The sequence below is a fragment of the Aestuariibaculum lutulentum genome, from assembly GCF_032926325.1.
Lineage (GTDB): Bacteria > Bacteroidota > Bacteroidia > Flavobacteriales > Flavobacteriaceae > Aestuariibaculum > Aestuariibaculum lutulentum.
In genome coordinates this window covers 2,375,514-2,433,184 of sequence record NZ_CP136709.1, presented here as the reverse complement: position 1 = coordinate 2,433,184, position 57,671 = coordinate 2,375,514, and the positions used below count along the sequence as shown (strand labels likewise).

Here is a 57,671-nt window from a genome sequence, read left to right as displayed (position 1 = left end):
AAAAACTGAATGGCAATCTGGTAAAACGCCGAAGCCTGACCTAAAATCCCCACAGCTGGCCCTAAACACCATACACCTATTGTTGATATCAGCATAAACAATAAAGAGGCTTTCAACATTAAACCAACAGCTTTAGAGACTATTTTATGATGCTTCCATACCAAATACACAAAATAATATGAACAAAAAATATGCAAGGTTGAAAACGTTATGGAAATAACTGCATATCCTTGGAATGGAAAACTAAGCATCATCCCTATAACTGCAATTTCGGTCACCCAAAATAATTTATTATAAACGGGTTTTTTATCGGGAATAAAATAATGAACAATGAAAGCATACAACATTAAATACACCCAACCTAACATGGCCACATGAGAATGGGCATGTGTTAAGAATCGGTAATTTAATCCGACGGACTCTAAAAAGGAATATCTAAGCACCAACCCCATTAAGGCGGCAATTAGGAAGTTTATCAAGCAAACAATAATCAGTTTTTTGGGCATACAAATTCTTTAACAGTCTTAAAATTAAGAAATCCTATACTGTATCAAGACAAACAACATAGGATTTCTGTGCAACGAATTAATTAAAGATTAATACTAACAAAATCTACTTTCCAGTTTTTCTGCTGCTGGAAATAAAATATTGTTCTCTAAATGAATATGTAAATGCAAGTCTTCTTCAAATTCCTGAAGCATCGCAAATGTTACGCGATAGGTATTACAGGCATCGGCTGGTGGCGTGTAATCATCTGTAATTTCAGCAATTTTTCTAAATCGTACGCCTTCATTGTCGTGTTCTTGCATCATCATAGCAATTGGATTTTTAACGGTTCCAAACCCAGGAGCTTCTACCTCGGTATTCGATAACTCTGCCTTTACTAATTTTTTAACAAAGGGAAACAATACCAACTCTTCCTTTTTCATATGCTGGGCCAACTCTCCTGCCGAAGCTGTAAACAACTCGTTTACTTCAAAAAGTTCAGGATGTCTTTCACCGTGCACTCGACATAGCTTATCTAAAAACTGTTTTAAAATGGGTATTTTTTCTTCTACGTATCGGTGATGTTTTTTTTCAATATAATCTACAAGTAAATCTAAAGGCCATGATTTATAATCGATAGTTTGATTGCCCTGTGTGTTTAAAACCTGCTCCAAACGATCCACCAATTCACTAGTTTCAATTCCATTTTTTTCACATACATCTTCCAGTGTTCTATTTCCTCTACAGCAAAAATCGATGCCGTATTGCGTAAAAACTGCTGCTGTTCTAAAATCTTCTGCAACAAATTCTCCAACTTGTTTTTGTGTTATCGTACTCATAATATCTTCTATTAATTATTCTTTGTTATTTTATTTTTTAAAGTTAAATCGAATACAAACCAACAGGTTGTAACGATACCTACTGCGAAAATGACATCGCCAATGGTTCTTAACCATTTTAATGTAATCATGGTCGGGTCTTGCAATAATTCTGATGAACGCGCATACCACATACCGTGTTCAATACTTTCAACAGCCTGCCAAATACCCATAGGTAGTAAGCTTAATAAAGCCATTCCTAATAGTCCTAAGTTTAATGACCAAAATGTAATTTTTAATAATTTATTATTCCAGTTTACATTCCTGTATAAACTTCGTAATACAAAAAGCATTAAACCAATCCCAAGCATACCGTAAACTCCGAATAAAGCGGTATGTCCATGTAATGGTGTAGTATTTAAACCTTGTACATAGTATAGTGCAATTGGTGGATTGATGATGAACCCAAAGATTCCAGCTCCTAAAAAATTCCAAAAGGCAACGGCAATCATAAAATAAATAGGCCATTTATAATCTTCTAACCATTTTGTAGCTTTTGATAACTTGTAATTGTGATAAGCTTCATAGCCAATTAAGGTTAACGGAACCACTTCTAAAGCACTAAATGTAGCGCCTAAAGCCATGACAGCTTTTGGAGTTCCTGTAAAATACAGATGATGGAATGTTCCTAAAATACCTCCCGACATGAAAATAATGGTTGCCAACAATACATTTAAAGTTGCTGTTTTGGTTTTTAATAATCCTAAACGAACAAATAAAAATGCGATAACAACGGTTGCAAATACTTCAAAGAAGCCTTCCACCCACAGGTGAACAACCCACCATCTCCAGTATTCTGCGATGGCCAAATTGGTGTGTCTTCCCCACATTAACCCCGAAGCATAAAAAAGAGCAATGGCACTACAAGATACCAAGAACATGATAATTAAGTTCTTTTCTTCCGTTTTACGTTTTAGAACTGGGAGTAACGGTCTTACCATTAAAGCCAGCCATAAGAACAAGCCAATTAATAGGAATATTTGCCAAAATCTTCCAAGATCAACATATTCATAACCTTGATGTCCAAACCAGAAATTATTAACGAGATTTAACTTTTGCATCACCCCTAACCATTGTCCGGCCATAGACCCTAAAACAATAATTAAAAGCGCAATAAATAAGAAATTAACTCCAAATTTCTGAAACTTTGGATCTTTTCCTGAAACCGCCGGAGCAATATACAATCCTGTAGCTAACCAAGCGGTTGCAATCCAGAAAATAGCCAGTTGTGTGTGCCAGGTTCGAGTAACGGAATATGGTAATATTTTGTCTAAGGCAAAACCATAAAATCCATCGCCTTCAACACCGTAATGTGCAGTTACAATACCTAAAAGCATTTGCAACACCATTAATAGAGTAACAACCCAGAAATATTTTTTAACCAGATGCATACTTGGGGTCATGCCTTGTTTCAATAATGGATCTTTGGCTGGTGGTGGTAATGTTTCATCTTCACCAGATTTTACATGATAAAACACCAGTATTCCAATACATAATATCAATAAAATAATACTAACACCAGACCAAACCATCAAATCCATGGTAGGTTCATTCCCTACCAAATCATCGGCAGGCCAATTGTGCGTGTAACTAACATTACTGTTTGGACGCTCGGTTACCGTTGCCCATGTTGCCCAAAAGAAAAAGGCATTCATTTTATGCATTTTAGCTTCATCCTTAATGGTGTTTACAGGAATAGCATAATCAGCACGAAGTTTATCGAATTTAGGATCGTTAGTGAATAATCCTTTATAATAATCGCTTAAATAATTTATAGCTTCTACCCTGTTCTCTGAAATGGTAATGGTGTTAGCTGCTTCATTGTAGGTGTTAGTTCTTAAATCGTTTTGTAATCTTACTTTTAAAGCAGCTTGTTCTTCTTTGGTTACATCATCATAATTTGTTCCGAAATTCTCCTTGGCATAAATATTTAAAATATAAGTCGCTTCTCTGTGTAACCAATCTGCTGTCCAATCTGGTGCAACATAAGCACCATGTCCCCAAACAGAACCAACTTCCTGTCCTCCAATACTCTGCCAAATATTCTGACCATCCTTAATTTCAGACTCTGTAAAAATAATGTCACCATTTATAGATATGATGGATTTAGGAATTGGCGGTGATTGTTGGTAAATTTCAAATCCATAATAACCTAATACGCTAAATGAACTGATAATAACTGCAGCAAATAGCAACCATAATTTTCTCTCTTTTTTCATGAATGATTTGTTTGATTAATTTTATTTCGGACAATTTTATCCTATTTTATATTAAAATTTTTTTCATATTTATATTAAACAAAAACTCAGTTTAATTAAGATATTTTTATCCTAATTGAAAACAAATTTTTTAACGTCGTAAAAAGGTATCTCCTTGTTTAATATCTAAAGCCAAATCTTCTAAATTTGTTGATTCTAACATTGTTTTAAGTTCATCTCTAACCACTTTAAATTTATCATGCATTGGACAAGGACGATTTTCGTCACAAGCATGTAAACCTAGTCCACACCCCTTATAGATACTATCTCCGTCAATAGCATCGACAATATCACTTAATTTGATTTCTTTAATTCGACGTTTATCAATTTCAAAACCTCCATAAGCCCCTTTTACAGAATTTACAATATTATTTCTCACCAAAGCCTGTAAAATCTTAGCTGTAAATGCAGCTGGTGAATCAATTTCTACAGCAATTTCCTTAGGAGTCACCCTCCTATCGTCAAAAGAATTAAGTGCTATAAAAATAGATGCCCTAATACCGTATTCGCAAGCTTTTGAAAACATATATTAAATTTATGGTGCAAATATAATTAAGATGTTTTAATTAAGACAAAAATATCTTAATTAATTTTTGTTATTTTTAAAACGAAGTTCACCCAACTCGATTCCAATAGCTGTTTTAGCTAATACCGTGAAGACAAATGCGCCTAATGCCCAAATACCAAGGGTTACACCTATTTCTACACCTGTAGGAGTGTATTCTGCAATCTTACCATAGGGTCCCGGGATAAATCCTGGAACTATTAATCCGAAACCTTTTTCCACCCATATAGCTACAAACAAGATAAAACACGAAAAATATAAGATTTTAGGATTATTACGTAGCTTATGAAACGTTAGCAATACGGTTGCTAATACATTTAATGGTATAGCTGTCCAGATCCATGGCAATAAAGCATCTTTTCCGTGTAATCCAAAAAACAAATAATAAGCACTCTCGCTATGATGCGTTGGCGCATAAAATTCTTTGAACAACTCTGAAATTAGCATAATAAGATTTATCTGAGCAGCCACAGTCACAACCATTGCAATCTTCTTCAACGTTTTATCTTGAATTTTAAACGCTGTAAAATTTCTAATGATGGCTAAAACAAGAATAATTAATGCTGGTCCCGCAGCAAAGGCCGATGCTAAAAACCGAGGTCCTAACAAGGCATTGTTCCAAAAAGGACGCGCTTGTAGTCCTTGATACAAAAAGGCCGTTACCAAATGTATTCCTACAGCCCAAAAAACCGATAAAATAGCCCCTGGAACATACACCTTAGACTTCGCTTCTTTACCCTGATAATGTCTGAATAAAATATAAAAAGGAATAGTGATATTTAAAAATAAATAACCATTTAACACAATAACATCCCATGTAAGCATAGAATTAGGAAAATTAAAAACCCCGAGACCCGGTATCATATGCCAAAGCACCGAAGGTCCTCCCATATCAGCTATTACAAATGCTAAACACATAATTAAGGCGGCCACAGCCAATCCCTCTCCTATAAGAACCGCTTGTTTAAAATCGACATCGTGTAAAACATATGTTGGCATTACCAACATAACAGCCGCTGCTGCCACACCAACCAAAAAAGTGAAATTAGAAATATACAAACCCCAACTTACGCGGTCTGTCATTCCTGTAACACTTAACCCTTCATTAAGTTGTATGGAATAGCAATACATGCCAACAAGCATCATAAACGTTAAGAATCCCATCCAGATATGATACTTAACAGTGCCATGTGTTACAACATCAAAGCTATCTTTTACTAAACTTCTAAAGACCTTTAATTGTTTCATTTTTCAATTATATTTTAGTCATTTGCGGATTTCCTTCATTTTTAATTAATCCATAAAATACCAGAACTTAGGTTCGGTACCCAAATCTTCTTTTAGTCTGAATACTTTTTTATTTTCAAGCACCCATCGAATGGTACTATTAGGATCTAATAAATTCCCAAATATGCGGGCGCCCGTTGGACAGGCCTCTACACAAGCTGGATTTTTTCCTTCTCTTGAGCGCTGCACACAAAAGGTACATTTTTCCATTACCCCTTTTTTACGCATTCTATTTCCTAAATAATGCTGATTATGATTTACCTCTTCTTCTGGCACTTCGGGTTTACTCCAATTAAATCGGCGACCATCATACGGGCAAGCAGCCATACAATAACGACACCCCACACACCAGTCGTAATCGACAACCACTAAACCATCATCTTCTCGCCAGGTGGCTTGTACAGGACATACCTCAACACAAGGCGGATTATCGCAATGAAAACACTGCGTTCCCAAATAAAAATGACCTTCAGCCGGAACTTCATGATAATAGTTATCATCAGCTTCATCAAATTTTAATCCTTCTCCGTCTTTCATTTCATGAATACGGATATATTGCATTTGAGAATTTCTATCTTGATTATTTTCTTTTACACAGGCGCTCACGCAATCCATATACCCCTGACATTTAGAAATATTAAAGGCGTACCCAAACAATACATCTTCTTCAGCATTTTTAGAAGACATACTAATTGTTTTTCCTGTACGCAGTTGATAAGAACGCACCAATCTATCTACAGTATTCTTTTTCTCATCATCGGTCATTAATTTATAATTCCCTTTAAACTGCTCCTCCCAATCAATTTGTGCTTTTTCTTTACTTTCATCGCTACTTAACATACTACAGGAGGTATTAACAGCTCCTGCCCCAATCAATAAACTTGCTGCCAACTTTCTAAAAGCGGTACGGCGATCCATTTTTACATCGAAAACCTGATCAAATCCATCCTTTTCTCTTTCATCTCCAATAGAAGCATTCACGGCAGCATGATAAAATTCTTCTTCAGACATTTCTGCATCATTTGAATGAGAACCACAACCACCCGAGGTTTTACCGCAACCGCAAGTACCCGAATCATCATTTTGTTTTCTGCCCAGATTTAATGAAAACCATTTTTTGTTACTTCTACTCATACCTTAACTATTTTAAACTTCTAATGCAGCTACTCTCTTTCTTTTACTTTTTGTGTATTGAAACGCGCCGGCCATCTACTTTCAAAATGTGGCTGATGCGGATTATGACAATTCACACACGTCATAGATGCTCGTGGTGGTGCCCAGCCTCCAATTCGTTTACCATGCGCTCCGCCTTTCCAATCTTCAAATTGTTTTGAATGGCACTGGCTACATAGATTATAACTATTATCAAAATCGATGCTCATTCCTGTTACACTGCGCAACTCATCCATATTGGACGGATTATGACATGTTACACAATTCATAGCTTTCTCGTTTGCATGTACTATCTTAATATCCCAATGCGCCTTTTTAATATCGCCTTCTTGCATCTCTGCCAATGGTTTTGAATGACATTCGGTACAAGCATATAATTTAATCTGATTTTTTCTTTCTGGTATTAAGAAGGTATGTCCACCTTCTGAAATCCGAATCGTATCTACCCCTTCCAAATAGTTCTCTGATGATAAAGATACTCCATGATAATGCTCTCCTTCAGCCTCAATTTTCTCCATAACACCATGGTATTTATCTTCATGTTTACATGAAAAAAACACCATGCAAAAAACAATAAGACATAAGCTTCTATTTACAAAAAGGCTACTACTCATCATAATTACTTATTCTTTTAAATTCCCCAATATCTCTCGTTTCTTTATTATTAGGCACATGACATTGTCTGCAATTTACACGTTCTGGATGTGTAACACGAATCTCTTTTGGAGCTGCTGGCCCTGCATGACAAGCCAGACAATTTTCATGCATTTGAATTTGATGCGGAATAACTGGAGGACTACCATCTAAAGCATTATTTACACCCACTTCGGGAGCTTTTATTTTATGAAAATTAGTTTCTTCAAACAAAGATTCTGTTACCTGCGCTACATGACATTGACGACAATTCACCATTTCAGGATGTGGCGTTACTGGAGCATAAGCATTAAATTTATCGACAAAACCTCCATTTTGATGGCATTTTAAACAGATATTTTCACCCATACCACGCTCACTGGCCACCGGATGCGGAATACTGGGTGGTGCACCGTGAAATGCTCTGTTGTTATAATATGTTTCTAATGTACGCTGATGATTTTCATCGACTGGCATATTGACGTAATCTAAAGCAAATTTTGAACGCTCAAAAACCCCAATCTCTGAAGGGATTATTGGCATTGGATTTTCATTTTCAATTGGAATGTAAGCTTCCTCCTGCCCTTCACGATAACTAATATTCCAGACCGCAACAAATGCCAGAAATAATATTAGAAACAAAGATATTATACCTATTCGCTTCATACTTTTTCTACTTTAACGGCACATTTTTTATAATCGGGTTGCTTTGAAATCGGACAAAAAGCATCGAGTGTTACATCGTTTATTAACATATTTTCATCAAAGAAAGGCACAAATACCTGATTGCGCTCCGGAACGCCACGCTCATTAACCGATGCTGGTAAAATAATTTCACCGCGTCGCGTCGTTAATTTAATTCGATCACCCGTTTGTATCTGCATTTCTTTGGCTTGCTCCGGATTCAACTCCACATACGCATGTGGCATGGCTTTATGCAACACTGGAATTCTTCTCGTCATAGATCCTGTATGCCAATGCTCTACAACACGTCCGGTGCATAACCAGAACGGGTAATCATCATCAGGAATTTCAGGAGCCGGTTCGTATGGTCGTTGCCATATAATAGCCTTTCCATCCGGGTTTCCATAAAAATGAAATTGCTCACCATTACTACAAGCCGGATCGTAATCGGCATTAAATCGCCATTTTGTAGATTTCCCATTCACATAAGGCCATTGTGCTCCAGGTTCGGCTTTTAAAATTTCTAAAGGCGCCATAGCGTGCTTATTACCTTCATGATGCCTTCTATACTCATTGTAAATTTCTTCTATATGAGTATCTTCATTATAATAGAATTGTTTTTCGTAACCTAAACGTTTAGCCACCTCAACAATTTGCCAGGTATCACTCATAGCTTCACCTGAAGGTTCTATCATTTTTTCAAAATATTGAGTACGACGCTCCGAATTTCCATACATCCCCTCCCGTTCTATCCACATGGCAGAAGGCAAAATTACATCTGCAATATCGGTTGTTGGTGTTGGGTAAATATCTGAAACCACAATAAATCGACCTTCTTTTTCACAAGCATCGCGATAACGCTTCAGTTTTGGCATAGTCACCATAGGATTCGTTACCTGAATCCACATAAACTTAATATCTCCCCTATCTAAAGCACGAAACATCTCTACGGTATGGTAAGATGGTTTTGCTGGAATATTTTCTGCTGGAACATCCCAAATTTTTGCGGCAAACTCTCTATGTTCTTTATTTGTTACAACGCCGTGAGGTAATTTGTGTGTTAGCGTCCCAACTTCTCGAACTGTACCGCAGGCACTGGGTTGTCCTGTTAACGAAAACGGACTATTACCCGGTTCTGAAATTTTCCCTGTAAGTAAATGGATATTATAAACTAAGTTATTAATCCAAGTCCCTCTGGTATGCTGATTCATTCCCATACACCACAGAGACATAACTTTCTTATTAGGATCTCCATAATAAGAAGCCATGTATTTTATATCTTTAGCTGAAACCCCTGAAATTTTTGCTACTTTTTCAGGCGTATAATCTTGTAAAAAAGTTTTAAAGGCTTCAAAAGTGATTCCCTCTGGCTTATCGTCAAAGCTGTAATGATCTTCTAAGCCATAGCCCATATTGGTAAGTCCCTTTTTAAAATTACAATGCTTTTCAACAAAAGACTTATTCACCCAGCCATTATTAATAATTTCATAGCAAATCGCATTAGCCACTGCTAAATCTGTTTGTGGCTGAAAAATAATAGACCTATCTGCCGCCATACTGGTACGCGTTGTACGCGTTGCAAAATCGATAATCTTAACTCCGCGTTTTAATCGCTGATCTAACAACCTAGAGAATAATACCGGATGCATTTCTGCCATATTATTACCCCAAAGCACAAAAACATCAGCATGATCTATATCATCATAGCAGCCCATGGGCTCATCAATACCAAAAGAAGTCATAAACCCGGTAACCGCACTCGCCATACACAAGCGCGCATTAGCTTCTACATTATTTGTACCAATACACCCTTTAAATAGCTTAGAGGCTACATATCCATCAGGAATAGTCCACTGTCCCGAACCGTAAATAGATACTGCATCTTTTCCATGGTTACTTATAGTCTCTTTCATTTTAGAAGCAATTAAATCAAGTGCTTCTTTCATAGAGGTTTCTACATACTTCCCATTTTTCTTAATCAAGGGTTTTGTTAATCGATCTTTACCATAAATAGATATCACAGAATGGTAGCCTTTAACACAACACAAGCCTTTGTTAACAGGAGATTTAGGGTCTCCTTTTACCGCAACTGCTTTGCCGTTATCAATACCAATTAAAACACCACAACCTACACCGCAAAATCTACAGGGTGCCTTTTTCCAATCTAAATTTGCATTTTCAGGAAGATTCCTTTCTTGTTCTTCCGCAAATAAAATCCCTGGAAACATAGTGGCTGCAGCCGTCATAGCCGACATAACGGCCATTTTTTTTATAAATTCACGTCGGTTGGTTAAGGAGGTATACATACTTAATTACTTTTAGGTGTATCGAATCCTGAAACCATTGCTAAAAGCTTTAAGCTTTCAATGGCCTCGATTTTTTCTTTTAATATATCGTCTTCGGTATTGTTATTTGTTTCAGTAACTACGATTACCAAATCATTATTTTCAGCAGGAATGACTTCGCAACTACTAATAGAACTAAGTGCATGAACTAGCTCTTGTTTTTTTCCTTGGTGCGGATGAGCGAGGTAACTTTTAATTGGCATAATGCATCTATTTAAATAGGACATAAAAGTCCTCTAATTTAATCTAAAAAAATTAATTTTCATCATCTATTTTCAATTTACAATCAATATAAATAAATATAAATCAACTCTTTAAATAAAACACATATAAACTTAGACAAAAATATGTGAAGTAATTACTAATCCATTTTAGACAATTTAGTTATAAGGCAACCTTTGATTTACCATAAAACACATTTATTTTCAGTAATTTTAATCGAGAGTTTTAAAACGGGTATTTAGAAAATTAAAAGAATAAACCTCATCATATATTTAATCTAAAAAATTCTCTATATAAGCGTGATTGTAAAACTAAGGGGGTAAAGCAAGAGGGTAACACGCTAAAGCGATGTTACGGTTTTCATTCCTCTCAGAAGCCCTATAAATACTAAGATTTTAAAATTTGCTTTGTTTTATAGTCTCTCATTTTTTCGTAAAAAATGCGCTCAGCCCAGTAAAATCAACGAATTTTTTACTAAAAAATGAGTTTTATGAGCTTATTTATGTATTGATTAATAACTCTTCTTTATTTTCATAAGCATGCTTTTTTTTAATTTATAGAGATGAATTTTATATAAAAAAAATTTCCTTTCAATACACTCCCGTGACCTTTCGAGAAGCGCATTGAAAGGAAATTCATTCTAAGGCTAAAAAAATATTGTTTGAGGCAATTTCTAAATCTCAGCTGTTCGCTTTTCCAGCTTTTGATGTAGACTTCCCATATCTTCACTAATCTTACTCTCCACTACTCTTGCATAAATCTGAGTCGTTGATAATTTTGTGTGACCTAATAATTTTGACACCGTTTCAATCGGCACACCGTTTGAAAGCGTTACCGTTGTGGCAAAGGTATGTCTGGCCACATGAAAGGTTAAATTCTTCTTGATTCGACATACATCGGCAATCTCTTTTAAATAAGAATTCAATTTCTGATTGGATATACCTGGAAAAATTGTTTGGTTTGAGACAGATTCAGGATAAGTTTCATATTTTTCTATAAGTTCTAAAGCCTTTTGTAGTAAAGGTATTTTAATAGGAACATTCGTTTTCTCTCTTTTCGAATGAATCCAAAGCTTGCCATCAATCCCTAAACACAAATCGTTAGGCGTTAATTGCATCACATCTCCATAGGACAAACCTGTATAGCAGGCGAACACAAATAAATCCTTTATCTGCTGAAGTCTGGTTATATCAAAAGACTTATTTTCTATAGCTTCCAATTCTTCGGCTGTTAAAAAGCAACGCTCCTTTTTATCATATTTGGCTTCAAACTTTATAAAAGGATCTTTATCAATCCATTCCATTTTAAAGGCTAAACTTACGAGTTTTCTCAAGCGTTCGATATGTTTCATAACAGTATTGTTGCTCATATTCTCCTGAACCTTTAAAAACCGCTCAAAATCGATTATAAACTGATAATTTAACTCAGATAGATACATATCAGTTGTAGCATACTTCAACTTTAAGAACTTAAAGATGTATTTGTGGGTTGTGAAGTAGTTCTTTTGGGTTCCCCATCTTAAAGTGGACTTCATATGGATCTTATGATAATCAATAATATCCGTTAGTGCCTGACGAGAATCATTTTCCCCCAAGTATTGTGATTTAATGATACTAGAACTAATGAGTTTACCTTCTCTTTTTAAATTTTGATAGATCTCGAAGAGATCGACATTAACTTGCCTTAGAAATTCATTGATTAATTTAGCTTCATCACCTAAGCCTTTTAATCGGCTTTTATTAGAATCCCATTCCGAAATAAGGACTTTTCGTTTTAAGGACAGTTCGGCTCGTTTGCCATTTACGGTAATACGAGCATAAAGGGGTGCTTTTCCGTTTTTGATACTGGATTGTTTCAGCCAAAACAGAACACTGAAAGTTTGTGTTGTTTTCATACACTTTTGTTTTTAAAATTGAACATTAGAAACAAAAGCCAAATCAAATTGCTCGGTTACCTTTTTCGACGTTTTTAAATGTGGTAACCGAATAGGTCACATTTTTATTTAAATGAATTCAAATAATATGAACCCCTAAAAACGTCAAAACCTTGATAATCATAAAATTACCAAGGTTTTATTACTTATTGATCTCTGATCTAGTCGGGGTGGCAGGATTCGAACCTGCGACCTCCTGCTCCCAAAGCAGGCGCGATAACCGGGCTACGCTACACCCCGAGTATAATGGTTATCTCATTACGGGGTGCAAATATACTTCTTTATATTAAATACACAACCCTTTTCATTAAAATATTTAATTATTTCTTAGTTCAATTTTTAACTAATTTAGCTTTAAACCAACTAACATCCTTTAAACTTGAAGTTTACAAAAATCATCTGTCTTTTATTTTTTTTAATATTTTTTAGCTTAACCGTTTTTTCTCAATCAAAAATTAGCGGAAAAGTAATCGATCAAGATACAAACACCCCGCTTTCGCATGTTTCCATTATTCTAAAAAACACTAATGATACCATCTACTCTAACAATCTGGGACATTTTGAAATATACAATTTAGGTACTTATACGTTTCATAAACTGGGATATAAAGATAAAATTGAAAACATTCTGGAAAATCATCCAATAATACAACTTCAAATAAATCCTAATGAATTACATGAAGTGATGATAAGCAGCAATCAAATAGCTAAAACACAAAACACTTCTTATACCTCATCTCAAATTATAACCACACAAAGCATTGAACAAAACAATACAATTGATTTAGCTCCGGTGCTAAATCAGGTCTCTGGAGTGTTTATGCAAAACGGCGCTTTAAATACCAATCGAATTACCATTAGAGGAATTGGTTCCAGAAATTTATACGGCACGAGTAAAATAAGAGCTTATTTTAAAGATATTCCGTTAACTACAGGAAATGGAGAAACAACTATTGAAGATTTTGAACTGAGTTCTCTGGCAAGAATTGAAATTATTAAAGGGTCACGATCCAGTATATATGGCGCAGGATTAGGAGGTTTCATTAAGTTAATTCCTAAAACAGCCGGATTTAATCAAACTAACATTCAAAATACAACTACAATTGGTTCTTTCGGGTTATTTAAAGATGTTATTGAATTAAGTAGTTCTACTAAAAAAACGAACATCAATACAGTTTTTAGTCACACCCGAAACGATGGATATAGAAACAATAGCTCATATAACCGAAAAACCATTACCCTTAACGCCAATCATTATTTTAATGAAAGGGACGAAATTTCATTCTTAGGTAGTTTTGTTGATTTCAAAGGCTACATACCAAGTTCTGTAGATGAACAAACTTATTTAAACACACCTGAGTCGGCTGCTTTTACCTGGGAACAATCTAAAGGATATGAAGATACCAGACGTAGTTTGCTTGGGTTATCCTGGCACCATCAATATAGTAACACCATTTCACAAAAAACCAGTGTGTTTTCTTCATTTAAAAATGCCTACGAACCCAGACCTTTTAATATCCTTTCCGAAAACCTATCTGCCCTTGGCTTTAGAAGCAGAATTTTAAAAGAATCCACTGAATTTAAATGGACGTTTGGCATAGAATTTTTCAATGATTTCTACAATTGGAAAACTTTCGAAAATCTATATCAGGATACTACATCAGGTACAGGAAGTGTTCAAGGCAACTTACTTTCTAATTTTAAAGAAAAACGCTATTATGTCAACGCCTTTTTTGAAACGGATTACAGTATTTCTAATAAAACAGGAGTCTCATTAGGATTAAATTTTAACAAGACCAATTATAAACTCAAGGACTATTATAATAATGATTCAAATCCGGACCAATCGGGTTCATACACCTTTAAAAGTGTCCTTTCTCCTACCTTGGGATTAACGCATAGTATTTCTAAAAACAGCAGCCTGTATTCTAATATCAGCCATGGATTTTCACCTCCAACAACAACCGAGACTTTATTACCAGATGGTTTAATCAATACAAATATAAAACCTGAAACCGGCTGGAATTTTGAAATCGGGTCGCGATCTATTTTTTTTAATAATCGTCTTCAATGTAATTTATCTGTATATAGATTAAATGTTTCAAATTTACTGGTTGCTAAACGCACGGGCAATGACGAATACATAGGCTTAAACGCTGGAAAAACACGACATGATGGTTTTGAATTAGATAGTCGTTTCCAATGGTTTAAGCTCAAAAACTACAAACTAAACACCATTTTTAGCTATACTCTAAACCGCTATAAGTTTAAAGATTTTATAGATGGTGATAATGATTATTCAGGAAATGATTTAACAGGTGTTCCCGGCCATATTTTCAACTTGGGGTTAGACTTCAACACCCCTTTCGGTATTTATGGGAACCTCCATTTCCAAAACGTCGGAAGCATACCTATTACCGATGACAACACCTTGTACACCGATTCTTATAATTTGACAAATTTTAAAATGGGCTGGCTAAAAAACCTTAATAAAACTTTAAATATCAATGTGTTTTTAGGTATAAATAATATATTTGATAAAGCCTATGCCTCTCAAATTCTGATAAATGCGATGGGGTTTAACGGCTCACAACCCAGATATTATTACCCTGGAAACCCTATAAATTACTATACAGGCTTTAATATCACCTGCAACATAAACTAACATACAATGAAACCAATTTACACATTAGTAACCCTTTTTATAGTTTATACTTCCTGCGCCCAGCAGGTAGAATCTGAAATTAAAGCAGAATCACCAGAGCATATTAGCTATACAACCGAACTTGTAGTTCCCGATTTAAATATCGCATGGGGCATGGCATTTCTACCAGATGGAAGCATGCTTATAACCGAAAAGGCCGGTGAGCTAATTCATTTTAAAAATGGCACCAAAACCACTATCGATGGTCTACCTGAAATTTATGTGCGTGGACAGGGTGGATTTATGGATATTAAGTTGCATCCTGATTATATAAATAACGGTTGGATTTACTTTTCGTATGCATCTTCTGAAGGTGAAGGCGAAGGTGGAAACACAGCTATTATGAGAGCTAAAATAAACGAAACCTCGCTTTCAAATCAGCAACAACTTTACAAAGCTGTTCCAAACACTACCAAAGGGCAACATTTTGGTTCACGAATTGAATTTGATAATGAAGGCTATCTTTACTTCTCTGCTGGCGAACGCGGACAACGTGATGTAAATCCACAGGATATCACCAGAGATGGTGGCAAAATTTACAGATTAAATGATGATGGAAGTATTCCTTCGGATAATCCTTTTGTAAATACGCCTGGCGCCAAAACTGCCATTTACAGTTACGGACATAGAAACCCTCAAGGTATGACCAAACATCCAGAAACTGGAGATATCTGGACCCATGAACATGGCCCACAGGGAGGTGATGAAATCAATATTATTGGAAAAGGCAAAAATTATGGATGGCCTGTAATATCTTACGGCATCAATTATAGCGGTACCACATTTACAGACATCACAGAAAAAGAAGGTATGGAACAACCGCTTTTTTACTGGGTTCCTTCAATTGCTCCTAGCGGAATGACGTTTGTAAATTCAGATAAATACCCAAACTGGCAAGGCAACTTACTTGTCGGTTCTTTAAAATTTCAATATTTAGAGCGTTTGATTCTTGAAAACAACAAAGTTATTAAACGTGAAAAATTATTCGAATCTATTGGTCGTGTTAGAGATGTACGTCAAGCCCCTGATGGTTATATCTATCTTAGCGTAGAAGGCAAAGGCATCTATAAAATTATTCCAACAAACTAAAATAATCTTATGAAATTCATCCTACTAAGTCTAGTTATTGCAGCGTCATCTATTACCATAAATTTACAACAAACTACACCCCTAGAAGAAAGCATTAAACGAGGTAGTGAAATCTACGCTGATTTTTGTATGAACTGCCATTTGCCAAATGGTGAAGGTGTAAAAAATGTGTATCCACCTTTAGCAAAATCAGATTTTCTGATTAAAAATCAAGAAGTCAGTATAAGAGCTGTTAAATATGGTACAAACGGAGAATTAAAAGTCAATGGTATCGTCTATAAAAATGTCATGGCACCATTAGGCTTATCGGATTCCGAGGTTGCCGATGTTATGAACTATATAAACAATTCATGGGGTAACAAGAATAAAAAAATGATAACCAAGGAAGTAGTAGAGAAAATCAAAAAATAAGAGCATTCTCGATTAAATGTTTTACATTTATTTAAATTTGTAACAGGCTAATCAAACATAATTACACATGCTTATTATAGGAATTGCAGGTGGTACAGGCTGTGGTAAAACCACGGTAGTAAACCAAATACTTAACGAGCTTCCGGAAGGAGAAATAGGTGTAATTTCTCAGGACTCATATTATCAGGACACGACGCATTTAAGCTATGAAGAGCGTGTTAAAATAAATTTCGATCATCCAAGATCGATAGATTTCGACCTTTTAGAAAGCCACCTTAAGGATCTAAAAGACGATAAACCAATACACCAGCCTGTATATTCTTTTGTTAAACATAACCGCACGGGAGATACTGTTTTAACCCACCCAAGAAAGGTTATGATTGTTGAGGGTATTTTAATATTAACCAGTCCCGAAATTCGAAACATGTGCGATATTAAAATATTTGTTCATGCCGATTCAGACGAACGTTTAATACGTCGTTTAAAACGTGATATTTCAGAAAGAGGCCGTGATTTAGATGAAGTTTTAAGTCGTTACCAAACCACCTTAAAACCTATGCACGATCAGTTTATAGAGCCCATGAAAGAATTTGCAGATATCATCATCCCAAATAACAAATACAATACTGTTGCCGTAGATATTGTGCGCACCATTATTAACAACCGACTTTAAACATGGCCTTTTTTAAGCATAAAATATTTAAACCCTTTAAAAACATATTCGTTCTCATCATCACACTTTTTGTAGTTTGGATGCTGTTTTTCGATGCCAATTCATGGCTTATACACAATGAATTAAATTCAGACATCAATGATTTAGAAGCCGAAAAAGAATACTATTTAAAAGAAATAGAAAAAGATAAAAAAGCACTTAAAAAACTTAGTACCGAAGAAGGTATAGAAAAATTTGCACGCGAAGAATATTACATGAAACGCGACAGCGAAGAAATTTATATTATCGAGTACGAAGACAGCATTAAAACAAAATCTAATGACTAAAGGACTATTTAGCGAATTTGATGACGTTTCTACCAAACAATGGAAACAAAAAATTCAATTCGAGCTAAATGGCGCGGATTATCAAACTCTTGTCTGGCATTCAAACGAAGATATTTCGGTAAAACCATTTTACAATGCCGATGATTTAAAAGATATTTCCCAAACTTCAAACACGCAAGCAACCGCATGGCGCATTTGTGATACAGTCTTTGTTTACGACGCTGAAAAAGCCAACAAAAAAGCCTTAAAATCAATACATCAGGGTGCTGAAAGCATTAAATTTATCATCCCTAATCACGATATTTCCATTGATGCTTTACTAACCGATATAGACTCCGAAAAAGTCCTTTTGCATTTTGAATTGCATTTTTTTAATTCCAATTTTGTAAAACAACTTTTTAATGCCGTTTCAGATAAAAAAAGTTTCATTCATACCGATATTATTGGAAAACTGGCCAAAACAGGCAATTGGTTTAACAATATGAATTCAGATATAGACCAATTTAAGTCTATAGCTAAGCAAACCAATTCCTTTAGCATTAATGCTACACTTTATCAAAATGCTGGAGCCAATATGGTACAGCAATTGGCTTACGCCTTGGCACATGCCAATGAATACTTAAACATACTTGATGAAGAATTAACTTCGGAATCTAAACAACAAACCAAAGTTATCTTTAATATCGCCGTTGGAAGCAATTACTTTTTTGAAATTGCAAAACTCCGCGCTTTACGCTTACTTTGGGAGACATTAGCTTCAGAATACCAGGTAAATTCGGAATGTCATATTTTGGCAACACCCTCTAAACGCAACAAAACCGTTTACGATTATAACACCAACATTATACGTTCTACCACTGAGTGTATGAGTAGCATTCTTGGTGGAGCTAACACCATTTGTAATCTACCTTACGATTCCGTTTTTCATAAATCCAATAGTTTCAGCGAACGCATTGCTAGAAATCAATTGCTCATTTTAAAACACGAAAGTTATTTCGACAAAGTCAACAATCCTGCTGATGGTGCGTATTACATGGAGTCTTTAACCAATCAATTAGCAGAAAAAGCTTTGGCTCTTTTCAAAGACATTGAAGTAAATGGCGGTTTTTTAAAACAGTTGAAAGTTGGAACCATTCAACGAAAAATAAAAGAAAGTGCTCAAAAAGAGCAAGAACAATTTGATAATAACAAAGATATTCTGGTTGGGTCTAATAAATATCCTAACCCGGAAGACAAAATGAAAAAGGAACTGGAATTATATCCGTTTGTTAAAACCCATTACAGGAAAACTTTAATCGAACCCATTATAGAAAAACGATTAGCAGAATCTTTAGAACAAAAACGCTTAAACAATGAAAATTAAAATGAAATCTAATATTTATTTTTTTGCTTTTTTATTAATTATCACACTTTACGGTTGTAAAAAAGGCACAACTTTCACAGACTTTCAATATACAGAAAAGCCTGAAACTATTACTTGCCAAGGTTTAGATTCTAAACTATACAAAGAAGCATTATATGCTTTTGAAGACGATATTGTTGCTTTTTACGGTAAAGACAAACCAAACACTACATTAACACAGGCGTATTATCAGTTTTTAAGAGATGCCAATGCAAAACGCGTTAGCTACTTAGATATCGCTTCAGAACATACTTTGAAAATTTTTGAAGCGTTGAAAAATGAAACCGATTTATGGGATCCCGAAAACCCTAACAGTCATTTAAATTATAATGGTCCTTTAATGCAATGTGTTACGACAAACATTCATGAAGAAAGTTTAAAAACAACGTTAAATGCATTAATCTCGACCAATAGCATGAGTCCTAAATTATATGGAGCACCACTAATGTCTAGTTACCGAAGCATTTTAGGAGATAAATATTTAGCAACTTATGTGGCTTTCGATTTGTTTTACGCCAACCTTTTCAATTTAAACAAGACTCCACAATAATTCATGTCTAGAAAAAATCTTCAACATATCAACATTAAATCAGTAAACCAAAATCCAAAGTCCGAATATCAAATATTTGAGACTGCAGAAGGGATTGCTGTAAATTCAAATTATTCAAAAGATGATATTGAAGATTTAGAACATCTGAATTTTGCTGCTGGCATCACCCCTAACCTACGTGGTCCATATACCACCATGTATGTTAAAAAACCATGGACTATTCGGCAATATGCAGGTTTTTCAACGGCTGAAGACAGCAATGCGTTTTACAAACGTAACTTAGCTGCCGGACAAAAAGGATTATCGGTCGCCTTCGATTTAGCAACCCACCGTGGTTACGATTCCGATCACGATCGTGTGGTTGGCGATATAGGTAAAGCAGGCGTCGCTATAGACACTGTTGAAGACATGAAACGCTTATTCGATGACATTCCACTCGAAAAAATGAGTGTTTCCATGACCATGAACGGTGCTGTATTACCCATTATGGCGTTCTATATTGTGGCCGCCGAAGAACAAGGTGCTAAACAAAATCAGCTATCCGGAACCATTCAAAATGATATTCTAAAAGAGTTTATGGTACGTAACACCTACATTTACCCTCCAGAACCTTCGATGAAAATCATTTCGGATATTTTTGAATACACCAGTAAACATTTACCGAAATTCAATAGTATCAGCATTTCCGGATATCATATTCAGGAAGCTGGAGGAACTGCCGATATTGAACTAGCCTACACGCTTGCCGATGGTTTAGAGTACATCAAAACAGGATTGGCTGCCGGCTTAAATATCGATGATTTTGCACCGCGCCTCTCCTTTTTCTGGGGAATTGGCATGAATCATTTTATGGAAATTGCCAAAATGCGTGCTGCACGTATGCTTTGGGCTAAACTGATAAAACCCTTCAATCCTAAAAATGAAAAGTCTTTAAATTTAAGAACACACTGCCAAACCAGCGGCTGGAGTTTAACCGAACAAGACCCGTTCAACAATATTGCACGAACCACTATTGAAGCTGCTGCAGCGGTTTTTGGTGGCACACAAAGTTTACATACTAATGCTTTGGACGAAGCCATTGCCCTTCCAACCGATTTCTCAGCTCGAATTGCACGAAACACTCAAATATTTCTGCAAGAAGAAACCAAAATCACCAAAACAGTCGATCCATGGGCGGGTAGTTTTTACATTGAAAAACTCACCAACGATATCGCAGAGAAAGCATGGACTTTAATTCAAGAAATTGAAAATTTAGGTGGTATGACCAAAGCTATTGAAGCCGGTATTCCTAAAATACGAATTGAAGAAGCTGCGGCCAGAAAACAAGCGCGAATAGATTCTAACCAGGATATTATTATTGGTGTAAACAAGTACAGATTAAAGCAGGAAGCCCCTATTTCAACACTTGAAGTAGATAATCAAACGGTTAGAAATGCACAGATCGAACGTTTAAACATTATTAAGGCTACAAGGAATTCAGAAAAAGTTAATAAAACACTTTCAAATTTAACCGATTGCGCTCGAACAGGACAAGGAAATTTATTAGCTTTAGCTATTGAAGCCGCCCGTGAGCGTGCTACTTTAGGTGAAATAACGACCGCTTTAGAAACTGTTTTTGGCAGACATAAAGCTCAGATAAAATCTTTTTCAGGGGTGTACAGTAAAGAAATTAAAAACGACGACACATTTAAAACAGCAAAAGAGCTTTCCGATGTTTTTGCAAAACAGGATGGTAGACGCCCTCGAATTATGATTGCAAAAATGGGCCAGGACGGGCATGATCGTGGGGCTAAAGTTGTCGCTACTGCCTATGCCGATTTAGGCTTCGATGTCGATATCGCCCCCCTGTTTCAAACGCCTCAGGAAGTGGCAAAGCAAGCCGTTGAAAATGACGTACATATTCTCGGTGTTTCATCTTTAGCTGCCGGACATAAAACATTAGTCCCACAAGTTATTGAAGAATTGAAAAACTATGGCCGTGAGGATATTATGGTAATTGTTGGCGGTGTCATTCCTAAACAAGACTATCAATTTTTATTCGATTCTGGTGTGGTCGCTGTTTTTGGACCAGGCACAAAAATAAGTGAAGCTGCCATAAAAATTTTAGAAATTTTAATCGACTAACGGTTACTTTTTTTAACAAATTCCTCTTAAAATTTTTATTAAGAATCACTGTTAACAAATTCCGTTTTTATTCCTAAATAATAGTTGTATTTTTACCCCTAATAAAACCAAATCATTTAATGGGTAAAATAATTGCAATTGCTAACCAAAAAGGAGGTGTTGGTAAGACAACAACATCGATCAACTTAGCGGCTTCTCTTGGAGTTTTAGAAAAAAAAGTATTACTTATTGATGCTGATCCTCAAGCAAATGCAACTTCTGGAATTGGAATGGATGTGGAAAGCGTAGAGATTGGAACCTACCAACTTTTAGAGCATTCGCATGCACCTAAGGAAGCTATCATTAAAACCGATACGCCAAATCTTGACATTATTCCTGCACACATCGACCTTGTGGCCATCGAAATTGAGCTTGTTGATAAAGAGCAAAGGGAGTATATGCTTAAAAAAGCCTTGGTTGATATCAAAAATGATTACGATTACATCATTATTGACTGTGCGCCTTCATTAGGTCTGCTTACATTAAACGCACTAACAGCTGCCGATTCTGTAATTATTCCAATTCAGTGTGAGTACTTCGCTTTAGAAGGTTTAGGAAAGCTGTTAAACACAATTAAAAGTGTTCAAAAAATTCACAACAAAGAATTAGACATCGAAGGTTTATTACTTACCATGTACGATTCGCGTTTAAGACTGTCGAATCAGGTTGTTGAAGAAGTTCAGAAGCACTTTAACGATATGGTTTTTCAAACTATTATTCAACGTAATGTACGTTTGAGTGAAGCCCCAAGTTACGGCGAAAGCATAATTAATTACGATGCGGCTAGTAAAGGCGCAACGAATTACTTAAGTTTAGCTAAAGAAATTATTAATAAAAATGCATAACATATGGCTAAGGCAACAAAAAAACAAGCTTTAGGAAGAGGATTATCGGCACTTTTAAAAGATCCAGATAACGATATTCAATCGGTACAGGATAAGGGTGCAGATAAAGTGATTGGAAATATTGTTGAATTAGACATCGATTTTATAGAAGTTAACCCGTTTCAGCCACGTACAAACTTTAGTGAAGAATCGCTACGTGAATTAGCTTCTTCTGTAAAGGAATTAGGTATTATTCAGCCTATCACGGTTAGAAAATTAGGCTTTAACCAATACCAGTTGGTTTCGGGAGAGCGTCGTTACAGAGCCTCTAAACTTATTGGTTTAGAAACCATTCCGGCATATATTAGAATTGCCAACGATCAGGAATCGTTAGAGATGGCGCTTGTTGAAAATATTCAACGTCAGGATTTAGACCCTATCGAAATTGCCTTATCGTACCAACGTTTAATTGACGAAATCAACCTGACACAGGAACAAATGAGTGAGCGCGTTGGTAAAAAACGTTCTACCATTGCTAACTACCTGCGTCTTTTAAAACTGGACCCAATCATTCAAACCGGTATGCGTGACGGATTTATATCTATGGGTCACGGTCGTGCTTTAATTACTATTGAAGACCAAAGTGCCCAGTTAGATATTTACGAAAAAATACTATCCAATCAGCTTTCAGTAAGAAATACTGAAGAACTAGTTAGAAATTACGGAGAAACCAAAGACGTTGAGGCAGCTCCAAAAAAACAAACCGAAACTGTACCTACTTACATAAAAGATGGCATTGGCGCTTTTTCTGAATACTTTGGTCATAAAATTGACGTTAAAGTATCTAAAAACGGTAAAGGTAAAATTACCATTCCGTTTCATTCAGAAGAAGATTTCAATCGTATAACAAAATTAGTTAAGGGTGCCAAATAAACTTTTAATAACAAGCGCAATAGCGCTTTTGTTTAGTTTGTGTGTATCAGCGCAAGAAAAAAACAACAAAAAACCCGAACTTCCCAAAGAAGTCATTGTTGATACTCTTGTGCAATTGCCTCAGGAATTCAATCCCCTATCGCCAGCTAAGGCAGCCTTTTATTCGGCAGTATTGCCTGGTTTAGGTCAGGCCTACAACAAACGCTACTGGAAAATTCCTTTAGTATATGTTGGCTTGGGAACAGGTGTGTATTTTTATATCAACAATAATAAAGAATACAACCGTTATCGAGATGCTTACAAAAGTCGTTTAGCTGGATTTGAAAATGATGAATTTTATTTCGATTCGGAAGGCAACAAACTAGACACACCACGTGTAACCACCGAAGGTTTAGAGCGCGGACAAAAATTCTATAGAAAAAATAAGGAAATTTCACTTTTAGTGACACTGGGCATTTATGCCTTGAATATTATTGATGCTAATGTTGATGCGCATTTAATGCAGTATAACATTGATGAAAATTTATCATTAGCACCACATTACAGATTTAATGAGATTGATGCAACAAGCAATCTCGGCCTAACATTTAATTTTAAATTTTGATTATGAAGATAGCTTTACTTGGTTACGGAAAAATGGGGAAAACCATTGAACAAATTGCTATTAAACGCGGACATGAAATTGTTTTAAAAGTAGACAAGAATGATGATTCTTACGATATTACTCAAGCCGATGTTGCTATAGATTTCAGTATTCCAACGGTAGCTTTTAATAACATTTCCAACTGTTTAAACAACGGTGTTCCGGTTATTTCCGGAACTACTGGATGGTTACAGGATTACGATAAAGCCGTGGCCTTATGTAAAGAAAAAAACGGTGGTTTTATCTATGCATCTAACTTTAGTTTAGGGGTTAACATCTTTTTTGAGCTAAACAAAACATTGGCAAAAATGATGAACAACCTTAAAGAGTATAACGTAACAATGGAAGAAATTCACCATACGCAAAAATTAGATGCACCAAGTGGTACTGCGATTACTCTAGCCGAAGGTATTATTGAAAACCACAGTGGTTATGATAAATGGAAATTAGATGAAGCTGCTGAAAAAAGTCTTCCTATCGTGGCTAAACGTATTGAAGATGTTCCGGGTACACATACTATCAATTATGAAAGTGAAGTAGACACCATCACTATCGAACATACAGCTCACAATCGTCAAGGATTTGCTTTAGGAGCCGTTATTGCTGCCGAGTGGATTATTGGTAAGCAAGGAGTTTTTAACATGAATGATGTGTTAAATATTGGTTAATACCGATTTATAACGTAACAATTGAAGTAAGTTTAAACACTAACGACGTAAACAAAACAACATAGGTATGACATTAATGCAATGGTTTATTTTCATCTTGATTATTCAGGTGATTCACGGATTAGGAACTTGGAAACTTTATATTAAAGCAGGACGACAAGCCTGGGAAGCTTTTATTCCGGTTTATAACGCCGTGACTTTAATGAAAATAATAAACCGCCCTTGGTGGTGGACCATTTTATTGTTTTTACCTATTGTTAATTTAATTATGTTCCCGGTAATCTGGGTAGAGACAGCTAGAAGCTTCGGTAAAAATTCTACAACAGACACGATTTTAGCCGTTGTAACTTTAGGCTTTTATAACTATTACCTAAATTATGCAGCAACTGTTGAGTATATTGAAGATCGTAGTTTAAAACCAACTACGGGTGCAGGCGATTGGATAAGTTCTATTTTATTTGCCATTGTTGCTGCTACTATCGTCCATACGTATTTTATCCAACCGTTTACGATTCCATCGTCGTCGTTAGAAAAATCGTTATTGGTTGGGGACTTCTTGTTTGTTAGTAAGTTTCATTATGGTGCACGTATCCCAATGACAACCGTTGCAGCTCCTATGGTACATGATACCATTCCTGGACTTAAAAAGAAATCATACTTATTTAATGATCATTTTGAAGACAGAAAAACGTCTTGGGAAAATAAATTACAGTTACCATATTTACGCATTCCAGGTTTCGAGGATATTGAAAGAAACGATATTGTCGTATTCAACCAGCCAGCCGATACGCTTTTGGATATGAACAACTTTCACCCGGACAGAAATTATTATAAGCCAATTGACAAGAAAACAAATTTAGTAAAGCGTTGTGTTGGTGTTGCCGGAGATACTTTAGAAATTCGTGATGGTTTTGTGTTTATTAATGGTGTACAAAACCAATTACCAGACCGCGCGCATTTACAGTTTAGCTACTTAGTTCAACCTAAAAGCACACAGTTTAATCCTGCTGTTTTAAAAGAGCGCTACGATATTACTGATGGCTTTGGGATAATAAACAATCAGAATACGTATTACTTCTCGGCGATTTCAGATGAGGCTTTAGCTAAATTTAAAGACAACCCGAATGTTTTAAGTATCACACCAAATAAAAAGCCAAAAGGCGAACGCGATGCTTCTATTTTCCCTCACGATCCGAATTACAACTGGAATGTCGATAATTTTGGTCCGGTAATTATTCCTGAAAAAGGAAAAAGTATTGCTTTAAACATTGAAAATTTACCAATTTATAAACGAGCTATTAGCGAGTACGAAGGAAACGAAGTGACCGTTAAAGGCAACCAGATTTTAATTAATGGTGAAGCTATAACATCTTATACATTTAAACAAAACTATTACTGGATGATGGGTGATAACCGCCATAACTCTATCGATTCACGTTTCTGGGGCTTTGTACCTTTCGATCACGTGGTTGGTAAACCGGTATTTATCTGGATGAGCTGGGATGGAAAATCACCGCGTTGGGATCGTTTCTTTACTACTGTTAGTGGTGAAGGTAAAGCAACGTCGTTCTTAATTCCGTTTTTAATATTGTTAGCTGGTTATTATGCTTTCAGCAAATGGCGAGCACATAAAAAAGCAAATGCTTAATTAGGATTAATATTCAATGAACATTATCATTCACCCTACATATTTTCCAAGTATTGCACACTTTGTTGCCATCGCTCAAGCGGAACAAGTAACTATAGAAGTTGATGATAATTTCTTAAAGCAAACCTACCGAAACCGTGCTTATATTTACGGTGCAAATGGCAAGCAAACCTTGAATATTCCTGTTATTCACACCCAGAAAAACAGACAAAAATATAAAGATGTAAAGATTTTCAATGAAGACAACTGGCAAAGTAATCATTGGAAATCTTTAATATCGGCCTACAGAACCTCTCCTTTTTTCGAGTATTACGAAGACGAGATCAAACCTCTTTTTGAAACTAAAGCTGACTCCATTTTAGATTTTAACCTAAAATGTTTCGAAGTGATTTGTGATTGTTTACAATTGGACATAGAACAGATGAAAACGGAAGTGTTTCAAAAAGAAGTTGATGGTGATACGACTGATTATAGGTATTTAGTTCACGCTAAAAAAGAACAGGAACAGCCTTTTGAACCCTACACTCAGGTATTTGATGATAAACACGGATTTATACCTAATTTGAGTATTCTTGATTTACTTTTTAACGAAGGACCAAATGCTCTAACCTATCTCGAAAATCAAACCTTAGCACCTCTATAATGCTTCAATTCATTGCACATTACGGTTGCCATGTGCTTTTACCTTTTGCAGTTGCTTTAATCTGGTATAAACCACTATGGATAAAAGCTTATCTTATTATGCTTGCCGGATTTTTAATAGATATTGACCACGTATTGGCTACACCTATATTTAGTCCTGGGCGTTGCAGTATCAATTTTCACCCTCTGCACAGTTATTACGCAATTGTATTGTATGTGTTGTTATTATTTCCGAAGAAAACCCGTTTAATTGGCTTAGGATTAGCAATACATATTATTGCCGATCTGGTAGATTGCTCCTTTATGTAATTATTCATTAAGCGCAAGTGTCGCCATAATTGGGTAGTGATCTGAATAATGCTCGTTATACGACCTGAAACCATTTACAGTAAAGGCATCATCCGAAAAGATATAATCGATCCTCACAGGAAAAAACTGAAAATCGTAAGTACGCCCAAAACCATTTCCGGCCTCTTCGAATGTATCGTTTAATTCTCCTTTAATTTTTCGATAAACATAGGAATATGCAGTATTATTAAAATCGCCACAAATAATCATTTTGTAATGACATTGTGCCTTGTGATTTAAAAGCATTTCAGTCTGTGATTGCTGCTTTTTAAACGTCGTACCTATACGATTAATTAAACGCTCGGAATCTTCATTTTTTAAGCTTTCTAATTTCGTTTCAATACGTAAAGATTCCAAATGAACATTATAAATTCTAAGCGTATCTTTTCCCTTTACAACATCGGCAAAAATGGCATTGTTTGATGTATTCGGAAATTCCACTGAACCTGAATTAATAATAGGATATTGCGAAAAAATGGCTTGTCCGTGCTTTATTTTTTTTCCTGAAAGATGTTCGTACCTATACTTAAAAAAAGCCAAATCGTTGTTTTTTCGTGGGTGATAATCCTGAATACACAAGATGGCTGGTGCTTCTTCTTTTACAAAATCAATTAGTTTTGTGTCGACATCTGTTTCGGGAATCCATTCAAATAAATTAAACAACCTCACGTTGTAATTCATAACTTTAAAATTATTTGGGGTTTCAATCTTTTTAGAAGCTGCAAACTTATATAAAGACCCAAAACAGAAATACCCAATGGCTAAAACAAAAAGCGATAAAATAAGTTGCTTTTTCAGTCTTAATACCCAATACAACAAGAATAACACATTACATAATACTAAAAAAGGGACTCCTAAATTAAGAACTGATAATACAGCGAACGTTTTTGGAGGTAAAAAAGGAAGCGCATAAGAAAACAAAAGTACCAACGCCATGATAGCATTAATAAGATAAATAAGCTTATTGATAGCGCTAAGGTTTTTCATTGTTTAATGCAATCGTGTTGGCATGATAATTATTTACCTGCTCTAAATAAAAACTCTTTTTCTTCGGCTGTAAGACTATCGTAACCACTTTTACTTATTTTATCGAGAATAACATCTATTTTCTTCTGTGTATTAAACTCGTTAAAATCGGCTTTAGTATACCCTCCTACTTTACTTTTATTTTTATGAACCGTTTTTAAAGGTCCCTTTTTAGACAGTTTTACATTAGAAAACATACCTATTAAGCTTTCAAATCCACGACCAATATCATTACCTTTAACAAGCTGCTTGGCATAAAAATAACCTAATAAAGCACCTCCTAAATGTGCCAGATTACCACCGGCATTCATTCCGAATAAGCCAAACACATCCAAAATTACAATGGCTACACCAACATACCATAACTTAATATTGAAAGTAAAAAAGCGCATATCCTGATTAGGCATATAAGCACATATAAAAATAAGCAATGCTCTTACAGCTGCAGAAGCTCCAACCAATGTTGAATTTGTTCCGAAGAAACCTGGAAATAAGGAATAACCTAATAGAAACAACATTCCGCCACTCATAGCTCCTAAAAAGTAAATGTTTATCGCCATTTTAGAGCTGAATAGGTTTAAAAACATCTGACCAATAACATAAAGCCAAAGCATATTAAATAAAATATGCAACGGATCGTAATGTAAAAAAGCATACGTAATAATAGACCACGGTCTCACGATAAAGCTTTCAAAATTACTTGGCAGCTCGAACCATACCAAATATTTTCGAAGCAATAAACCGATAACAAAAACAACCACATTTGTGGCTATTATTTTCTCCAGCACATTAAGTCGTGCCAGCTTATATTTTACATCATCCAGAAGACTCATTAATACCAGCGGTTTTGGTTAAACTGATTTTTTTTCCAGTACCACATAATAATAAACCCAATAACAGCGCCTCCTACGTGTGCAAAGTGAGCGACATTACCTTGACCAAATATGGAATTACCTGACAAACCAGATATTAAATCTAAGATAATAATTCCGGGAATAAAATACTTCGCTTTTATAGGAATAGGTAAAAATATCATCATCAGCTCGGCATTTGGATTCATCATACCAAAGGCAGCAAGAATCCCCATAATACATCCTGAAGCCCCAACCATACTGCCATTATAAACAGGAAAAACACTTTGTAAATCGGCTAATTGCTGATTAGTTACACTACTCAACACTTTATTTTCCTGAAGCATATGAATTATTTGATCTGTAGTTAAACCGGAAGCAATTAAATCGTTAAAACTTGGAATAAATTCAACGTAATAAAAGCCTAATTGCAGTAATACAGCCCCAAGTCCCGCTGAAAAATAAATAAACAAAAAACGCTTACTTCCTAAAACTTTCTCTACAGGTGTACCAAACATCCAAAGCGCAAACATATTGAATAAGATGTGCGAAATGCCGCCATGCATAAACATATGCGTTACAATTTGCCAGGGCTTAAACATCTCGTTTTTCGGAAAATATAAAGCAAACCAATCATAAAATACACCATTAGCAATAGTCATGGTTCCTATAAACATAATCACGTTGATTATGATTAAATGTTTTACACTTTCTGAAATTCGCATCATAACTTATATAAATTTTTTGTCTAACTCATCCACAGTCATGGTTATAAATGTGGTACGATTAGCTGGTGATACACTTGGTTCTTTACAGGCAAACAACTGATTCACCAAATGCTCTTGTTCTTCTTTTTCCAAAGCTTGTCCGGTTTTAATGGCTAGACTCTTGGCCATCGATTTTGCCATTAAATCGGTAGCACTAAAACTACTATCGGGCACTTCATTTTCAACATCACTAATAAGCTGCTCTAAAATGATAGATACCTCACTTTCAGGCACACTTACAGGTACACCAGTAATTTCAACCAATCCAGCCTGCATCTTTGCGAAGATGAATCCGGTATGCTCCAAATCACTTTTTAAATCGCGAATAACCTGCATTTCCTGATTTGAAAAATGAAGTTCTAACGGAAATAACAATTGCTGACTAACAACATTCCTTACCGTCATTTGACGTAAAAACTTTTCATACAATATACGTTGATGCGCCTTATTTTGGTCTATAAGAAGCATACCCGATTTTATGGTACTTACAATGTATTTATTGTGAAGCTGATACGTAGTTTGCTTCTGTTCTACCTTATTATCTTCGGTAAAAGCAGAGATTGTTTTTTCTTCGGCTTCAAATTTTACGTGATTAAAATTTTGAGGTTGCGGACTCACATATTCCTGTTGCGGCGCCTCTTCTTCATAAGTTTCTTCATCATCATACTCTTCTTCCTCCTCTTCCTGTTCGTCAACATATACATGTCTTAATTCAGATTCCGGAGATGGAATAAATTCAGAATTCGCCTTTTTATAAATATCACTATCTGAAATACCTACACCCAAATCTCTCGAAAAACTTTCCCAGGTTAAAGCCTGATCACTTTTTTGAGCAATGGCCCTAACAATAGAATTAACCTCTTCTTTAAACGGATTGTAGTCACGGTCGACTTCAATAGTTGGGTTCTTTACCGGTTTTTTTTCTAACTCGTATGGGGTATCTAAACTCGCATCGCGATCGAAATCTAAAATCGGAGCAATATTAAACTGTCCCAAACTATGCTTCACCGCCGAACGTAACAAAGCATACAAGGTATGCTCGTCATCAAACTTAATCTCTGTTTTTGTCGGGTGAATATTAATATCAATAGACTGCGGATCGACTGTTAACTTTAAAAAGTAACTCGGGTTTGTTCCGTTTTTTAGCAAGCCATCGAACGCAGCATTAATCGCATGATTTAAATAAGCACTTTTAATAAAACGATCGTTAACAAAAAAGTACTGTTCGTTACGTGTTTTTTTGGCAAACTTAGGTTTTCCGACAAATCCGGTCACCTGCAATACTTCGGTGTTTTCTGTAACCGGCACTAATTTTTCATTGGTACGGCTACCAAAAATATTAACTATACGTTGCCTATAGTTTCCAATAGGTAAATTAAAAGTTTCACTGCCATTATTATACATGGCAAAACTAATCTCGGGATGCGCCAAAGCCACACGATGAAATTCGTCTAATACATGGCGTAACTCAACATTATTTGATTTTAAAAAATTTCGGCGTGCCGGAATATTGAAAAATAAATTTTTAACTGATATGGAGGTTCCCGGAGGGGTTACTACCACATCCTGAGCAACCACTTTACTTCCTTCAATAAGGATACCTGTACCAACATCGTCGTCTTCCTGTCTGGTTCTTAACTCGACATGAGCAATAGCAGCAATACTGGCTAAGGCTTCACCACGAAACCCTTTGGTGTTTAACTGAAATAAATCTTCAGCATTACGTATTTTAGAAGTCGCATGACGCTCGAAACTTAACCGGGCATCGGTAGCACTCATACCCTTACCATCGTCTATAACCTGTACAAGCGTTTTCCCTGCGTCTTTTATAATAAGTTTTATAGTTGTAGCACCAGCATCAATGGCATTTTCTAACAACTCTTTTACAACAGAAGCGGGGCGTTGTACAACTTCTCCTGCGGCTATCTGGTTTGCAACATGATCGGGTAAAAGTTGTATAATATCTGCCATGAATTATTTAAAAAATATAGATAAATCGAAATCGATGATAAATAAAAATATAAGAACAAGAATAGCTACGATTATTAAAATACGACGGTTAGCCTCTTTGTCTTCATTGTTTTTTAAATCATCTAATGCGTTGATTAATTTTGTTTTTAAGTTGGTATTGCCCCCAACTGTCTTTCTGTACTCATCAAATTTATGCTTGATTTCAAAGGGATTTCCTTCTTCCCCATTATTAAAATAACGTGGTGTATAACTAAATTTTTTGTTCTTACGTGTTTTAAAAATGCCCATAATGTCTAAGTTTTAGGTTAATTGAATTTTGAATCTAATAAGTACATACAAATCAATAACAGTACCAAAATTAACAGTAGTGTGCGTATAGACATGGCGCCTTTAACTCGTCGTTTAGAAGTTCTGTTTTGTTCCCACTTTGAAACAAAATCGTGTTTAACAGAGTCTTCTCCATTAGTGATTTCCTCACTTTCCTTGGAGAAACGAGGTTGATAATTAAAGGTTTTATTTTTACGTTGATTAAACAAAACAGATGAATACTTATACCTCAAAAGTACTTAAAAATAGGCAGAATCAAGAAATACTATTGCCAAAAATTGTTAACAGAAATACCCGAAAAATAGTTAAAAACAAAAGAGATGCTTAATGGTTTAACATCTAAGCATCTCTCCTATTTACATTTAAACCTGTTAAACAGACTTTTTTAGCTATTGTTACGAAGTTCGGCCATTTTTATTGCTGCAATAGCTGCTTCTGTTCCTTTATTACCGTGTTTTCCACCCGAGCGATCAATAGCCTGCTGCATGGTGTTATCGGTAAGCACACAGAAAATAACCGGAGTTTCGTGCAACACATTTAGATCTTTAATACCTTGAGTTACGCCTTCACACACAAAATCAAAATGCTTGGTTTCACCCTGAATCACACTACCTATAACAATCACTGCACTCACAATTTGTTCCTGCATTTTCTTTGCGCCATAGATTAACTCGAAACTTCCCGGAACATCCCAACGGATAATATTTTCGGGTAATGTACCATTATCTATAAGTGCATCGTAAGCCCCTTTATATAAGCCTTCTGTTATGGTATCATTCCATTCAGAAACAACAATCCCAAATCGAAACTTCTTCGCATTTGGGATTGTCGCTTTATCGTAATCTGATAAATTTTTATTTGCCGTAGCCATATATTATTTACTTGCCAATACCTGAGCTTTACCAATAAACACATCGATAGTCGCTGCCTCGGTAGAGTTTGGATATTCTTCTTTAATTCTGTTAAAGTAATCTAATGCTTTACCTGCCTTATCTAAATCTAAAGCAATTGCTCCTGCTTTGTATAAATACATTGGCGTAGTATACTCGTTATTACGCATATTAGCCGCTTGCTCATAGTAATCTAAAGCTTCCTTTGGTTGATTTAACTGCACAAAAGCATCACCAATATTACCTTTAGCTAATGGCGCCAAAATTTCATCGTCACTTTTAAAATCACTTAAATACTCAATTGCATTTTTGTAATCTTTTAATCTTAAATATGCTGTACCCGCATAGTAATGAGCTAAGTTAGCCGATGGCGTTCCGCTATATTCTTCGATAATATCTAACATTCCATATTTACCTTCTCCACCGTTTAAAGCTAAGTTAAATAAAGAATCTTTTTCAACACCGTTTACAGCCTGATCGAAATATTTTTGAGCCTGGAACATATCGTTCATTGCATTTTGTTGTTTTGGTTTCGCGATAAACTCGTTGTAACCCAAATAACCTAAAACAACAACCGCTACCACACCGATAAACATGAAGATGTATTTCTGATTTTTCTCAACAAACTCTTCTGTTTTAGACGCCGATTCGTCTAACGTATTAAATACCTCTGCTGTTGTAGATTCTTGTTCATCTACTTCTACTACAACTTCCTTTTCTATCTTCGTTTTCGGTTTATAACCTCTCTTGTTATATGTTGCCATGTATTAATTCTAAAGTTAATGCCTCGCAAAAATATAATTTTTCTTCATATACAAAAGGTTATTTATTTGTATTTTTTCAATAATTTGCACCTCCTTTTTAAAGAGTTGCAACTCCTTAACATGCTTTAAGCTACTTTTTTTATGATTTTAAAATCACTTTCATTATTAAACTATAAAAATTTCGAAAGTAAGTCCTTCAATTTCAACGACAAGATAAATTGTATTGTTGGAAACAATGGCATTGGTAAGACTAATGTACTCGATGCCATTTACCATTTATCTTTCGGAAAAAGTTATTTTAATCCGGTAGCTACACAAAATATTAAGCATGGTGAAGAATTTTTTGTGGTTAATGGCGACTATATTAAAGACGATAAATCTGAAAAAATAATAGTTAGTCTGAAACGCGGACAAAAAAAAGTCATTAAACGCAACGGAAAGATTTACGACAAGTTTAGCGACCATATTGGTTTTTTACCTCTCGTTATTATCTCACCAGCCGACAGAGATTTAATTGTTGAAGGTAGCGACACCCGCCGAAAATTTATAGATGGTGTTATTTCGCAAAGTGACAAAGTCTACTTAAACCATCTCATTAACTACAATAAAATTTTAGCCCAGCGTAACGCTTTATTAAAATACTTTGCGTTAAATCATACCTTTAACAAGGAAACATTAGAAATCTACAACCAACAACTTAACGATTACGGCACACAAATTTTTGAAAAGCGTAAATTGTTTTTAGAAACCTTCATTCCTATTTTTAAAGATCGCTATAAGGCTATTAGCAATGGTAACGAAAATATAGAACTGGAATACAATAGCGGCTTATTTGAAGAGGATTTAAACACCTTGTTACAAAAAAACATCAGTAAAGATAAAGCCCTGCAATATACTAGTGTCGGTATTCATAAAGACGATTTAAATTTCAACATTGAAGGTCATCCGGTTAAAAAGTTCGGAAGTCAGGGACAACAAAAATCATTCTTAATAGCCTTGAAACTAGCTCAATTCGATTTTATAAAAGCGCAAAGTGGCGTCAATCCTATTTTATTGTTAGACGATGTTTTTGACAAACTTGATGAAAACCGAGTTACGCAGATTATTAAATTGGTAGACGATGCCAATTTCGGGCAAATATTTATAAGTGACACCCATGCTGAACGCACCGAAAATGCTGTAAAGCAAGCGCATCAATCGTACGAAATCTTTAGACTTTAAAAGCATGAATCTAAAAGAGCATTATAGCAATCTGTACGATTCATCCATTGAAAAAATAAAAAACGACACCTACGAAATCGATGATTTGATTGAATCGAAAAACGATAATCGTTTTGGTATCACCTTATTACTACGTCCATCAGAAGCTGTAAAAGCTAATATTCAAACGTTTTTAAGTGAATTAAAAGCGATTGAACCCAATCAATATTATTACGAAAGTTCAGATATTCATATTACAGTTATGTCCATTATTTCCTGTTATACTGGCTTTCAACTAAATCAGATTAATATTCAAGATTATATTGAGGTTATCAAACAAAGTTTAATTGAATCCCCGAATATTGAAATCCGTTTTAAAGGATTAACAGCATCACCTTCCTGTATTATGCTACAGGGTTTTATGAATAATGAAGCACTGAATTCTCTAAGGGATAATCTGAGACAAAATTTTCAAAATTCAACTTTAGAACAAAGTATAGATAAACGTTACGCAATTCAAACAGCACATTCTACTGTTGTGCGTTTTAAAAATAAACTAGAGTATAAAGACGCTTTCCTAAAAACTATTGAAACCTTTAAGGATAAGGACTTTAGAACATTTAAGGTAAACGAGTTAGAGTTGGTTTATAACGACTGGTATCAAAAAGAAGCACTTGTTGAAAAGTTATTTCAATTTGAACTCTAAAACGTAGTACCTTTGCCACTTCTCAAGACTCCAAATTCATGGCAAAACGCAACAACGAACATATTAGCATCTCTGACGCTTTAAAGGAATTTGTTGAAACCAACAAATTAGAAAAAGGCTTAGATAAAGTCAATGTCGCCGATGCCTGGGCCGATCTTATGGGTAATGGTGTTAATAATTACACCCGATCGGTTAATTTAGAACGCGACACACTTTATGTACAACTTAATTCTAGTGTTTTACGAGAAGAATTAAGCTATGGAAAAGAAAAGATTATAGTGATGATTAACGAGGCTCTCGGAAAAGAAATTGTTAAAAAATTGATTTTAAGATAACTACATTTAAAAATAAAAATAATAAAAGCCTTCGATTTCTAACAAGCTGTACTTATTTACATTACCTTTGACCTTTAAATTTTTTATATACAAATACAATGAGTAAAGGTACAGTAAAATTCTTCAATGATTCTAAAGGTTTTGGATTCATCGTTGAAGAAGACAACAACAAAGAACATTTCGTACACATTTCTGGACTAGTCGATGAAATTCGTGAAGGTGATGTAGTTGAATTCGATCTACAAGAAGGTAGAAAAGGATTAAACGCCGTAAACGTAAAAGTAATCTAATACATATACTTTAACAATTACAACAAAAAGGCTGTCAAAAATTATTGATAGCCTTTTTTTGTGCGTAAAATTTTATTAAAAATTTTACACTAAATTCATAGAATAAATTGAATTTTATACTACATTTAACTCAATTAATAACTAATATTTCAATTTATGAGTACAGGAACAGTTAAATTCTTCAATGATTCTAAAGGATTTGGGTTCATTATCGAAGAAGGTTCAAAAAAAGAACACTTTGTTCACATTTCAGGATTAATCGACGAAATTCGTCAAGGCGACGAAGTTCAATTCGAACTGAAAGAAGGTAAAAAAGGATTAAACGCAGTAAATGTAAAAGTAATTTAATATATACTATTTAATTTTTTTAAGACAAAAAAAATCCCGCTATGGCGGGATTTTTAATTTATATAAAGCGGTTTAATTAAAACTGCTCTCTTCCTGCAAAGTGGAAAGCACCTTCAATAGCTGCATTCTCATCACTATCACTTCCGTGAACTGCATTTTCACCAACAGAAGCTGCATATAATTTACGAATAGTTCCTTCAGCAGCATCAGCTGGGTTTGTAGCACCAATTAAAGTTCTGAAATCTTCAACCGCATTTTCTTTTTCCAAAATAGCAGCTACGATAGGCCCACGAGTCATAAACTCTACTAACTCACCAAAGAATGGACGCTCACTGTGAATTGCATAAAAAGCTTCAGCATCAGCTTTGGTCATTTGCGTTAATTTCATTGCTACAATTCTAAATCCTGAAGCTGAAATTTTCTCTAATATTGCGCCAATGTGTCCGTTTTCAACTGCATCTGGCTTTAGCATTGTAAATGTTCTATTTGTTGCCATTTTTAAATTTTAGTGTTATTCTTTTTAATTTCATTTAAAGCATTCTTAAAAAGACATATACTTTTCTAAAAATACTTCACAATGAAGGTCTTTTAATTTTGCTGCAAAAGTACGCTATTTATCATTAAAAACAAGCCTATGTAATTTTAAAAAAATTGTATCTTCGTCATCTATGAAAAATGAAGAAATTAGCAACATAAAACAATTGTTATCTACTGAAAAAAAGATAGTTATTGTACCACATAAAAACCCCGACGGCGATGCCATCGGATCTACTTTAGGCCTTTACCATTATCTTTTAAAAGGCAACCATCAAGTTCACGTTATTGCCCCAAACGATTATCCGCACTTTTTAAAATGGATGCCTGATGAAAATAAGGTCTTAAAATACGATTCACAAACCGAAGAATCTGACACTTTAATTCATGCTGCCGATATTATTTTTACATTAGACTTTAATGCGCTAAACCGTACCGGAAACATGGAAACCGTTTTAGCCGAAAGTAAAGGCATTAAAATCATGATAGACCACCATCAGGCTCCTGATGATTACGCCTTGTATACCTATAGTGATGTAAGTATGAGTTCTACCTGTGAAATGGTATATCATTTTATTGATATGCTTGACGATAAAGCGTTGGTTGATACTAATATCGCTTCTTGTTTATATGCTGGAATTATGACCGATACTGGCTCATTCCGTTTTCCATCAACAACAAGCCAAACCCATCGCATTATTGCCGATTTAATCGATAAAGGTGCTAACAACTCACAAATACACAACAGTATTTACGATACTAACAGCTATCAACGTTTACAATTATTAGGTTGTGCCTTAACCAATTTAAAAGTCCTACCCGAGCACAGAGCGGCATTCATTACTTTATCTCAGGACGAACTCAATAAATACGATTACAAAAAAGGCGATACAGAAGGGATTGTTAATTATGGTTTATCTCTGGACAATATTGTACTAGCAGCTATTTTTATTGAAGACAAGCAGGAAGGTATTGTTAAAATATCGCTACGTTCAAAAGGTGATTTTTCTGTAAACGACATGTCCAGAACCCACTTTAATGGTGGCGGACATATAAATGCGGCTGGCGGACGAAGTGAATTATCACTAAACGATACCGTTGAAAAATTTATTAGTATATTGCCTAGTTATAATAAAGCCCTGAATAATGAATAAATTTTTAACACTGGCCATAATCGCTTTGGCGTTAGCTTGCAAATCTCCTGAAGCAAGACGCCCTGTTTCGGTTAAATCGGGCTCATTTATTGATGAATCCGTAGAACGTAATAAAAAATTAAATGCCGAAGAACAAGCACTTATAGAAAAGTTCATGACGCAAAAACAGGAAAATGAATACATTGCTTCTGAAAGTGGTTTCTGGTATTTCTACAATACCAAAACAGAAATTGACTCTTTACAAACACCTGTTTTTGGAGATGTGGTAAACTACGATTTCGACGTAAAAACTTTAAATGGGCAAACTATTTATTCGTTTGATGATCTTAAAACCCGTAATTACACTATGGATAAGGAAGAACTTTTTACTGGTTTAAGAGAAGGACTAAAACTTATGAAAACCGGTGAAACAGTAACTTTTTTATTCCCTTCACAAAAGGCATACGGTTACTATGGAGACGAAAACAAAATTGGCAGCAATACACCATTAATGTGTAAAGTAACCTTAAACTCTATCACAAAAACTGAGGACAATTAATTCAAAGAAACCAACTATTCCTTATAAATATTTACAGAACCATATGAAACAGTTAAGAATTTCAGCTAAAATACTTTTCATTGTCACCTTACTTACCAACTTAACATCATGTAAAGCCCAGTATCCGGAATTAGAGGACGGCATTTACGCCGAGTTCGTTACCAGTAAAGGCGTTATGGTTGCCAAATTAGATTTCAATGAAACTCCGGTTACCGTTGCTAATTTTGTATCCTTAGCCGAAGGTACTAACACCATGGTCGACAAACAATATAAAGGAAAAAAGTTTTATAACGGAACTACGTTTCACCGTGTTATTGATGGTTTCATGATTCAGGGCGGCGATCCAATAGGAAATGGTTCTGGCGGTCCGGGATACAAATTTACCGATGAGTTTTCAGAAGATTTAAAACACGATAAAGCTGGTATACTATCTATGGCAAACTCTGGTCCGAATACTAACGGAAGTCAGTTTTTCATCACCGAAAAACCAACGCCATTCTTAGACAATAAACATTCTGTTTTTGGAGAACTGGTTATTGGTTTGGATGTGCAGGATACCATTTCAAATGTGGAAACCGATGCGACGGATGAGCCAATTGATAAAATCTACATTAAAGAGCTGAATATTATCCGAAAAGGAAAAGAAGCTAAGCGCTTTGACGCTCCAGACATTTTTGTGAATCATTTTGTTGAAGCCGAACGTCTTGAAAAAGAAAAAGCAGCAAAACAGGAAGCCTTATTAACTGCAACCAAAGAAAGATTTGAAAAACAAAAAGCAGAAGCCACTACCCTGCCTTCTGGTCTAAAATATTACATCAGCGAAAAAGGCGATGGCAACAAACTACCATCAACCGCAATTATTCTTACAGATTACAGCTTGTATATGGAAGATGGCAAACTATTTGACACCAGCAAATTAGATGTTGCCGAAGCGTTCGATATGGTAAACCCTGGAAAACGCGATGCCGAAATGTACCGCCCTATTGAAGCAGAAATTAGCCCGGATGCGCGTATGATACCTGGTTTCAAAGAAGGTTTACAACAACTTAGTGTTGGAGATAAAGCCACGCTATTTATTCCATATCACCTAGGCTATGGCGAAATGGGAAATCGCGGCATTCCCCCACGTGCGAATTTAATTTTTGAAGTTGAAATTATTGAAGCACTCTAAACAAAACGACAATTTATATTCAGAAAAATAAAACTTATGTACCTATTAAAATTTGATTGGAATCCTATAACAGGTATCGATATCATTGGAAATTTCAAATTACACTTTTACAGCCTGATGTGGGTAACCGCTTTTGTTTTGGGCTGGTTTATTATGAAACGTATTTTTACTAAAGAAAAAGTATCCTTAGAATATTTAGACCCATTATTTATCTACACTGTTCTGGCTACCATGATTGGAGCGCGTTTAGGACATGTTTTGTTTTATCAGTCTGAATTAATTTCTGAAGACTTCTTTAGTATCTTTTTACCATTCAGATTTAAAGGCGGTATTGAATTCACCGGATTTCAAGGTTTAGCTAGTCATGGTGCAGCTATAGGAATTATTGTTGGGATGTATTTGTACCGTAAAAAATACAACTACAAATCGCTACTTTGGATTTTAGATCGTGTCGTGATTTCGGTGGCTTCAGGTGCCGTATTCATTAGAATTGGAAACTTTATTAATTCTGAAATTATAGGAAAGGTAACCGATTCTGCATTTGGCGTACGTTTTATTCAGGATCAATATTACAAAAGTCAGATTGTACAATTAACGGGCATTAAAGATGCTCAGGAAGCCTATAATGCTGTAACCACCAATCCGCAGTTTCAAAATTTACTTGATGCCGTTCCATACAGACATCCGGCGCAACTTTACGAATCGTTCTGTTATGTTTTTGTATTCCTTATTTTATGGTATTTCTACTCGAAAACCCCAAAAAAGGATCAAACAGGATTCCTATTCGGATTATTTTTAATCCTATTATGGACGATTCGATTCTTTGTGGAATTTGTAAAAGAACCTCAAGGCGACGAATATATTAACTGGTTTGGTTTAAACACCGGACAATGGTTAAGCATTCCGTTTATTCTAATAGGACTTTATTTTATGTTTGTTTATAAACCAAAACAGCCTGTGGTATAACATGAACTTTAAAAGTTTCTATATAACTTATCTTATTTTTGCAGCCTGTTTTACTTTATGTTTCACAGGCTGTAAAAAAGATAATAAAACAGTGGTAAAACAAACCGAAATAAAATTCACCAAAGAAGGTGAACTTACCATTTTTAAAGCCGATTCGACTCAGATAAATTTAGATATTGAAATCGCCGATACCGAATTTGATCGCGAAACCGGCCTTATGTATAGAGATGCTATGCAACCCAAACAGGGCATGCTCTTTGTTTTTGACGATGTTAGAGAACGTTATTTCTATATGAAAAACACAAGAATCTCGTTAGACATCATTTATATTGGCGCCAATAACAAAATTGTTAGCTTTCAGAAAAATGCCAAACCCTTTGATGAATCTTCATTACCATCAAACCTGCCAGCAAAATATGTTTTAGAAGTTAATGCCGGTTTAGCCGACCAATGGCAACTTGCCGTGAACGATAGTATTAGTTTTGTAAAAACACATTAATAATGTCGTCTGCCTCCGGAATATTCCATAGCTTCTCCTTTACCAAAACCATAGCTAAAACCAAATGTAACAAAGCGACCACGAGCATTTTTACTATATGACAAAAAAGAATTTTGGCTAGTAAATCTCTCATCGATTCTTGAAGCAAAAACATCGCGAACCCCTACGTTTAGAACACCTCTACCTTTCATTATTTTTTTCCGAAGGCCTAAATCTAAAAACAGCATATCGCTCACTACGCTTTGTACGGTTTTATATTTAGATAGATAATTTCCGGTTGCTTCAAAATCTATATCAGCAGGCATTTTAAATTTCCCCATTAACTTGGAAGTCCACTGATTTCCTTTAAAATCGAACAACTGAGCTTCAAAACTTCCATCACGTTTAAAGGTATTATAATTAAAATCGGCATTAAGTGTTAACCAGTTTATCGGGCTATACTTGGTATTAAACTCAATTCCGTAAGTACTGTTCGCCCCAATATTCTCGGGTCGTGTTATATTTACATTATCTTCGGAAGTTGTAATACGTTCAATCACATCGGTCGTGTAGCGATGATACACTCCAAAATTAAGCGATGTATTTCCAATATCGAAAATACTAGTCAATTCGTACGAATCTGTAAATTCCGGCATTAAATTAGGGTTCCCTTGACGAATGCTAAAACTATTCCTCATATTAAAAAACGGATTTAAATCCCATAATCGTGGACGGTAAATGCGCTTTGAATACCCGGCTTGTAAAGAAACCATATCTGAAATTTTATATGATGTATGTAAACTTGGAAACAGATTTAAATAATTTTGATTATTTGCTTCATTAGTATTTGCTAATAAAGTCTTCAAATCGGTTTGTTCCATCCTAAGCCCTGTTTTCAATCCCCATTTTACTCCCTCGAAAGACCCCGTAGCATAAATACCAAAAACATTTTGATTGTAATTAAAAATATTGGTAAGCCCTTCGTCTGTCACAAAATTTTCACCAACAAAGTTCTCCACTTCATAATCATTACTTACATCATTTATTACATATTGAGCACCAGTTTCCAAACGCCATTGTTCTGAAAATGGTTTGGTATAATCTAACTTAAATGTGTAGGTGTAATCACTAAAATCGGCTCGAGTGCGTTGAACGGCATCTCTATCTTCACCTGAAACCGTAACATCATTAAACAAAGAAGATTGATCTTTGGCAAATGACTGCCCTAAAGCACTGAATAATAAATCATGGTCTTCATGGTCTTCAAAATCCTTTTTATATTGAAGCTCATACTGCCATTTCGGATTGGTTGCCTCGGTTTCTTCAGTTCGATTCCATTCAGATATCAAGGCGTTTGTCTCATCAAACAATTTAAACAGATTATTTGAAGGTTGATCTTCTACCTCATAAGCAAAATTTCCGGAAAGCGTTACCACATTATTGGGATTGATATAATAATCAGTTCCTAAAATGATATTATAAAACTTTTCATTTCGGTATTCTTTTCCTGAATTCATTAGGTTTGTTTTATTAATCAAATCTGTATTAATATTCTCCCCTTCGTTAGGATTACTTCGTCTGCCTATACCAAGTTGCGTAAACAGGTTAAATTTTTCTGAACGTCGGTTCAAACTTAATCCAACACTATGGTTATCTGGAATTCCTGTGTTCAGACTTAATGAACCGTTCACACCTTTACGCTCCTCTTTTTTAATAATGATATTTATAATACCGGAAGTTCCCTCGGCATCGTATTTTGCAGACGGATTAGTTATAACTTCAATACTTTCAATCATATCGGCAGTAATACTACCTAATGCACCACCTTCACCGGTAAGAATCGAAGGTTTTCCATTAATTAAAATCTGAACACCACTGCTGCCTCGTAAACTTATAATCCCCTCTATATTTACACTAACTGAAGGCACATTATTAAGGACTTCCAAAGCGCTCATACCTGTACTGGAAATATCTTTACCTACATTAAAAACACGCCTATCTAATTTAAATTCGGTTCTAGACGTTTCTGCCTGCACTACCACTTCGTCTAACGGCGAAGCATCCTCCTGGAGCCCAATGGTTCCCAGATTTATGGTATTATTTTTTAAATTGAATTGTTCAATAGTTTTCGATAGAAACCCTATAAAACTTACTTCTATATAAAACTTTGATGCTTTGGTTTTAAGAGAAAAACTACCATCCTCAGTAGTTATAGCACCTGTAATAGCTTGTTTAGTATCACGATTGGCAACTACAATGGTAGCATAGGACAATGGTTGCTTACTACCTTCATCAATAACAACGCCCTTTATTTCTATGTTTTGTGAGCCACCCTTTACCACTTGAAATAATAGGAATATAAAAAGAATGTATGTTGAAACTGTCTTAAAACTCATTTTTTAAACCTGTTATTAAAAATTGCAAGTTAAATTAAAGTGCTCACTTTTTAATAAATCTAAGGTTTAATTTGGGTAAAGGTATAAACCTTCCTTTTGTTCGCCATGATGTAAAGTCTTTACATATAAGAAACCATTTTTAACATAAAAATGGTGGAGATTCAAGTCTTCAATGGTTAACCAAAATTTGGTTTCAGGATACATTTCTTTCAAACTATTTAGCCAATAAGAGCCTAAATTTTGTCCTCTTCTGGATTCAGAAACATATATAAAGCCTAAATATTTATAACCGGCTTCAAACCAAAAATCAGCTTCATGTTTAACATATAACATATCCGGCGGGCATTTTGTAAATACTAAACCACCAGCTACAATTTCATTAGCTTCATTTAAAACAAAACATTCAGTTGACGACTTATAATCCTCCCACAACGGCAAAATACTCTCCTGCCAGTCCCGTGGAAGAATGGAAAAAAAAGACCGAACTTTGATGCACTTTTCAAAAATCATAACAACATTAAATTACAATAATCCCCATGACCATAATTTATCGGAGTCTTCTGTCCATCGATCGCCAATATCAGTACGATAATATCCGTTATTAATGATGACGTTATTAATACGATTATACATCATTTTCTGAGCATCTTTCATGGTGTTTCCAACTCCGGTTACCAAAACAGCAATTCCCGTATTTCCTGTAATAAGCCATTCGTCGTTTACCTTTTTTAAATGCATGGGATGCACACCTTCCTTTCCGTTTTTCTTAAACACAACTACGGCATCTTTTGAGAATAGATTAAACGTTTTTTTATCGTCGTAAGGAAATGGCGGCACTACAATAAATGCCCCTACCTGAAAGCCTTTTTTTGTATTGATTTTAAACTTCTGTCTGGTTACGAGTTTATAAAATAACTCACCCAAAGGTTCATTTATACCGGCACGCTGAATTAACACCTGCGGATACCCAAAACGGGAAGTAAACTCCAATGGATAAATGCCATTGCCATTCACAATACAGTTGATATCGATATGTCCAATAAAATGATGCTTTGCCAAAGTATGCTGAAATTTAAGCAACGTGGCTTCAAAAATGGGCGAATCTTTCACCCAGAACATACTGGTTCCCATTTCACCAGTTGAAACTCCGAGCTCCTTTGGAAATAACTTTTTATGCTCAAAAGTGATGTTTATAGGATAAATAAATTCGTTTCCATTAAAGAAAGCTGCAATCGATATTTCAACACCTTTTACTTTACGCTGCAACTGAAAGTTACCGAAGTTATTTCCCCAGGATTTTTCATAAGCTTTTAACACGCGAATCACGTCCAGACCTTCCTCATCACTTCCAACAAACAGCAATTGTTTAAGTTCCTGTGTTTCTCCGCAGGGTTTTAACACATAAGAACTTGGGTGTGTTTCTATGTAATGAATAGCATCATTAAACGTGGTAAATTCCTTTGAAGGAATCACTTTTATCTTATGCTTCTTTAATTCGGCTTGCCCAAAATTCCTATCCAGTTCCAGATTATCGGTGTATTCGGTTCCACCTAATACAAATTTCCCTTTAGCTCTTAATGCACTGGCAATTTTTCCATAACCTGTATAATCGAACACGATAATATCGGCCCAATCGACATGCTTTTCCCATTGTGCTGCCTTTGGCACAAAACCATAACCTATTTCCTTAGACGCTTTGTCTTCTATGTATAATTTTACGGCGTGACCTTCTAAGTAAATTGTGTTAGCAATGTCCAGAGACTCGCCCCAACGCGAAACAAAAAGAAACTTTTTTCGCGACTGTGTTTGGGTTTTCACCTAAACAGTTTGAAGTATTAATTGATAATTCATCACAGATAAATTTTGAGCAAATGTATATAAATAACATATCTGTTGTATACATTATCTACCTGGAAAATATGTTAAATTTTTAAGCATAAAAAAGCCCGTTAAAAATTAACGGGCCTTCTATTTTTAAGAATAAACGAAATTAGTCTTCTTTCTTCTTTTTACCTTCTAAACGTTTTACTGTATCATACATAATTGGCGATGCAATAAATAATGAAGAGTAGGTACCAACTACGATACCAACGATTAAAGCAAACATAAATCCTCTAATAGAATCTCCACCAAAAATAAAGATTGCTAATAATACTACTAATGTCGTAGACGACGTATTTAAGGTTCTTCCTAAAGTGCTGCTTAACGAGGTATCAACAATCTTTTGAAAATCCCAACTTGTATGTTCGTTAACGTACTCTCTAATTCTATCGAATACAATTACGGTATCGTTTAATGAGTAACCAATTACCGTTAAGATAGCTGCGATAAACGCCTGATCGATTTCCATGCTAAATGGCATGAATTTGTAGGTTATTGAGAATACTCCTAATACAATTAATACGTCGTGGAATACTGCTGCTACTGCACCAAGTGAATATTGCCACTTTTTGAAACGGAATAAGATATAAAGGAACACAACTATTAACGATCCTAAAATCGCCCAGAATGATGCTTGTTTAATATCATCTGCAATTGTTGGACTTACTTTGTAAGACTCCATTAATCCAACCACTTTGTTTACGTTGTTGTTATCGATAAACTCTTCGTAAGACTGACCTCCTAAATAAGGTTGAATAGCAGCGAATAATTTAGATCTGATTTCTTCGTCTACTTCCTTACCTGTTTCATCAATTTTATACTTGGTTGTAATTTTTAAACTATTACTCTCACCAACAGTTTTAGCATCAGCACTGTTGAAAACGTCTGGTTGAGATAATACACTCTTAATTTCTGAAGCGCTAACATCTTGCGGGAACACCACACGGTAAGTTCTACCTCCAACAAAATCTACACCCTGATCTAAACCATTAGTAGCTAATGAACCGATACCTAATGCAATAACAATTCCTGAAATGATATAAGCTACTTTACGCTTCTTTAAGAACTCAATATCAATTCTTCTGAATAAGTTTTTAGTCAATCCAGTAGAGAACTCTAACTGACCACCTTTGTTTACATACCAGTCGATTAATAATCTTGTAATGAAGATTGCAGTAAATAATGATGTAGCAATACCAATTAATAATGTTGTTGCGAAACCTTTAATTGGACCTGTACCGAATACGAATAAAATTAATGCTGTTAAACCAGTTGTAATGTTCGCATCTAAAATTGATGATAAAGCGTTGCTAAATCCGTCCTGAATCGCTTCTTTTTGTCCTTTACCTTTAGCAATCTCTTCACGAATACGCTCGAAAATAATTACGTTCGCGTCGACCGACATACCAATGGTTAATACGATACCGGCAATACCAGGTAACGTTAATACCGCTCCTAATCCTGATAAGATACCAAAGATTAATAAGATGTTTAATAACATAGCAACATCAGAGAAAGCACCTGCTTTTCCGTAGTAAACTACCATCCATACTAAAACTAAAGCTAAAGCAATCATGAATGACATTGTACCACTATCAATCGCTTCCTGACCTAAAGATGGTCCTACAACATCACTTTGAATAATATCTGCCGATGCCGGTAATTTACCTGCACGTAATACGTTCGCTAAATCGATAGCCTCATTTAATGTAAAGTTTCCTGAAATAGATGAATTACCTCCAGCAATTGGTCCTGAAGTTACACCTGGAGCAGAATACACTACATTATCTAAAACGATAGCAATCTGGCTTCCGTTAGTAAATGCTTCACCCGTCATTTCTTCCCAGATTTTAGCACCTTTTGCATTCATTTGCATAGATACTGTTGGTCTGTTCATTTGGTCGTAATCCTGACGTGCATCAGTTACTACAGCTCCACTTAATTGTGGCTCATTATCTCTGTTTCCAGCTAAAGCGTATAATCCAACAACTTCACTGTTTTTTTCTGGTTTACCAAAAGCAAACTTCGTGTAACGCATTTCTGCAGGAAGTAAAGCTCTTACTTGTGGCATGTTTAAGTATTCTAATACTTGATTACGATCTGTAACTTCAAAATAAGCTACAATTGGTCCGCCTTGGTATCCTGGACCACGAATTAAATCGAAAATTGGGTTTACTGTATCTACGGCTGTAGAATCTGTAGTAGCATCACCTAAAAGATCATCGATAGCATCTTCCTGGTCATTGCTTTCAACTTCTTTAGTTTCAGATTTTGTATCAACAATATCTTTTAACGTTTCGTTCGCCTGAGTTAAGAAACCAAAAAACTGCTCTCCTCTGTAAGCATCCCAAAACTCTAACTGTGCTGTACTTTGTAATAAAGATGTTGCTCTTTCAATATCTTTAACCCCTGGTAACTCTACTAAAATACGACCAGACGTTCCTAAACGTTGAATGTTTGGAGATGTTACACCAAACTCATCAATACGCTTACGTAATACTTCGAAAGCAGAAACGATAGACTCGTCAATTTTTCTCTCGATAACCACTTTTACATCTGCATCAGACATACTTCCATCAATCTCACCATCTAATGTTTTTGTATAGAAAATATCTGGAGAAGCTAATTTAGTATCCCCTTTAATCTTATCGAAAGCGATAAAGAAATCTTCTAAATATGTATTTTGAGAATCTTTTTGTAATTCTGAAGCATCATCTAAAGCCTTGTTAAATACAGGGTTTTTAGTATGGTTAGCCAATCCTTTTAAAATGTCTTTTACAGACACCTGAAGAATAACGTTAATACCTCCTTTTAAATCTAAACCAAGGTTCATGGCTTTTTGTTTCACTTCGCTATAAGTGAATTTTGCAATACCCATGTTAAACACGGTATCATTGGAAATAGCATCTAAATATCTTAATTCTTCTGCACTTCGTTTTGCTCTGAAATCGTCTTCTGTTTCAGAGATTTTGTTGATGGCAACTTCTTCTGCCTCGCTCTCTATTTGACTTGCTTTAAACGTGAATGATAGCTGGTAAATACTTACCAATCCGAATAAAACCGCAAATAATTTTACTAATCCTTTATTTTGCATGTTTTGTTGTTTTTGTGTCACTCTAATCCACTATAAAAATGAATTAAACTTTGACACGCTTTTAGTTAATTAAAATTGTAATTGTTGCTCTAAAAGACGACATCTTTTAGATTGCTTTAAGTGTATATTTGAGTTGTTGGGAAGCCTTTATAAAAACTGAAGCATAACACAAACCATCAATTGAAAATCAATCAATAATATTCTGTTTTAAGCTAACCCTGAAGATATAGGGCCTGCGCGTACTTCAGGAATATTACCCGTTGTATTATCTATAGCAACGGCAATATCTCTAAATACTTTTAACGCAACTTCAACAGTAAGATCGTTGTTGTTAACGTCTTGTATGGTATTGAAATAATAAACATATGGATTAAAAAACCTGTCGAAATCCTGCTTAGCACTAAGCATATGCTTTCCGCCAAAACCAGACGGTGCGTCGTTAGCTTTGTGAATTTCAAAAACATCGAATTTATAGGTTTTAGACTCGTCGTCTGAAGGGAACTGGTTATTTGCAGTATTGCTATAACCAATATTTAGTGAATCATCATCAGAAAGTAAATCTTTAATACTGGCAACATCGGCAGCACTGTAGTACGAAATAACTACTTCTCCATTTTGCAGTTGCTTTACCTGAACAGCATCGGCACCGATAGCTTGCAGTTGACTGGTAACCTCCTGGATAGCACAATGGGCTTCATCAGATGTTACTTCAACATCTGTGAATTGCAGTACTATCTCCTGATTAGGCTCAGACGTTCGATTCTGATAAATACCTAAAAAGGAAATTAATACGATTAAAGCACCAAAGTACCATTTTGTTCTCATGCGCCAAATATAAAAAAAAGACTGTATTTCTACAGTCTTTCCTTAAAATATCTAAATTTTTCTTCTGGTATCTTATAGTTCAAGTAAACCATTGGTTTTTCTAACGCCTTCGGCGCTTGATTGCATGTGTGCTTTTTCGGCATCACTTAAAGGAATATTAACAATACTTTCAATACCGTTTTTACCTAAAATCACTGGTACTCCGATACAAATATCAGATAATTCATATTCACCGTCTAATAAGGTTGAACATGGATACATTTTCTTCTGGTCGCAAGCAATCGCCTGAACCAATCCGCTAACTGCCGCTCCTGGTGCATACCAAGCCGAAGTTCCTAAAAGTTTGGTAAGTGTTGCGCCTCCAACTTTAGTGTCTTCTGCTACTTGCTGTAAACGTTCTTCTGATAAGAATTCTGAAACTTTCACACTATTTCTTGTAGCATGCGATGTTAAAGGCACCATACCTGTATCACTATGACCACCAATAACCATTCCGTCTACATCGCTAATTGGAGCTTCTAAAGCTTCAGCTAAACGGTACTTAAAACGTGCTGAATCTAAAGCACCACCCATACCTATAATTCGGTTTTTAGGTAAGTTTGTTGTTTTATGCACTAAGTACGTCATGGTATCCATTGGATTACTTACAACAATGATGATGGTGTTTGGTGAATGTTCGATTAAGCTGGCAGCAACAGATTTAACAATTCCAGCATTAATACCAATTAATTCCTCGCGAGTCATACCCGGTTTTCTTGGAATTCCAGAAGTAATAACACAAATATCGCTATCTGCTGTTTTACTGTAATCTCCTGTTACACCTGTAATTTTTGTATCAAAACCATTTAACGAAGCGGTTTGCATTAAATCCATAGCTTTACCCTCGGCATAGCCTTCTTTAATGTCTACTAAAACGACTTCTGAAGCAAAATTTTTAATGGCAATGTACTCTGCACAACTAGCACCTACGGCGCCTGCACCTACTACTGTAACTTTCATATTTTAATGTTTTATAGTTTAATATGTATTTTGATTTTTTTCAACTTTGTAAAGAAAGAACTTAAGGAATTGTTTTGCCAGAGAAAGCAAAAACTTTAGGTTTTCCCTTCCAAATTTACGAATTAATATACTCTAAATAAAAAAAGTGCAAGATTAAATCTTACACTTTTTCAGAAATTTTTATTGATTAATTTATGATTTATCTGAAGCCAAAGTTTAACCCGACAGAAAAGGCATTAAACTCAGCTAAATGGTATTCTGCATTAAATCTGAAAAAACCTATTTTTAATTTCGTACCAACAGTTCCTCGCATTCCAGATACTTTGCTGGATACCGAAAACGGATCGGTTATACTTTGCGAACCACTTAATGGCCCTGTAGTAACAGTGTAAGTTCCTAATAAATCAGATTCCGATTTTCCGCTGATATACCCTACTCCACCATAAAAATTAATAATAGGCAATTTGGTTGAAGCAATTAACTGAAACAGCCAAGTATTGGTATCGTTTTCCAACTTCTGATTGTCTCCATCAACGCCCGACGATTCTGTTAAATCATAAGAAGCGCCAAGATACGTATAAGCCACCAGACCAGAAAGTGCTACGGGCAATAATTTATCAGCCGGCAACCATTTGGTTGCTTCAAACTGTAATCCAGCACCGTACATATTAAAGGCAACCTCATCGGTTTTAATTTCAGGCATAAAACGCGCTTTAACTTCAATGCCTTTTATTAAGCCAACACCACCTTGAATAAATGCTGAGGGTAATAAATTACCACTTGCATTACCAATGCCCGAAGGTAATGTAATGCGTTCGCTGGAAAGCGGGTTATTTTTATCTGTGATTATAATATCGATGTCTGGATTATTTTCTCCTAAAGCGGTAGCCACCTGTTTTGATGTCTCAAAATCTGAAAAATTCACAACATAATCATAATCCGCACTGTTATAATCTGCAATATTCATTAAAAACGATTTATCCGATTTACTAATTAAAGAAGCATTCATAACCACCGAAATTTCAAATCCTCCTAAAGGTTTGGCATCAGCGGTATTAAACCAGTTAGCATTCATACTGTACATTAAACCATTGGTTGCCGGTGCCAGATAATCGTTTGTAAATCGTTGTGCATTTTCAACACCAGCAATAAGTAACGCGTCGACATCATTTTGGGCTTTCGAAACTAATGTCGCTAAACCAAAGATTGTGAATAAAGCAATTTTTTTCATTTTGTAAGTTTAGGGTTATTATCAAAAGTAGAAAAACAGAATCAAAAAACACCATTCAGCGTTTAAAATTAACATCTTAGCGATAATTAATTAAAATAAAAGTCTGAAACTTATATTAGGTGTTAATGGCAATGGAATAATCGTTTATAGTTTATCATTTTGAAAAAAGCTTACTAACCTTTATTACCAAAACTCAAAACCATCCCCACAATTTTAACGTATGTTATGTTAAAACAACCATCCTATTTGGGTGGCTGTTTTTAAAAAAAGCTATATTTACAGTCATGAAAAACAAACTACTCCTGCTACTTGTCTCTCTAATTGTTCTTAGTTCATGTACTAAAGACAACTCTAACAGTTCAAGCAATTATAAAATTGAAAACCAACAGGCAACAGGAAGTTCAGCTTATGATATTCTTTCTGATGATACTTATAAAAGCTTAGTAATAGAATTAGTTTATGTTGAAGGTTTTGCTCCAACAGCGGCAGCATTAAACAATTTTCAAAATTTTTTAAATGACCGAATTTACAAACCCGACGGCATTACAATAGAAACGCGTGCCATTGCTTCTCCGGGAGAATCACCATATACCACAAAAGAAATTGCTGCGATTGAAGATAAGAATCGTACCCTTTACAATTCAGAAAACCAAATAGCTGTTTGGATGTTTTTCGCCGATGGAGAATCTGACCAAAACGATGAAGACAGTGTTGTTTTAGGTACAGCCTACCGCAATACGTCGTTTGTTATTTACGAAGAAACCATTCATGGCTATAGCGATAGCCGATACGAGCCCAACCGAGGCACATTGGAATCTACTGTGATTAACCATGAATTTGGCCATATTTTAGGACTTACCAATTTAGGAACCGCCATGACCGAAGACCATGAAGATCCGGAACACGATAAACATTGCGACGTTGAGAGCTGCCTGATGTACTGGGCTGCAGAAAGCTCTTCAAGTCTAGGAAATCTCTTTAATGCAGGAACCGTTCCGCAATTAGACCCGAAATGCCTTGCCGATTTACAAGCTAACGGAGGTAAATAACCCATTAATTATTTTAAACCTACAAATCATGAAAAATTTATTTTTTACAATTATTGGTGCAATCATATTTAATTTAAATTCTTTTGCACAAGATGCTCATTTTGGTATCAAAGGCGGGTACAATCTGGCCGCCGTACAATACGACGACGATTACGAAACCGGACAACGTCATGGATTTCACATAGGGTTTTACGGTGAATCTTTCCTTAATGAAAATATAGCATTGCAAGTTGAGTTTCTATATTCACAACAAGGTTTTGAATTAGAAGGAAATAATGCCACTTTCACCCAAAAACTGGATTATTTAAACCTACCTTTAATGTTAAAATTATATCCGGATAAGCATTTCTTTCTTGAAGCCGGACCACAGGTTGGCTTAGCTATATCTCACAAAGAAGAATATAAAGGTTTATTTTTTGACGGATTTAGAGAAACCGAACCCGATAATTTTGATTGGGGCCTAAATTTTGGTGCTGGTTTTAAAACAGATTCAGGTGTATCTTTTGGCGCCAGATATCACTTAGGTATGGGAGATATTTATGACGATGGAAATCCGAAAAACCGCGTATGGCAATTCTCCGTAGGTTTCGATTTCTAAAATAGGAACTTAATAAAAACAAAAAAGTCGCTTTTCAAGCGACTTTTTTGTTTTGTATATTCTACAATTATGCATCAATATTAGCATAAACAGCATTCTTTTCAATGAAATCTCTACGAGGTGGCACCTCATCTCCCATTAACATAGAGAAAATTCTATCGGCTTCAGTACCGTTATCGATTTGCACCATACGTAAAGTTCTGAATTCCGGATTCATAGTCGTATCCCATAATTGCTCCGCATTCATCTCTCCAAGACCTTTATAACGCTGAACACTTACACTACCTCCAAATTCTTCTGTAATGGCATCACGCTCTTTATCATTCCAAGCGTATTGCTTTTTATTTCCCTTCTTAACTAAATATAATGGAGGTGTTGCAATATATACGTGACCTTCTTCAATAAGTTCCTTCATATAACGGAAGAAAAACGTTAAGATTAGTGTAGCAATGTGAGAACCATCAATATCGGCATCACACATAATTACAATCTTGTGATAACGTAATTTCGATAAGTTTAAAGCTTTACTATCTTCTTCTGTACCTATAGTAACTCCCAAAGCTGTAAAGATATTTTTAATCTCTTCATTTTCGAACACTTTATGAGTCATGGCTTTTTCAACATTCAAGATTTTACCACGTAATGGTAAAATCGCCTGGAACGCACGGTCACGACCTTGTTTTGCAGTACCACCTGCCGAATCTCCCTCGACAAGGAATACTTCACATTTTGCAGGATCCTGCTCCGAACAGTCACTTAATTTACCAGGTAAACCACCAATACTCATAACGGTTTTACGTTGAACCATCTCACGCGCTTTTTGTGCTGCATGACGCGCCTGAGCTGCCAAGATTACCTTTTGAACAATAATTTTAGCATCGTCTGGGTGTTCTTCTAAGTAATCGGCTAACATTTCAGAAACCGCCTGACTTACACAAGCTGAAACCTCGCGGTTACCTAATTTCGTTTTTGTTTGTCCTTCGAATTGCGGCTCTGCCACTTTTACAGATACAATGGCTGTTAAACCTTCACGGAAATCATCACCGGCAATGTCAAACTTTAATTTGTCTAACATACCTGATTCATCTGCATACTTCTTAAGCGTATTTGTTAAACCACGACGGAAACCTGATAAGTGAGTTCCTCCTTCGTGTGTATTAATGTTATTTACGTAAGAGTGTAAATTTTCGGCATACGATGTATTATACACCATAGCCACCTCAACAGGCACACCATTTTTCTCTCCTTCAAAAGAAATAACATGCTGCATTAATGGCTCGCGAGTCGCATCTAAATACTTGATAAATTCTTTAAGACCTTCTTCCGAATGGAATGTTTCACCTTCAAATTCACCATCTTTTTTAACAGCGCGTTTATCAATTAAATGAATAGTAATTCCTTTATTTAAGTATGCCAACTCACGCATTCTGCTTGCTAAAGTATCGTAGCTATACTCTAAAGTTTGTTGGAAAATAGTCGCATCAGGCTTAAAGGTCACGATGGTTCCACGCTTATCGGTTTCGCCTACTTGCTTTACAGGGTACAACGACTTTCCTCTTTCGTACTCTTGTTCCCAGATTTTACCATCGCGGTGAACGGTTGCTTTTAAATGGTCTGAAAGTGCGTTAACACAACTCACACCTACCCCGTGTAAACCACCAGATACTTTATATGAATCTTTATCGAATTTACCTCCGGCACCAATTTTAGTCATTACAACCTCAAGCGCAGAGATACCTTCTTTTTTATGTAAATCTACAGGGATACCACGACCATCATCCTCAACAGTAATCGAGTTATCCTCGTTAATTGCTACAGTAATATTGTTACAGTGTCCGGCTAAAGCCTCATCAATCGAGTTATCTACGACCTCATATACCAAGTGGTGTAATCCACGAACGCCTACATCTCCAATATACATCGACGGACGCATACGTACGTGCTCCATTCCTTCAAGAGCCTGAATACTATCGGCCGAATAACCATTCTTGTTAAATTCTTCTTTTGCTTCGCTCATATTTCGAAATTATCTTAAATTTTAATCTAGTTATCGCATAAAAAAATGACGCACAGGCATCATTTTATCAGTACAAACAAATATACGAAATAACAAACCTTTCAAAAAGCTTTTTATCGACTTTATCTATTAATTATCAACAATTGTTAATTAATTAAAAATGCCTTAAATCGCCTAAAAAAGGCCTTAAAATTGATTTTAGCGTTTTTCTTTATTTTCTAAAATTTGAATTTCACCAAAATTCAATACAAGCATTTTAATCACGTATTTAAATCTCGCAACTCCTTCTAATTTTGGAAGATTTTCAGCTTAAATCTTCCTGTTTTCATTTAAAAGATTTAAATTCATCGTAAACATGATGTTTGTCACATTTTCATCATTTAGTAAGCAATAAATTTGCGTTACACTAAATAACTTAACACCGTTATGAAAATTAAAAACAAAACCTTAGTCTATTGCTTTTTACTCTCTCTATTTTTTCCTGCAACGATACTAAGTCAAGAGACAGAACAATTCAAACCTACCTTTAACTGGAACATTACCTCTCAATTCTGGCTTAGATATTCCGATTTAAATGACGGCTCGGAAATTCACGGAGAACCTACTTCTGATTTTTTTGATATTTCTATTCGCAGATTACGCATTCCTATATCTGCTCAAATAACACCAAAAATATATGCTTATGGTATGTTTGGCGGTAACAATTATAATTTTAAAGGCGATGACTTCCCTATCGGCATCTTAGATTTATATGTAGAATATTCTTTTGCAAAATATTTTGAGGTTGGCTTTGGAAAATCGGGTTGGCAAGGTTTAAACAGATGGAATATTCGTTCCAGCAAAACTTTAATGGGATTAGACTCTCCTCTGTTTACGTTGAACTCTGTTGAAATTAATGACGATATTGGACGTTTATTCGGACTTTGGGTTAAAGGTCAGGCTGGAAATTTTGATTACAGAATGACGTTTAACAGACCTTTTTATGTAAAAAACATTCCAAATGGAGCTGTTAACTTTGCTAACAACAAACCCCGAGTAAAAACTTCGGCTTATGTAAAATACCAGTTCTTTGATCATGAATCGAACAAATCGGCTTACCAAACGGGCACCTACCTTCAAAAGAAAAAGGTATTTAATGTTGGTGCAGGTTTTCAATACCAGCCTGAAGCGATGAGCGACGGCGATGCCAACCTTGAGGAAACCAACATTTACGACATTACTCATTTTGCAGCCGATTCTTTTTTAAATCTTCCGCTTTCAAATGGCAATGCTATTACAGCATACCTAGGGTATTTCGATTACGATTTTGGTAAAGACTACATCCGAAATGTTGGCGCTAACAACCCAACCACTGGCGGCGGCACTGACTTTAACGGCTCTGGGGTTGCATTCCCAATGATTGGAACGGGAACTACCTGGTACGGACAATTTGGTTATGCTTTTAAAGAGGTACAAATTTTAAATCTCCCAACAGTTATTCAACCAAATATTGCTGTGCAACATTCTAACTGGGATGCTTTAAATGATAACATGACCGTATATGATTTTACCGTAAACTTTCTTATCAATGGCTCTCATGACAACAAAATAAGTTTAGGATATCAGCACCGTCCTATTTTTGATGCCACAACGTTAGAACAAAAAGACTATAAAGGTATGGCAGTTCTGCAATATCAAATTTCGTTTCATTAAACCCATTTTTAAAAATTAAACACAAACACCAGTTTCGTTATATAAACAATAAATTATTTTTAACTTTTTTAACAAATCGATAATA

Annotated in this window: 55 protein-coding genes and 1 tRNA gene (1 of these 56 only partly in view); 28 read left to right on the top strand and 28 right to left on the bottom strand. The window is 35.3% G+C overall.

The annotated features are described in order from the left end of the window. The 12 genes from R1X58_RS10400 to R1X58_RS10345 form a co-directional block, all read right to left on the bottom strand. Window positions 1-506, bottom strand: partial view of a hypothetical protein gene (locus R1X58_RS10400; RefSeq protein WP_240575437.1) — the 5' portion only. 697 nt of this gene lie to the left of the window's left edge; 506 of the gene's 1,203 nt are visible here — the first part of the coding sequence; the start codon lies at window positions 504-506; its stop codon lies off the left edge, out of view. 96 nt (window positions 507-602) lie between these two features. After that, entirely contained in the window at window positions 603-1,325 is a 723-nt protein-coding gene (ric, locus tag R1X58_RS10395; protein ID WP_240575436.1) for an iron-sulfur cluster repair di-iron protein, read from the bottom strand. 11 nt (window positions 1,326-1,336) lie between these two features. Then, window positions 1,337-3,583 (bottom strand): nitric-oxide reductase large subunit, encoded by a 2,247-nt coding sequence (locus R1X58_RS10390; protein WP_240575435.1) that lies wholly within the window; start codon window positions 3,581-3,583, stop codon window positions 1,337-1,339. 130 nt (window positions 3,584-3,713) lie between these two features. Next, entirely contained in the window at window positions 3,714-4,148 is a 435-nt protein-coding gene (locus R1X58_RS10385; RefSeq protein ID WP_240575433.1) for an RrF2 family transcriptional regulator, read from the bottom strand. A 60-nt stretch (window positions 4,149-4,208) separates the two neighbouring features. Beyond that, the gene (gene dsrP, locus R1X58_RS10380; protein ID WP_240575430.1) at window positions 4,209-5,435 is read right to left on the bottom strand and encodes a sulfate reduction electron transfer complex DsrMKJOP subunit DsrP; all 1,227 of its coding nucleotides are present in this window, start codon (window positions 5,433-5,435) and stop codon (window positions 4,209-4,211) included. A 45-nt stretch (window positions 5,436-5,480) separates the two neighbouring features. Beyond that, the gene (locus tag R1X58_RS10375; protein ID WP_240575428.1) at window positions 5,481-6,608 is read right to left on the bottom strand and encodes a 4Fe-4S dicluster domain-containing protein; all 1,128 of its coding nucleotides are present in this window, start codon (window positions 6,606-6,608) and stop codon (window positions 5,481-5,483) included. A gap of 29 nt (window positions 6,609-6,637) precedes the next feature. Next, window positions 6,638-7,165, bottom strand: a complete 528-nt coding sequence (locus R1X58_RS10370) for a cytochrome c3 family protein (RefSeq protein ID WP_317292971.1) — start codon at window positions 7,163-7,165, stop codon at window positions 6,638-6,640. A gap of 88 nt (window positions 7,166-7,253) precedes the next feature. Continuing rightward, the gene (locus R1X58_RS10365; RefSeq protein WP_240575424.1) at window positions 7,254-7,946 is read right to left on the bottom strand and encodes a nitrate reductase cytochrome c-type subunit; all 693 of its coding nucleotides are present in this window, start codon (window positions 7,944-7,946) and stop codon (window positions 7,254-7,256) included. Then, window positions 7,943-10,270 (bottom strand): molybdopterin-dependent oxidoreductase, encoded by a 2,328-nt coding sequence (locus R1X58_RS10360; RefSeq protein WP_240575422.1) that lies wholly within the window; start codon window positions 10,268-10,270, stop codon window positions 7,943-7,945. Before R1X58_RS10360 ends, R1X58_RS10365 begins: the two co-directional genes overlap by 4 nt. A 2-nt stretch (window positions 10,271-10,272) precedes the next feature. Further along, the gene (locus R1X58_RS10355; RefSeq protein ID WP_240575420.1) at window positions 10,273-10,512 is read right to left on the bottom strand and encodes a hypothetical protein; all 240 of its coding nucleotides are present in this window, start codon (window positions 10,510-10,512) and stop codon (window positions 10,273-10,275) included. A 692-nt stretch (window positions 10,513-11,204) separates the two neighbouring features. Next, window positions 11,205-12,425, bottom strand: coding sequence for a site-specific integrase (locus R1X58_RS10350; protein ID WP_240575489.1), 1,221 nt, complete (start codon window positions 12,423-12,425; stop codon window positions 11,205-11,207). A gap of 204 nt (window positions 12,426-12,629) precedes the next feature. Continuing rightward, window positions 12,630-12,704: transfer RNA gene (locus tag R1X58_RS10345), tRNA-Pro, on the bottom strand. 139 nt (window positions 12,705-12,843) lie between these two features. On the opposite strand from R1X58_RS10345, the gene R1X58_RS10340 reads away from it, so the two are divergent. The 15 genes from R1X58_RS10340 (at window position 12,844) to R1X58_RS10270 (ending at window position 27,449) form a co-directional block, all read left to right on the top strand. Beyond that, entirely contained in the window at window positions 12,844-15,129 is a 2,286-nt protein-coding gene (locus R1X58_RS10340) for a TonB-dependent receptor domain-containing protein (protein WP_240574938.1), read from the top strand. 6 nt (window positions 15,130-15,135) lie between these two features. Then, window positions 15,136-16,257: a PQQ-dependent sugar dehydrogenase gene (locus tag R1X58_RS10335; RefSeq protein WP_240574937.1), complete on the top strand. Its 1,122-nt coding sequence runs from the start codon at window positions 15,136-15,138 to the stop codon at window positions 16,255-16,257. A 9-nt stretch (window positions 16,258-16,266) separates the two neighbouring features. Continuing rightward, on the top strand, window positions 16,267-16,668 hold the full coding sequence (locus R1X58_RS10330; protein ID WP_240574936.1) for a c-type cytochrome: 402 nt from the start codon (window positions 16,267-16,269) through the stop codon (window positions 16,666-16,668). 67 nt (window positions 16,669-16,735) lie between these two features. Continuing rightward, window positions 16,736-17,341: a uridine kinase gene (gene udk / locus R1X58_RS10325; protein ID WP_240574935.1), complete on the top strand. Its 606-nt coding sequence runs from the start codon at window positions 16,736-16,738 to the stop codon at window positions 17,339-17,341. Window positions 17,342-17,343: 2 nt separating this feature from the next. Then, window positions 17,344-17,667 (top strand): FtsB family cell division protein, encoded by a 324-nt coding sequence (locus R1X58_RS10320; protein ID WP_240574934.1) that lies wholly within the window; start codon window positions 17,344-17,346, stop codon window positions 17,665-17,667. Then, window positions 17,660-19,030, top strand: a complete 1,371-nt coding sequence (locus tag R1X58_RS10315) for a methylmalonyl-CoA mutase subunit beta (protein WP_240574933.1) — start codon at window positions 17,660-17,662, stop codon at window positions 19,028-19,030. Before R1X58_RS10320 ends, R1X58_RS10315 begins: the two co-directional genes overlap by 8 nt. Window position 19,031: 1 nt before the next feature. Continuing rightward, window positions 19,032-19,619, top strand: a complete 588-nt coding sequence (locus R1X58_RS10310) for a hypothetical protein (protein ID WP_240574932.1) — start codon at window positions 19,032-19,034, stop codon at window positions 19,617-19,619. Between the two features lie 3 nt (window positions 19,620-19,622). After that, window positions 19,623-21,743, top strand: a complete 2,121-nt coding sequence (gene scpA, locus R1X58_RS10305; protein ID WP_240574931.1) for a methylmalonyl-CoA mutase — start codon at window positions 19,623-19,625, stop codon at window positions 21,741-21,743. Window positions 21,744-21,862: 119 nt separating this feature from the next. Beyond that, entirely contained in the window at window positions 21,863-22,627 is a 765-nt protein-coding gene (locus tag R1X58_RS10300) for a ParA family protein (RefSeq protein ID WP_240574930.1), read from the top strand. Window positions 22,628-22,630: 3 nt separating this feature from the next. After that, window positions 22,631-23,539, top strand: coding sequence for a ParB/RepB/Spo0J family partition protein (locus tag R1X58_RS10295; protein ID WP_240574929.1), 909 nt, complete (start codon window positions 22,631-22,633; stop codon window positions 23,537-23,539). Then, window positions 23,529-24,143, top strand: a complete 615-nt coding sequence (locus tag R1X58_RS10290; RefSeq protein ID WP_240574928.1) for a DUF5683 domain-containing protein — start codon at window positions 23,529-23,531, stop codon at window positions 24,141-24,143. The genes R1X58_RS10295 and R1X58_RS10290 overlap by 11 nt, the downstream gene beginning before the upstream one ends. Before the next feature lie 2 nt (window positions 24,144-24,145). Further along, on the top strand, window positions 24,146-24,850 hold the full coding sequence (dapB, locus tag R1X58_RS10285; protein WP_240574927.1) for a 4-hydroxy-tetrahydrodipicolinate reductase: 705 nt from the start codon (window positions 24,146-24,148) through the stop codon (window positions 24,848-24,850). 67 nt (window positions 24,851-24,917) lie between these two features. Further along, window positions 24,918-26,498 (top strand): signal peptidase I, encoded by a 1,581-nt coding sequence (lepB, locus tag R1X58_RS10280; protein ID WP_240574926.1) that lies wholly within the window; start codon window positions 24,918-24,920, stop codon window positions 26,496-26,498. A 16-nt stretch (window positions 26,499-26,514) separates the two neighbouring features. Next, window positions 26,515-27,141, top strand: a complete 627-nt coding sequence (locus tag R1X58_RS10275) for a WbqC family protein (RefSeq protein ID WP_240574925.1) — start codon at window positions 26,515-26,517, stop codon at window positions 27,139-27,141. Beyond that, window positions 27,141-27,449 carry a DUF6122 family protein gene (locus R1X58_RS10270; protein WP_240574924.1) on the top strand — a complete coding sequence of 103 codons (309 nt, stop codon included), beginning with the start codon at window positions 27,141-27,143 and terminating at the stop codon, window positions 27,447-27,449. Before R1X58_RS10275 ends, R1X58_RS10270 begins: the two co-directional genes overlap by 1 nt. Here the strand turns inward: R1X58_RS10270 and R1X58_RS10265 are convergent, their stop codons facing one another. The 7 genes from R1X58_RS10265 to R1X58_RS10235 form a co-directional block, all read right to left on the bottom strand. Then, window positions 27,450-28,475, bottom strand: coding sequence for an endonuclease/exonuclease/phosphatase family protein (locus R1X58_RS10265; protein WP_240574923.1), 1,026 nt, complete (start codon window positions 28,473-28,475; stop codon window positions 27,450-27,452). Window positions 28,476-28,504: 29 nt separating this feature from the next. Further along, window positions 28,505-29,347 carry a rhomboid family protein gene (locus tag R1X58_RS10260; RefSeq protein ID WP_240574922.1) on the bottom strand — a complete coding sequence of 281 codons (843 nt, stop codon included), beginning with the start codon at window positions 29,345-29,347 and terminating at the stop codon, window positions 28,505-28,507. Continuing rightward, window positions 29,347-30,093: a rhomboid family intramembrane serine protease gene (locus R1X58_RS10255; RefSeq protein WP_240574921.1), complete on the bottom strand. Its 747-nt coding sequence runs from the start codon at window positions 30,091-30,093 to the stop codon at window positions 29,347-29,349. The genes R1X58_RS10260 and R1X58_RS10255 overlap by 1 nt, the downstream gene beginning before the upstream one ends. A gap of 3 nt (window positions 30,094-30,096) precedes the next feature. Continuing rightward, entirely contained in the window at window positions 30,097-32,103 is a 2,007-nt protein-coding gene (mutL, locus tag R1X58_RS10250; RefSeq protein ID WP_240574920.1) for a DNA mismatch repair endonuclease MutL, read from the bottom strand. A 3-nt stretch (window positions 32,104-32,106) separates the two neighbouring features. Beyond that, entirely contained in the window at window positions 32,107-32,391 is a 285-nt protein-coding gene (locus tag R1X58_RS10245; RefSeq protein ID WP_240574919.1) for a riboflavin synthase subunit beta, read from the bottom strand. Window positions 32,392-32,815: 424 nt separating this feature from the next. Further along, a complete protein-coding gene (gene ribH, locus R1X58_RS10240; RefSeq protein WP_240574918.1) occupies window positions 32,816-33,301 on the bottom strand; it encodes a 6,7-dimethyl-8-ribityllumazine synthase in 486 nt (161 codons plus the stop codon). A 3-nt stretch (window positions 33,302-33,304) separates the two neighbouring features. Continuing rightward, a complete protein-coding gene (locus tag R1X58_RS10235) occupies window positions 33,305-34,084 on the bottom strand; it encodes a tetratricopeptide repeat protein (RefSeq protein ID WP_240574917.1) in 780 nt (259 codons plus the stop codon). A 141-nt stretch (window positions 34,085-34,225) separates the two neighbouring features. On the opposite strand from R1X58_RS10235, the gene recF reads away from it, so the two are divergent. The 5 genes from recF (at window position 34,226) to R1X58_RS10210 (ending at window position 36,963) form a co-directional block, all read left to right on the top strand. Then, complete coding sequence (recF, locus tag R1X58_RS10230; protein WP_240574916.1) at window positions 34,226-35,305, top strand: DNA replication/repair protein RecF; 1,080 nt, start codon at window positions 34,226-34,228, stop codon at window positions 35,303-35,305. A gap of 4 nt (window positions 35,306-35,309) precedes the next feature. Continuing rightward, entirely contained in the window at window positions 35,310-35,990 is a 681-nt protein-coding gene (locus R1X58_RS10225) for a 2'-5' RNA ligase family protein (protein WP_240574915.1), read from the top strand. A 38-nt stretch (window positions 35,991-36,028) separates the two neighbouring features. Further along, window positions 36,029-36,325 carry a DUF721 domain-containing protein gene (locus tag R1X58_RS10220; RefSeq protein WP_240574914.1) on the top strand — a complete coding sequence of 99 codons (297 nt, stop codon included), beginning with the start codon at window positions 36,029-36,031 and terminating at the stop codon, window positions 36,323-36,325. A gap of 98 nt (window positions 36,326-36,423) precedes the next feature. Then, window positions 36,424-36,615, top strand: a complete 192-nt coding sequence (locus R1X58_RS10215) for a cold-shock protein (RefSeq protein WP_240574913.1) — start codon at window positions 36,424-36,426, stop codon at window positions 36,613-36,615. 156 nt (window positions 36,616-36,771) lie between these two features. Then, window positions 36,772-36,963 carry a cold-shock protein gene (locus tag R1X58_RS10210; RefSeq protein WP_240574912.1) on the top strand — a complete coding sequence of 64 codons (192 nt, stop codon included), beginning with the start codon at window positions 36,772-36,774 and terminating at the stop codon, window positions 36,961-36,963. A gap of 76 nt (window positions 36,964-37,039) precedes the next feature. On the opposite strand, the gene R1X58_RS10205 is transcribed toward R1X58_RS10210, so the two are convergent. After that, window positions 37,040-37,459, bottom strand: coding sequence for a nucleoside-diphosphate kinase (locus tag R1X58_RS10205; protein WP_188224288.1), 420 nt, complete (start codon window positions 37,457-37,459; stop codon window positions 37,040-37,042). A gap of 172 nt (window positions 37,460-37,631) precedes the next feature. Here R1X58_RS10205 and R1X58_RS10200 point away from each other — a divergent pair, with 172 nt between their 5' ends. The 5 genes from R1X58_RS10200 (at window position 37,632) to R1X58_RS10180 (ending at window position 41,825) form a co-directional block, all read left to right on the top strand. Further along, window positions 37,632-38,651 (top strand): DHH family phosphoesterase, encoded by a 1,020-nt coding sequence (locus R1X58_RS10200; protein WP_240574911.1) that lies wholly within the window; start codon window positions 37,632-37,634, stop codon window positions 38,649-38,651. Next, window positions 38,644-39,189, top strand: a complete 546-nt coding sequence (gene gldI, locus R1X58_RS10195) for a gliding motility-associated peptidyl-prolyl isomerase GldI (protein ID WP_240574910.1) — start codon at window positions 38,644-38,646, stop codon at window positions 39,187-39,189. Before R1X58_RS10200 ends, gldI begins: the two co-directional genes overlap by 8 nt. Window positions 39,190-39,232: 43 nt before the next feature. Beyond that, on the top strand, window positions 39,233-40,360 hold the full coding sequence (locus tag R1X58_RS10190) for a peptidylprolyl isomerase (protein WP_240574909.1): 1,128 nt from the start codon (window positions 39,233-39,235) through the stop codon (window positions 40,358-40,360). Between the two features lie 36 nt (window positions 40,361-40,396). After that, the gene (lgt, locus tag R1X58_RS10185; protein WP_240574908.1) at window positions 40,397-41,326 is read left to right on the top strand and encodes a prolipoprotein diacylglyceryl transferase; all 930 of its coding nucleotides are present in this window, start codon (window positions 40,397-40,399) and stop codon (window positions 41,324-41,326) included. Between the two features lie 91 nt (window positions 41,327-41,417). Next, on the top strand, window positions 41,418-41,825 hold the full coding sequence (locus R1X58_RS10180; RefSeq protein WP_240574907.1) for a DUF192 domain-containing protein: 408 nt from the start codon (window positions 41,418-41,420) through the stop codon (window positions 41,823-41,825). Here R1X58_RS10180 and R1X58_RS10175 read toward each other — a convergent pair. From R1X58_RS10175 to R1X58_RS10145, 7 genes are all read right to left on the bottom strand, one after another. Continuing rightward, a complete protein-coding gene (locus R1X58_RS10175; RefSeq protein WP_240574906.1) occupies window positions 41,822-44,200 on the bottom strand; it encodes an outer membrane beta-barrel family protein in 2,379 nt (792 codons plus the stop codon). The genes R1X58_RS10180 and R1X58_RS10175 overlap by 4 nt on opposite strands. 66 nt (window positions 44,201-44,266) lie before the next feature. After that, window positions 44,267-44,710, bottom strand: a complete 444-nt coding sequence (locus tag R1X58_RS10170; protein ID WP_240574905.1) for a GNAT family N-acetyltransferase — start codon at window positions 44,708-44,710, stop codon at window positions 44,267-44,269. A 12-nt stretch (window positions 44,711-44,722) separates the two neighbouring features. Beyond that, on the bottom strand, window positions 44,723-46,018 hold the full coding sequence (locus tag R1X58_RS10165; RefSeq protein WP_240574904.1) for a phosphoribosylamine--glycine ligase: 1,296 nt from the start codon (window positions 46,016-46,018) through the stop codon (window positions 44,723-44,725). 172 nt (window positions 46,019-46,190) lie between these two features. Next, on the bottom strand, window positions 46,191-49,175 hold the full coding sequence (gene secDF / locus R1X58_RS10160) for a protein translocase subunit SecDF (RefSeq protein WP_240574903.1): 2,985 nt from the start codon (window positions 49,173-49,175) through the stop codon (window positions 46,191-46,193). Window positions 49,176-49,382: 207 nt separating this feature from the next. Continuing rightward, on the bottom strand, window positions 49,383-50,000 hold the full coding sequence (locus tag R1X58_RS10155) for a hypothetical protein (protein WP_240574902.1): 618 nt from the start codon (window positions 49,998-50,000) through the stop codon (window positions 49,383-49,385). A 72-nt stretch (window positions 50,001-50,072) separates the two neighbouring features. Beyond that, window positions 50,073-50,999, bottom strand: a complete 927-nt coding sequence (locus tag R1X58_RS10150; protein ID WP_240574901.1) for a malate dehydrogenase — start codon at window positions 50,997-50,999, stop codon at window positions 50,073-50,075. 199 nt (window positions 51,000-51,198) lie between these two features. Next, on the bottom strand, window positions 51,199-52,230 hold the full coding sequence (locus R1X58_RS10145) for a DUF6588 family protein (protein WP_240574900.1): 1,032 nt from the start codon (window positions 52,228-52,230) through the stop codon (window positions 51,199-51,201). Between the two features lie 284 nt (window positions 52,231-52,514). Here R1X58_RS10145 and R1X58_RS10140 point away from each other — a divergent pair, with 284 nt between their 5' ends. Next, the gene (locus tag R1X58_RS10140; RefSeq protein WP_240574899.1) at window positions 52,515-53,279 is read left to right on the top strand and encodes a zinc metalloprotease; all 765 of its coding nucleotides are present in this window, start codon (window positions 52,515-52,517) and stop codon (window positions 53,277-53,279) included. A 28-nt stretch (window positions 53,280-53,307) separates the two neighbouring features. Beyond that, complete coding sequence (locus R1X58_RS10135) at window positions 53,308-53,877, top strand: porin family protein (RefSeq protein WP_240574898.1); 570 nt, start codon at window positions 53,308-53,310, stop codon at window positions 53,875-53,877. A gap of 67 nt (window positions 53,878-53,944) precedes the next feature. Here R1X58_RS10135 and gyrB read toward each other — a convergent pair whose 3' ends face one another. Then, window positions 53,945-55,894, bottom strand: coding sequence for a DNA topoisomerase (ATP-hydrolyzing) subunit B (gene gyrB, locus R1X58_RS10130; RefSeq protein WP_240574897.1), 1,950 nt, complete (start codon window positions 55,892-55,894; stop codon window positions 53,945-53,947). Window positions 55,895-56,320: 426 nt separating this feature from the next. On the opposite strand from gyrB, the gene R1X58_RS10125 reads away from it, so the two are divergent. Continuing rightward, window positions 56,321-57,586 carry a porin gene (locus R1X58_RS10125; RefSeq protein WP_240574896.1) on the top strand — a complete coding sequence of 422 codons (1,266 nt, stop codon included), beginning with the start codon at window positions 56,321-56,323 and terminating at the stop codon, window positions 57,584-57,586. The last annotated feature ends 85 nt before the right edge of the window (window positions 57,587-57,671 follow it).

Excerpts from the sequence above, each read along its gene's own strand:
- dapB (WP_240574927.1), top strand. The coding sequence starts at position 24,146 with ATGAAGATAGCTTTACTTGGTTACGGAAAAATGGGGAAAACCATTGAA.
- mutL (WP_240574920.1), bottom strand. The coding sequence starts at position 32,103 with ATGGCAGATATTATACAACTTTTACCCGATCATGTTGCAAACCAGATA.
- R1X58_RS10370 (WP_317292971.1), bottom strand. The coding sequence starts at position 7,165 with ATGGAGAAAATTGAGGCTGAAGGAGAGCATTATCATGGAGTATCTTTA.
- R1X58_RS10260 (WP_240574922.1), bottom strand. The coding sequence starts at position 29,347 with ATGAGTCTTCTGGATGATGTAAAATATAAGCTGGCACGACTTAATGTG.
- R1X58_RS10135 (WP_240574898.1), top strand. The coding sequence starts at position 53,308 with ATGAAAAATTTATTTTTTACAATTATTGGTGCAATCATATTTAATTTA.
- R1X58_RS10145 (WP_240574900.1), bottom strand. The coding sequence starts at position 52,230 with ATGAAAAAAATTGCTTTATTCACAATCTTTGGTTTAGCGACATTAGTT.
- scpA (WP_240574931.1), top strand. The coding sequence starts at position 19,623 with ATGTCTAGAAAAAATCTTCAACATATCAACATTAAATCAGTAAACCAA.
- R1X58_RS10310 (WP_240574932.1), top strand. The coding sequence starts at position 19,032 with ATGAAATCTAATATTTATTTTTTTGCTTTTTTATTAATTATCACACTT.
- R1X58_RS10200 (WP_240574911.1), top strand. The coding sequence starts at position 37,632 with ATGAAAAATGAAGAAATTAGCAACATAAAACAATTGTTATCTACTGAA.
- R1X58_RS10375 (WP_240575428.1), bottom strand. The coding sequence starts at position 6,608 with ATGAGTAGAAGTAACAAAAAATGGTTTTCATTAAATCTGGGCAGAAAA.
- R1X58_RS10350 (WP_240575489.1), bottom strand. The coding sequence starts at position 12,425 with ATGAAAACAACACAAACTTTCAGTGTTCTGTTTTGGCTGAAACAATCC.
- R1X58_RS10270 (WP_240574924.1), top strand. The coding sequence starts at position 27,141 with ATGCTTCAATTCATTGCACATTACGGTTGCCATGTGCTTTTACCTTTT.
- ric (WP_240575436.1), bottom strand. The coding sequence starts at position 1,325 with ATGAGTACGATAACACAAAAACAAGTTGGAGAATTTGTTGCAGAAGAT.
- R1X58_RS10335 (WP_240574937.1), top strand. The coding sequence starts at position 15,136 with ATGAAACCAATTTACACATTAGTAACCCTTTTTATAGTTTATACTTCC.
- R1X58_RS10300 (WP_240574930.1), top strand. The coding sequence starts at position 21,863 with ATGGGTAAAATAATTGCAATTGCTAACCAAAAAGGAGGTGTTGGTAAG.
- R1X58_RS10170 (WP_240574905.1), bottom strand. The coding sequence starts at position 44,710 with ATGATTTTTGAAAAGTGCATCAAAGTTCGGTCTTTTTTTTCCATTCTT.
- gldI (WP_240574910.1), top strand. The coding sequence starts at position 38,644 with ATGAATAAATTTTTAACACTGGCCATAATCGCTTTGGCGTTAGCTTGC.
- R1X58_RS10265 (WP_240574923.1), bottom strand. The coding sequence starts at position 28,475 with ATGAAAAACCTTAGCGCTATCAATAAGCTTATTTATCTTATTAATGCT.
- R1X58_RS10175 (WP_240574906.1), bottom strand. The coding sequence starts at position 44,200 with ATGAGTTTTAAGACAGTTTCAACATACATTCTTTTTATATTCCTATTA.
- R1X58_RS10320 (WP_240574934.1), top strand. The coding sequence starts at position 17,344 with ATGGCCTTTTTTAAGCATAAAATATTTAAACCCTTTAAAAACATATTC.
- secDF (WP_240574903.1), bottom strand. The coding sequence starts at position 49,175 with ATGCAAAATAAAGGATTAGTAAAATTATTTGCGGTTTTATTCGGATTG.
- R1X58_RS10365 (WP_240575424.1), bottom strand. The coding sequence starts at position 7,946 with ATGAAGCGAATAGGTATAATATCTTTGTTTCTAATATTATTTCTGGCA.
- R1X58_RS10235 (WP_240574917.1), bottom strand. The coding sequence starts at position 34,084 with ATGGCAACATATAACAAGAGAGGTTATAAACCGAAAACGAAGATAGAA.
- R1X58_RS10210 (WP_240574912.1), top strand. The coding sequence starts at position 36,772 with ATGAGTACAGGAACAGTTAAATTCTTCAATGATTCTAAAGGATTTGGG.
- R1X58_RS10390 (WP_240575435.1), bottom strand. The coding sequence starts at position 3,583 with ATGAAAAAAGAGAGAAAATTATGGTTGCTATTTGCTGCAGTTATTATC.
- R1X58_RS10385 (WP_240575433.1), bottom strand. The coding sequence starts at position 4,148 with ATGTTTTCAAAAGCTTGCGAATACGGTATTAGGGCATCTATTTTTATA.
- lgt (WP_240574908.1), top strand. The coding sequence starts at position 40,397 with ATGTACCTATTAAAATTTGATTGGAATCCTATAACAGGTATCGATATC.
- R1X58_RS10330 (WP_240574936.1), top strand. The coding sequence starts at position 16,267 with ATGAAATTCATCCTACTAAGTCTAGTTATTGCAGCGTCATCTATTACC.
- recF (WP_240574916.1), top strand. The coding sequence starts at position 34,226 with ATGATTTTAAAATCACTTTCATTATTAAACTATAAAAATTTCGAAAGT.
- R1X58_RS10215 (WP_240574913.1), top strand. The coding sequence starts at position 36,424 with ATGAGTAAAGGTACAGTAAAATTCTTCAATGATTCTAAAGGTTTTGGA.
- R1X58_RS10255 (WP_240574921.1), bottom strand. The coding sequence starts at position 30,093 with ATGATGCGAATTTCAGAAAGTGTAAAACATTTAATCATAATCAACGTG.
- R1X58_RS10125 (WP_240574896.1), top strand. The coding sequence starts at position 56,321 with ATGAAAATTAAAAACAAAACCTTAGTCTATTGCTTTTTACTCTCTCTA.
- ribH (WP_240574918.1), bottom strand. The coding sequence starts at position 33,301 with ATGGCTACGGCAAATAAAAATTTATCAGATTACGATAAAGCGACAATC.
- R1X58_RS10295 (WP_240574929.1), top strand. The coding sequence starts at position 22,631 with ATGGCTAAGGCAACAAAAAAACAAGCTTTAGGAAGAGGATTATCGGCA.
- R1X58_RS10225 (WP_240574915.1), top strand. The coding sequence starts at position 35,310 with ATGAATCTAAAAGAGCATTATAGCAATCTGTACGATTCATCCATTGAA.
- udk (WP_240574935.1), top strand. The coding sequence starts at position 16,736 with ATGCTTATTATAGGAATTGCAGGTGGTACAGGCTGTGGTAAAACCACG.
- gyrB (WP_240574897.1), bottom strand. The coding sequence starts at position 55,894 with ATGAGCGAAGCAAAAGAAGAATTTAACAAGAATGGTTATTCGGCCGAT.
- R1X58_RS10245 (WP_240574919.1), bottom strand. The coding sequence starts at position 32,391 with ATGGGCATTTTTAAAACACGTAAGAACAAAAAATTTAGTTATACACCA.
- lepB (WP_240574926.1), top strand. The coding sequence starts at position 24,918 with ATGACATTAATGCAATGGTTTATTTTCATCTTGATTATTCAGGTGATT.
- R1X58_RS10355 (WP_240575420.1), bottom strand. The coding sequence starts at position 10,512 with ATGCCAATTAAAAGTTACCTCGCTCATCCGCACCAAGGAAAAAAACAA.
- dsrP (WP_240575430.1), bottom strand. The coding sequence starts at position 5,435 with ATGAAACAATTAAAGGTCTTTAGAAGTTTAGTAAAAGATAGCTTTGAT.
- R1X58_RS10155 (WP_240574902.1), bottom strand. The coding sequence starts at position 50,000 with ATGAGAACAAAATGGTACTTTGGTGCTTTAATCGTATTAATTTCCTTT.
- R1X58_RS10275 (WP_240574925.1), top strand. The coding sequence starts at position 26,515 with ATGAACATTATCATTCACCCTACATATTTTCCAAGTATTGCACACTTT.
- R1X58_RS10205 (WP_188224288.1), bottom strand. The coding sequence starts at position 37,459 with ATGGCAACAAATAGAACATTTACAATGCTAAAGCCAGATGCAGTTGAA.
- R1X58_RS10220 (WP_240574914.1), top strand. The coding sequence starts at position 36,029 with ATGGCAAAACGCAACAACGAACATATTAGCATCTCTGACGCTTTAAAG.
- R1X58_RS10190 (WP_240574909.1), top strand. The coding sequence starts at position 39,233 with ATGAAACAGTTAAGAATTTCAGCTAAAATACTTTTCATTGTCACCTTA.
- R1X58_RS10150 (WP_240574901.1), bottom strand. The coding sequence starts at position 50,999 with ATGAAAGTTACAGTAGTAGGTGCAGGCGCCGTAGGTGCTAGTTGTGCA.
- R1X58_RS10315 (WP_240574933.1), top strand. The coding sequence starts at position 17,660 with ATGACTAAAGGACTATTTAGCGAATTTGATGACGTTTCTACCAAACAA.
- R1X58_RS10360 (WP_240575422.1), bottom strand. The coding sequence starts at position 10,270 with ATGTATACCTCCTTAACCAACCGACGTGAATTTATAAAAAAAATGGCC.
- R1X58_RS10140 (WP_240574899.1), top strand. The coding sequence starts at position 52,515 with ATGAAAAACAAACTACTCCTGCTACTTGTCTCTCTAATTGTTCTTAGT.